The organism is Pseudomonas rustica, from assembly GCF_018336155.1.
GTDB lineage: Bacteria > Pseudomonadota > Gammaproteobacteria > Pseudomonadales > Pseudomonadaceae > Aquipseudomonas > Aquipseudomonas rustica.
In genome coordinates this window covers 452,889-510,559 of the sequence record NZ_JAGYHF010000002.1, presented here as the reverse complement: position 1 = coordinate 510,559, position 57,671 = coordinate 452,889, and the positions used below count along the sequence as shown (strand labels likewise).

Genomic DNA, 57,671 nt, shown 5'->3' with positions numbered 1-57,671 from the left:
TCATGTCCGCCGACAACGGGGCGCCGATGCACAGGTTTATCTTGAGCCCTTCAAGATCGGAGCAATCGACCTTGATTTCATGCTCTTTGGTCTGACCTGACACCAGATACGCGGCAATCCTTTCTCCGCCCAACAGATTCGCCAGCGTCGCACTTTCACTGACGGTGAAGCCGAACAGCTGCGCAATGCGAGCCTGGCGGTAAATGGAAGACAACGTGTGCGGGTCGCACTTCAGCGAGCCCAGTTGTTTCTCGGTATTTTTCACAATGTGCAACAGCGCGTTTTCCGACAGGGGAATACCCAGGCTGGCGCTCAAATGCTGCAGAACCGAATGCGAGAGTGGATCTGTCGGGTTTGACGAAAACGCTCGGCCATCAAGCAACAGCGGCTCATCGAACAAGCGCGCCTGATTGAAGATCCGGTCAAAGAGTGCCGGCTCATTACTGGTCGCGGACGTTGATACAAGGTGCAGTAACGCGGCGAATTCCTCAGCCTTGAGTGAATAGTTGCGCTGAAAATATCGATACACACCGAGTGCGCGAATCACATAACGATCAATTTGCAGCCTGGGTTCCGGTGCGCGCGGCGAGCCCATGGCACTGCAGATGAGGACATCCAGATCGGCAAAGGGCAACTCCAGCCAGCGCTGCAGGCGAATCATTCGATGCAGGCGCTCTAAACGTTGCGCGGTTGCATGTGAGATGCGCGCAGGTTGCGTGTTTCGGTCGATCGTCATCGCCGGGTAGTTGGCGCTAGTCGCACCGTTGACGTATCGGGCTGTACCGGCACCGAATGAGCTAGCCCCCAGACGATTCTGAGGGGAGTTGTGCAGGGCGTATCGGCCTTGCGCGAGTACTGCCTCCAACTGGTCGGCATTGAGCTCGGTTCGCTCGAGGAAGGTGCTGATGCGACTGAGATCGTCGGTCGTTGCCGGGCCGTAAACAGGTTTCCAGTGTTGCGACTGTTGCTCGGCTGTAAACGAATCACTTGCGACGCTCGACAGTGTTCTGGCATCAGGCCAGTCAGTCAGGAGTGCCTGACGCTTGGGTCCCAATCCTGACATCAGGGCCTGTGCCACACGCGGTGAAGATTGCGGCACGCTGCCATAAAGATGGCTTTCATGCTGGCTTAAGGGGAGATGTTGGCTGATGCGATAGTTCAACTCGCCCAGCGCGGTGTTTTTTTCGTTCAGCCCCAGCAGGCATTGGTGATGAAAGAATTCGTAGGGAAGGACGAAAGGGAACTGCCGTTGAGCCAGCAGTTGATAGGTCGATTGAGCTTTGTCGGAGGCCGATAACAGCCCTGCGCGAATATTGTTATCCAGCGTTTCGTTGACGATCCTGAGCATCGGTTGAGCAGTGAAGGTGCTTTGATGACTGATCGACAGTAGCGACAGATCCGGGCGTCGTGCAGCCAAAAGAATTCGATCGTTTTTCTCTTCGCTGTTTACTGAGGGACTTGACTCCAGTTGCAGAGCAAACAGGTACAGCGCGCGGAGATAGGCGACCTGCGAATCGATGGCGGCAATCGAATCGACCTTGCAGGCATCGTCCCAGTTTTCCATGAACAGATGGGTGTAAGTGGGGGCTTGTTCCTCGGCTTTGCGAATGCTCGACGGATGCCAGTGGTGTTGTGCTTTTCCATCTGAAGTGCGCTGTTCCCGGTAGAGATGCGTGAGCTGCGCCGCAAGGCATCTGACATTGTCGAAAAGCGTATTTGTATCGATTGAGGACGACAGTTGGCTCAGTGATTGTCTGGCTTCAACGCCGGCGCGGACCCTGGCGGCGAATTCGGCCTCGGTCAGTCGGGTGATGTCGAAGATCGAGCCGAACTTCAGATCCTTGTCGAAAAGCTCTTTGAACTCGCTCTCCTGATCTTTCGGACTGTGCGTCTGGATCAACGTCTTGAGCAGTGTTCGGTCGGTCATCCCGGTTGTCTCCTTCTCTGTGGAGAATCGACACTACGCGGGACGCTTCGACAGCGCTGTCAGCCATTGCGGCCGTTGGACACAGGATATTCGCCGCTGCGCATCGGAAAGGGATCACGAGGATGTAGGAATTTGAAGGGCGGGGGCGGGATATGCTTCGGGCGCTGTAGATGTCGTTGCACGGCTCCAGCGCCGGAGACGTGCAACGGACAGTTTAGCGGTCGATTCAGACCCGGAAGTGGCTGACCATCTGCTGCAGCTGACCACCCAGGCGCGCCAGCTCAACACTCGACGCCGCGGTTTCATCACTCGCCGCTGCGGTCTGCTCCGAGACGTCGCGCACGTTGATGATGCTGCGGCTGATCTCTTCCGCCACTGCGCTCTGCTGTTCAGCCGCCGCCGCGATCTGCTGGTTCATCGACTGAATATTCGACACCGTGCGGGTGATGCTTTCCAGTGACAGGCCGGCCTTGCGCGTCAGCGCGACACTGCTGTCGGTCAGTGCGCGGCTGTTGTTCATCACTGCCGAAACCTGCTGGGTGCCGTTCTGCAGACCGGCGACCAGGCCTTCGATTTCTTCGGTGGATTTCTGTGTGCGCTGGGCCAGGCCACGTACTTCGTCGGCAACCACGGCAAACCCGCGACCGGCTTCACCGGCGCGCGCTGCTTCAATCGCGGCGTTGAGGGCGAGCAGGTTGGTTTGTTCGGCGACGGCTTTGATCACGTCCATGACGCTGCCGATCTTGTCGCTTTCCTGTTGCAGCACGCTCATGGCTTCGGTCGAACGCACCACTTCGCTGGCCAGACGTTCGATCTGCGCGATGGCTTCGTTGACCACTTTGTCGCCTTCGCGGGCTTCGCCGTCAGCGGCGGCGGCGGCTTGCGAGGCTTCTTCGGCGTTGCGCGCGACTTCCTGCACGGTGGCAGTCATTTCGTGCATCGCGGTAGCGACCTGATCGGTCTCGACTTTCTGGCTATTCACGCCGGCGCTGGTCTGCTCGGTGACGGCGGACAGCTCTTCGGCGGCGCTGGCGATCTGGGTGACGCCGTCGCGGATGCCGCTGATCAAGTCGCGCAGGGTCACGCCCATGCGCGCGATATCTTGTTGCAGCACACCGAGTTCGTCGCGACGGGTGACGATGACGTTGTGGGTCAGGTCGCCGCTGGCGATGCGGTCGACCACGGCCATGGTTTCGCGCAGCGGACGGGTGATCTGACGGGTGATCAACACCGCGGCAATCACGCCAACCAGCAACGCCAGCAGGGTGCTGATCAGTTGCAGAGTACGGGCCTGAGCGCTTTCGGCGTCACGACGATCGAGTTGGATCTGATACAGCTGCTCGCTCTGGGTGACGATGGTCGCGCCCTGATCGGTCATTTCCTTGCGCGCCTGCACGGCTTCGCTGTTGGCGTTTTTAAACGCCTGTAATGCGCTGCGGTAATTGACCAGCGCGGTTTCCAGCTGACGCAGGGCATCTGCCTGAGTGTCAGCGAAATGCACGTTCAATTGTTTGAGGCTGGCGATCGCCACGTCGAGTTGGGCGACGGCTTTCTGCTCGGTGTCGGCGTTGGTGGCGGCCATGTAGCTGCGCACTTCGTAGCGGGTGAGGATGAACGCTTCCTTGGCCGTTGTGATGGCCTGGAACTGTTCGAAACGCTGCTCACTCATGTCCATGTGCTGCACATGTTTGCTGATCGATTCGATCTGACGGTACGCGGCCTCGGCATTCACGCTCATGGCGTCGCGCGCACTGTTGGCGGTGCGGTAGGCGTTGCGCATTTTGTTCAGCGAGGTCTGGTATTCAGCGATGGTCGCTGCCTGCGCCTTGAGCAACTTGACGTTTTCCGGGCTCTTGAAGCTGCTGATCAACTTCTGCTGTTGCGCGGCGAAGGCTTCAAGGGTGGTCTGCACGTTTTGCGCGGCGGTTTCATCGCCGTTGGTCAGCATGTATTGCAGGCGCACCACGCGCAGTTTGGTCAGGCCGGAGTTGAGCTGGGTGATGTCGCTCATCCAGTTGCTGCGGTCGATCAGGCCGCCGAGGCTGGTCCAACCGGTCAGGGCCAGGACGCAGGTCAGGGCCAGCACCAGGCCGAAGCCCAGGCCCAATTTCATGTTCACGCTGATGTTGCCGAACCAGCTATTCATCACAAATCCTCCAGAAACGTTGGGTTTCTTGGTCGTCGGTTAGGCTGGAAGATTGTTGTTTTTTTGAGCCAGCAAGGGTGTTAGCAGGTCTGTATCGGCCGCGATGCCGAGAGCTGAAAGGATTTTGTCCTACGGAATTTGTAACAAAGGATCCCAAGACTTTTTTCACATGGGTTTCACTGGCTGCCCACGCCCGCCTCTGTACCTTCGCCGCATCGAATGACAAGTGATGCATGCCGGTGAGGCGGCTTTTTGTGGAATTGAGACTGAATCTGTTCGGCGTCAAACGCTCGATCGATCTGAGTGGTTTGGCGCGTTTTCGCAACACGTGGGTGGTGTTGGCCGCCTCCGTGCTGGTGATTCCGCTGACCCTGTGGCTGTTGGCACCCGCTGCCGTGCCGGATCTGGCCCACGGCAATGTCGCCGGCGCGCAGGCGTTGGCGCAGGGCTGGGCACAAGGCGACATGATTGTGCTGGTGCGTCACGTTGAGCGCTGCGATCACTCCAAGGCACCGTGCCTGAGCGGCAATGACGGCATCACTCAACGTTCGCGCAGTGTCGCGGATGCGGTGGGTTCGCAGTTTGAACAACTGGGCCTGAGCAACGCCGACCTCTACAACAGCCCTATCGAGCGCACCGTGCAGACCGCCGGTTACATGTTCACCAAGACCTCCACCGCCGCCGACTGGTTGATCAGTTGCAAGGGCCGGATGTTGCAGGACGCGCTGGCGCACAAAGTGCCGGGGCGCAATTTGATCCTGGTGACCCACAGCGAATGCATGGGGCAACTGGAGAAAGACCTGAACGTACCGGCCTCCGATCCCGGCTACGGTTCTTCGCTGTTTGTCTCCGCTGCCAATCCGGCGGCCCCACAGATGCTCGGCTTCATTGAAGCCTCCGACTGGCGCACGGTGACCACCCGATGAAATCGCGTTTCTATGCTTACAACTTCGGCATCCCGCTGCTGTGTGCAGCGGTGGTGTTTCTGCTGTTTGACATGACCAAAATCGACATTGCTTTCAGCAACCTGTTGTTCGATCCGCTGACTCAGACTTTCCCGCTCGACAAAATCCATCTCTTCGAAAAAATCACGCACAAATGGGCGCGGATCATTCCGAACTGGACAGGGGAAATCGCCGTGATCGGTGCGATGCTCTCGGTGATCTGGCCATTGGTCAACCCGCAGAAACGTCCACGACTGGGTGCCTTCCTGCAGCGCAGCAGAGTCGCGCCGGTGCTGCGCTTTGCCGCCGATCATCGTAGGGATTTTTTCTTCGTTGTGGTGGCGTTCGCCGTTTGCACCGGGGTGATTCACTTCCTCAAGGCGCACACCAGCGTTTACTGCCCGATCGAGACCTCGCTGTACGGCGGCAAAATGGCTCATGTCGAGTGGTACGAGAATTTCCAGTTGTTCCATGAAGCGGGCGAGGGCCGTTGCTGGCCGGGCGGGCACGCGTCGGGTGGTTTCACCATGCTGGCGCTGTACTTTGTTGCGCGACGCTACCAGTGGCGGTTTTCCAAGGCGATTTTGTGGGGCTCGTTGTTGCTCGGTTTTGTCTACGGCACGACGCGCGTCCTGCAAGGCTGGCACTACATGTCCCACACGTTTTGGGCAGGGATCTTTGTTTGGCTGGCGTGTTTGCTGACAGCGTTGGCGTTTTATGGACGGGCGCGGTTGGAGATGCCGGTGTTGGAGAAGCATGAGCGGACAGTGTCAGTCGCAACGTCGGCAGCACTCGCTGAGTAATGAATAACCCAGTGTTTAGGGGAAAATGTGGTGAGGGGATTTATCCCCGTTGGACTGCGCAGCAGTCCCCTTCTTTCTCAAATCAAAAGAGGGGGCGCTGCGCACCCCAACGGGGATAAATCCCCTCGCCACAAGGGTTTGTGTTTAGTCTGGTTTAGTCTGGTTTAGTAGGTGACGAAGTAATAAGCCTGCCGCCCAACTATCATGGTCTTCAGCACTTTCAGCGGCGCAACAGGCTCAGTATCCGCCGAGATCACCGCCACATTCGTCGCTGCCGCTCCCAGAAACGCCCGCAACTGCGCCTCCGTATCGAGCCCCTTCAGCAGACTCTGCGTATAAAAAACACTGGCACCGCCCACCCGTTCATTCGCCTGAAACAACGCCACCTGATGACCACTGGCCTGCAGCGATTGAATGTGTTCCGTCAGCGGCAGGAACGACAGGTGTTTATCCGCATTCGGCAGCGCCCACTGCGCCGCACCGAGATAACCGGCGATCACCACCGCCAACACGCCGAATCCCAATGCCTGACGCCGACGAGCGATCCAGCCTACAAATCGATTCGCCGATTCGTACGCTTTCAACCGCTCGAACAATACAAATGCATACTCAGCCGCGATCACCGCAGCCGCCGGCGTCATCGACATCAGGTACACCGTGCGCTTGCTCGACGCCAACGTCAGCATCACAAACTGCGCGACGATCCACAGGCTGAAAAACAGCAGATACCGATTCGCCTTCAACTCTTTACGGAAGTGCCACAGCCCCAGATACACCAGGATATTCCACGGCAAAAACGCTTGCGGCAGCTTGGCGAGGTAGTAATAAAACGGCTCGTAATGCCCGGCCTCAACGAACGACCCGCTGAAACGTCCGACACTGTTGGTCAGCAACACCTCTCTGACCGCTTGCGCCCCGCCATGCTGATAAAGCACCACCAGCCAGATCAGCAGCGGAATCAGACCGACCACGGTGAGCAATCCTGGCCGCAACCAATCCCTGATCTTCAAGCGCCGGTCGATCAGGTTGTCCGTCAGCAGATAAGCAAAAATCACCACGCCAGGCATCGCTAAGCCCAGCACACCTTTACTCAACGTCGCGATGGCAATGCCGACGACAAACAGCAGCGAATTGCCCAGCGTCGGCAATCGCTGCGCCTGGAAAAATGCCAACAACGCCGCCGTCACGCCGAGCGCCAGCAGCGCGTCTTCGCCAACGCCACGTACGTTGCTCCAGTAACTGGCCATGGTCGCCAGCAGAATCCCCGCCGTCCAAGCGACCCTTTTCGGCCGCTCGAAGCGACGCAACATGCCGTACAACAACATCACGCTAAACAACCCGGCCACCGCCGAGGCCAACCGCACCGCCCACGGCGAAACGCCGAACACGCGCATTGCACCGGCGTCCAGCCACAAACTCAGCGGGGGTTTTTCCAGAAACGCTTCGCCGAACAGACGCGGCGTCACCCAGTCGTTGTCCAGATGCATTTCCATGGCGATGCCGGCGACGCGGGCCTCGGTGGAGCCTTGCAACTGATGGTTGCCCAGCGCAAAGAAAAACAGCAGGGCGGCAAGCAGAAACAGCGAAGTGACGGCACGCGACATGACGTTCAGGCTACCGAAAGGGGCGGGAACCCCGAGCATACGTCGGCAATGCTGAACAATTCGTGAAGCTTAAGCGAGTGGTCGCGACCAACGTTTGTCCGGCGTTTCGAACCGCGGATTGACCAGCGCCGTCAGCACATGATCCTGCCAGCGTCCGGCAATGTTCAGATACGCCTTGGCGTAACCCTCACGCTCGAAACCCAAGCGCTCCAGCAACCGTGCACTGCGCTCGTTGCCGGGAATGTAGTTGGCCATGATCCGGTGCAGGTTCTGCCCCTCGAACATGTACGCGATGCCAGCCTCCAGCGCTTCCTGCATCAAACCCTGGCCCTGATGGGCTTCATCGATGTGATAACCCAGATAACACGCCTGAAACGCCCCGCGAATAACCCCGCTGAAATTGCACGCGCCGATCATCTGCTGGCCGTCCGGCGACAACAGCGCGAAATGCATCGCCAGTCCGGCCTCAAACGCACTGGCCTGAATCTCGAGACGTCGACGGATTTGCGCGGTGGAGAAATATTCAGTGGTACGGATCGGCGACCACGGCGCGAGATGGCGCAGGTTGCGGCGATAGAACTCACTTTCGAGTTCCGCCTGATCCGGGGTAAGAATCGCCAGCGTCAGGCGTTGGCAGGGCAGGGTCAACAGCGGCATCGGACGTTCCGGTCGGCGGGGTTGTCAGACAGCATTGCCCGACACCGCAGAAAATACAAACCGGTTGATGTTCTGTAGGCGCTGCCGAAGGCTGCGATCTTTCGCTCCTGCGTTTTCAAGATAAAAAGATCGCAGCCTTCGGCAGCGCCTACACGGGAAACCTTGAACGATGAGGAATTTCAGGCAAAAAAAAGCCCGCAGGAGCGCGGGCGAACCGTAGTTTCTTGAATGAGCGAGCGAACTTTACAGGTTCGGTCGGGCAGGGGCAGTGAAGAAAAATTCATCTCGTTTGCGGCCGTTAATGCCCGCCTGGGTCGAACCGTGCAATCACCTATGGAAGAGGTTGATTGTTAATTACAGTGATCACCCGTTGTGGGAACGGAATGGTGATGCCTTTCTCAGCGAGGGCGTCCCGGGACTTTTCGTTGAACTCAAACATCAAATCCCAATAGTCGGTATTCAATGCCCATACGCGCAGTGACATTGTTATTGCGCTATCGTCCAATGTGCTCACCACTACCTGCGGGGGAGGGTCGCTCAGTACTCTCGGATCCCGACACATCTGCAGTAGCACTTGCCGTGCAGTGTCCAGATTGGCGTCGTAACCAACACCAACGTCGAAGACAATTTTGCGCAAGGTTTCGCTTGAGTAGTTGGTGATGACTCCATTGGAAATACTCCCGTTCGGCACGACGATGCGCTTGTTGTCCGTACTGAGAATGACGGTGTGGAAAATGAGAATAGAGTCGACCGTGCCATACACGCCTTGGGTTTCTACCGTGTCGCCCACTTTGTAGGGGCGGAAAAGCAGGATCAAGACACCACCGGCGAAGTTGGACAAACTTCCCTGCAATGCCAATCCTATGGCCAGGCCAGCAGCACCCAGCGCAGCGACAAAACTGGTGGTCTGGATTCCAATCATTGACGCCACACTGATGATCAGCATGATCTTCAGTGCGGTATTAACCAGGTTTCCCACAAATCCTTGCAGGGTTTTATCCACACTGCGTTTTCCCAGCAACACGCCGACTCTTCCGGTGACGGTGCTGATCACCCACCAGCCAAGGGCCAGAGTGGTAAAGGCCAACGCAAGGTTGGCACCATACTCCAAGACAACGGGGAGCCAGGTTTCGGTGTGTTTAATGACTTGGTCAAAATTAAAATCCATGGAACACCTTGTTTATAATTGCGTGCCGGCGCTATCGAGAGTGGTCATAGTTGATGGGTGAGGTGAGCCGGATTCCCCCGCGGAGCAATTGGGCCGCGGAGTTACCTGCCGCATCCTGCGCATTCAAATCCGCCCCCCAGTCTTTCATCGCCTGCAGCAATTCAACCCGCTCGAACAACGCTGCGTACATGGCTGCGGTTTGACCGGCGTTGTTGCGCTCGTCCACGTTGCAATGCGTACCGATGAGTCGGTAAGCGATCTTTTCTTCTCCTTTGAATATCGCCCCCATAAATGCCGTGTTACCCCGATTGTCTTTGATGCATGGATTGGCGCCCGCTGTCAGCAGGCGCTCGACTGCATCCAAATGGCCGTAGTAAGTGGCCAGTATGAGGGCGCTATAGCCCTTGGTGTCCTGAGTATCCAGGTCGTATCTGGACTCGATAAAAAGTTCGAGTACTTCCATGTCGCCTTCGCGAGCGGCGTTGAAAAAATGATTCTTCAGTTCCATCGCTACTTCCTCCGGATCGCTGAAGTGGCTGGCTTCGGAAATGGAAGAGTGCATTGCGTACAGCGGTAACAGAATCATCAAAACAGTTTTGTACCAAGCCATGCACGGATACCTGGAGAGCGCCATGGTCACGACGAACTTCGTCGACGTGACGTAGGCCAATAACGATTAATCGACCAGCTTCGCAGCCATTGTCTGCACACGTGCCAAATCGCCTTTTACGACTTTGGTCACGCCAGTGCCGTACTCAGGGTCGGCTTTGTACAGAAAGGACAAGACGATGTGCTTGCTGACATCGTCGGCACTGCTCAGTGAACCACCCAGTGAGGCGATCAGGTCATCACGATCCTTGCGGCTGAACGAGCGATACAGATCGCCTGCTTGTTTGAAGTTCTGCTCACGCTGGATTTTTACCTGTTGGGTGTTGCCTGAGAGCGCCAACTGGCTGTAGCGAGCCGCTTCAACTTCATCACGCGGCACCAGACGACTCGGTTGATAGTTGACGCCAGTCGTCGTGTTGGCCGAGTTCAGTGCGCCATCCTGGTTGCCATTGTTGATCGAAAATTTCGGCGCGTTGACCGGCAGTTGCATGTTGTTGGCGCCCAAGCGATACATCTGCGCATCGGCGTAGGAAAACATCCGCCCTTGCAGCAAACGGTCTTCCGAAGCTTCGATCCCTGGCACGAGGTTGGACGGTGCCATGGCCACTTGTTCGGTTTCCTGGAAGACGTTGGCCGGGTTGCGATTCAATACCATTTGACCGACTTTGCGCAGCGGCACATCGGGCCATACCTTGGTGGCATCCAGCGGGTCAAAATCGAAGTTCTTCAGCTCTTCAGGTTTGAGTACTTGCACATACAGATCCCACTTGGGAAAAGCACCTTTGCTGATATGGCTGACCAGGTCGTTGGACATGTGGCTGTAATCGTTTCCCTGAACTTTGGCGACCTCTCCCGGGGTGAAATTCTTTATCCCTTGCAGGCTCTTCCAGTGAAACTTTACGTAGTGCACATCCTTCTGGGCGTTCACCAGTTTGTAGGCGTGTACGCCGTTGCCATTCATTTCCCGGTAGCTGGCGGGTATGCCTGAATTGGAATAGAGCTCGGTTAACGTGCGGGTAGCTTCGGGCACGTGGGAGAAGAAGTCGAAGCGGCGTGAATCATCATCCAGGTTTGTGCGTGGATCCGGTTTGAAGGCATGAACCATGTCCGGAAACTTGATGGCGTCACGGATGAAAAAGGTTGGAAAGTTGTTACCCACCAAATCCCAGTTACCGTCAGCGGTATAGAACTTTGTGGCGAATCCGCGTGGGTCACGCAGGGTTTCTGGCGAGTGGTTGCCATGCACCACCGAGGAGAAACGCACGAATACCGGCGTCACCTCACCGGCGCTGAAAACCTTGGCCATGGACAAGTCGCTGAGCCCATCGGTGGTGGTGAACGTGCCGTGAGCGCCGGTACCGCGTGCATGCACGACACGTTCTGGAATGCGCTCACGATCGAAGCGCTGGAGCTTCTGGATCAACTGCATATCTTGCAGTAACACCGGGCCATGGGCGCCGGCGGTTTGGGAGTTCTGGTTATCACCCACCGCTGCGCCGTTGTCGCGGGTCAGATTGCCTGCGTGGACGGAAAAGGAAAGCGCACTCAGGGTCAAAATGCACAACGAGTGGGGGGGCGTAAAAAAGCTTGATCGAGACGTCGCCATCTATCGAGGCTCCTGGGGTTTAAGAAGGAGCAGACAAGGTCCTGGGGCGTGTTCCGCCGACGGGACTACATCCTGAGCTGAAGCACAAATAGCGGACATGTCTTGGGGTCATGTTCGTCGTCGGTGCGGCACGCTCGATGTCATTTCTGCTTTTCTAGATTCCTCTCAGGCGGTAGGCGTCCAATGTAGGACTTGTCTCAATTTTTTTAAGGAAAGTTGAAGCACGCTGACGAGGGAGGCGTGCTTGAGACCCCTATAAAACGGGAGATCGGTTGTAGGACTAATCCTGCGTTTGAGACAGGTCTCATATCGACACTTGAAGGCGAACGTCAACATTCAACCTATCCCGAGGTATCGGCTTTTCAATGAGCAGTGCCTGGATGATTAGGACGTGCCGGATGACCGGCGCGGTGACCAACCTGACGAATGAAGGCCTCAAGTGAACACAAACGCAGTGAACGTCGCCGTTGTGGACGGCAAAACCATTACCGAGTCGGTGGAGCTTCGCGCCACCCAGCAAGGTCAACCGGTACGTATCAAGGCCGTGCAGAACGGCAAATACATTCTTGCCGAGGGCGGTGATAAACCAGTCGCTCCGGAAAACATTACCATCAAGCGCGTCGGCAACGACTTGCATGTGGCCACCGAAGGCACCAGCCCGGATCAACCGCAACTGATCATCGAAGGCTTCTTCGAAAGCCAGGGTCAGTTGGTCGGTGTGGCCGAAGATGGCGCCTATTACGAGTACATCTCGTCTGATGGCGATCAGGATCGGGCAGCAGCCTTTCTGCATGACGGCGCGTCCTCACCTCAGGTGCTGGGTGCCGACGAACTGGTCGGTTTTGGCAACGGCCTGGTCGCCGGCAATGGCATCGGCTGGTTCTGGCCGGCCTTGCTCGGGCTGGGTGCTCTTGGCCTGTTAGGGGCCGGTTACGCACTGACCCGTGACGATGACAAAAACCACGATGGCGGTGGCGTGGTGGTCGTTCCTCCGACCCCGGGTCTGGGTGGCGCCACTGATAATGTCGGTGACATTCAGGGGCCAATTGACAAGGGCGGCTCAACCGACGACACCACTCCGACCTTCGGCGGTACCGGGACGCCGGGCAATACCATCATCATCTCGGACAACGGCAAGCCGATCGGCGAAGTCATCGTCGGCGATGACGGCAAGTGACGTACACTCCGCCAACTCCGCTGCCAGGCGGCGAACATTCGATTGTCGTTGAGGAGAAGGACAAGGACGGCAACATCAGCAAGCCCTCCGACGAATTCGATTTCATCATCGACATCACCGCACCGGGCAAGTCCGTGATCAACTCGATCAGCGATGACGTGGGTGATCAGCAAGGTGTGATCTCGCCAAACGGTTTCACCGATGACAATACCCCGACCCTTAGCGGTACCGGTGAAGCGGGTGCCCGGCTCGATGTTTTCGCCAATGGTGTCAAAATCGGCGAAACCACCGTCAATCCGGATGGCACCTGGTCATTTACACCCTCACCAGCCCTGGTAGACGGGCAGTACAGCTTTACCACCGTGGCGATTGACGCTGCCGGTAACGTCGGCCTGCCGTCTGATCCGTACATCGTCACTATCGATACCATCGCACCGGTCAAACCAGGTATCGGAACAGGTGGCATTGAAGAAGCCATCGACAACGTTGGCCCGATCACCGGCGACATTGGCGACGGCGGCGTGACTGACGACGGTACCCCGACCTTCGGTGGCGGTGGTCTCACCCCGGGCGACAAAGTCACCATCATCGACGACGGCGTGGTCATCGGTGAAGTCATCGTCGGTGATGACGGTCGCTGGGAGTTCACCCCGGATCCTGCGTTGGCAGAAGGTCCGCACCCGATCACCGTGATCGTGACCGACCCGGCGGGTAACACCAGCGAGCCGTCCGATCCGTATATCGTCATTGTTGATACCACTGCCCCCGGCAAGCCAGGCGTAGGTACCGGCGGTATCGAAGAAGCCATCGACAACGTCGGGCCGATCATCGGCGACATTGGCAACGGCGGCGTGACTGACGACGGTACCCCGACCTTCGGTGGCGGTGGTCTCACCCCGGGCGACAAAGTCACCATCATCGACGACGGCGTGGCCATCGGTGAAGTTATCGTCGGTGATGACGGTCGCTGGGAGTTCACCCCGGATCCTGCGTTGGCAGAAGGTCCGCACCCGATCACCGTGATCGTGACCGACCCGGCGGGTAACGCCAGCGAGCCGTCCGATCCGTATATCGTCATTGTTGATACCACTGCTCCCGGCAAACCAGGCGTTGGTACCGGCGGTATCGAAGAAGCCATCGACAACGTTGGCCCGATCACCGGCGACATCGGCAACGGTGGCAGCACCGATGATGGCACTCCGACCGTGGGTGGCGGTGGTCTCACACCTGGCGACAAAGTCACCATCATCGACGACGGCGTGGTCATCGGCGAAGTGATCGTCGGTGACGACGGACGTTGGGAGTTCACCCCGGATCCTGCGTTGGCAGAAGGTCCACACCCGATCACCGTGATCGTCACGGACCCGGCGGGTAATGCGAGCGAACCGTCCGACCCTTACATCATCATTGTTGACACCACCGCTCCATTGGCTCCGACGATCGACAGCGTTTTCGATGACCAGGGCACAAGCACCGGCAACCTCACTCCGGGTGACATCACGGACGATGCGCAGCCGGAAATCAGTGGCAGTGGCGAGCCGGGCAGCACCATCATCATTTATGACAATGGTGTCGAGATTGGCCGTGCACCGGTCGGCACAGATGGTCGCTGGAGCCACACCCCGGTACCGCCGCTGCTCAATGGCCCGCATGATCTGACGGCCGCGGCGCAAGATGCTGTCGGTAACATCAGCGATCCATCCACCGGTTTTGATTTTGAGCTGGTTGCCGGGGGGACTCCGCCGGCGCCGAGTATCACCGGCGTCTTCGATGATGTTGCCGAAAATGTCGGCAACATCATGCCCGGCGATAGCACTAACGATACCGAGCCGCAAGTATCCGGTACGGCTGAACCGTTCTCCACCGTTACCCTGTTCGCCAATGGTGTAGCGGTGGGTTCCATCGTGGCGGACGCACTTGGCAACTGGAGCATTACCCCTAATCCGGCACTGCTGCCGGGGCTGAATAACCTGTCCGCCACAGCGACCAATGCGGCCGGCAACGAAAGCGCGCCGACCGGTGATTACCCAATTACCGTCGATGTCACTGCCCCCGCAGCGGCTGATGCCAGTCAGCTTGAGGACAACGTCGGGGCGGTTACCGGGCCGATCACCAGCGGCGATACCACCGATGACAGTACGCCGACCTTCAGCGGTACCGCAGAGCCGAACACCACGCTGATTGTCTTCGACAACGGTGTCGAGATCGGTCGCGTACCGGTGGATGGCGCAGGCAACTGGAGCTTCACCCCGGCACCACCCCTGGCCAATGGGCCGCACAGCTTCAGCACTTTCGTCGTGGATGCCGCCGGCAACCGCAGCCCGGAAAGCGCGCCGATCGACTTCATTGTCGATACCAGTGCCGTTGTTATCAGTATCGACCAGGTCACCGATGACGTAGGCCCGAACCAGGGCCCGCTGGCCAGCGGCGGTGTGACAGATGACACCACCCCGACCCTGAGTGGGCAAGCAACACCAGGTTCTACGGTGAACATCTACCTTGACGGTGTGTTGTTGCAAGCGGGCGTACCCGTCAATGCCTTGGGGCAGTGGGAGTACACCGTTAACCCGGCGTTGGGCGAAGGCAACTACGCGTTCAGTGCGACGGTTGTTACCCCCGGCGGAGGGGAAAGTGCACCGACCAGTGATTTCAATCTGGAAATCGATGTCACCGCTTCGGCCGCACCGACTATCGATGCAGTCACTGACGATGTAGGCAGCATTCAGGGGCCTGTGGCTGATGGTTCGACCACTGATGATACGACCCCGACCCTGAGCGGTAGCGGTGTGGCGGGTGATGTGATCATCATTCGAAACAACGGCATTGAAATCGGCCGTCAAACAGTACAGCCAGACGGCACCTGGAGCTTTACACCCAACCCGCCACTCAACAATGGCTCGACCAACGAGTTCGACGTCATCGCGCAGGATCCGGCGGGTAATCAAAGTGCACCGTCTGCGCCGTGGACCGTCATTATTGACACCGCTGCACCGATCGCCTCGGCAGTCGTCGACAGCATGGGCAAGGACAGCGGGGCCGACAGCGGTGACTTTGTCACCAACGATGGCAGTGCCGGGCGTTTGATTCAGGGGTCGTTGACTGCTGCGTTAGAACCGGGCGAAAAAGTGCAGATTTCCACCGATGGTGGTGTTACCTGGCTCGATGCAGTGGTAGATGTCGGTGGAAACTGGAATTTTCTTGATCAGAACATTCACACGGGTAACTGGGAGATTCAGGCCCGTGTGATAGATGGGGCGGGGAATAGCAATACTACCAGCCAATCGGTAGAACTTGATGACCAAGCCCCTGATGCCCCGACCGCTGTCCTGCGCGATGGTGACCAGGTAACTGTAGATATTTCTGGGGGAAATGCCGAGTCAGGCGATCAAGTCAATATTGTTCTCGGAAATTACAGGTTCGACTATGAACTGACTGATGCTGACATAATTGCTGGACAAGCTAACGTCACCATACCAGCTGAAATCTTAGCTCTATTAACATTCGGGGGGGTGTTGGGAGCGGCAATAGTGGACAGTAATGGGAATAGGTCTGACTACATTGCTGGTCAATATGCTGGTGGAATTGAGGACTTTGATTCATGGGATCCTACTACATCCGGCGTGTCGGTTGCCGGTGCGGTCTCTGTTGGTCCCACAAATGATATTGTAGGAGGTCCCAGTTCGGTTGTTAATATAACCTTGCAAGGGAACTCTAGCGTGGTCTCGCTAGATGTTGGTCACGTACACGCCACCGGAACAATGGTTAACTTTTTAGATGCTGAAGGTAATGTTCTAAACAGTCAGCCAGTGGCAATTAATGGCGCGGGGTTTACGTCGGTTGAATACGACGCGACCGGTGGAGTGCCAGTTGCCTCAATTCAAGTTGTTGTTGGGCCTGAGGCGGATGGCGGAATTAGAATTGATAACGTTGCTTGGAGTAGTAGCCTTTCATCCCCAATTGAGGATGCCAATCAAATTATAGGAAGTACTGGTGGGTCGTATCATGGATCTGATGCAAACAATATATTTTCATTATTAGATACATCTTATTTTGACAGCGCGGAAGCGGGTATCAATGGCGGTGTAGGCATCGATACTCTGACCTTGACGGGGGCCGGCCAGACTCTTGATCTGGGGGGGATCACCGGCAAACTGGAGTCGATTGAAATCATCGACATAACCGGCACCGGCAACAACACACTGAACCTGTCCCTGGGTGATGTTCTGGAACTGGGTGAAAGCTCACTCTTCAGCACGGATGAGACCGTCCAGATGTTGATCAAAGGCAACGCCGGCGATGTCGTCAACCTCGACGACTTGCTGGCCGACGGCACCGATCCGGGTGATTGGGCCGGTCAAGGTACGGTTACGGTGGAAGGCATTGTCTACAACGTCTTCCAACATTCCAGCCTCGATGCCCAACTGCTGGTTCAGGACGGGGTCACCACCAATCTGGTTTAAGCGCAATCGCTCTGCGCAGGTGATACCTGCGCAGAGCTTGCGGTTGCCCTTGGTGGTCAAGCCTTTCTCAAATTCAATCAACTGCGGGCACCGATCGGTGTTCGCGGTGGAGTCATCATCATGTTTAAACGTATGACCATTCTTAACGTCGCGCTGCTGGGTGCGGCACTGGCCAGCGCACAGATCGCTACGGCCGACGAGGCGTTCAAGCCGGGGAGTGTTTCCGGCAAGATTTTCGGCAATGCCTACAGCCAGGTGGCCCCGGTACCTGATCGCCAGGTGCAGGTTGTTTACTACCGCCCCAACGGTTTGGGCTCCCGTCAGGGCGCGGCCAACGTTTACGTTGACCGTGAGTTCCATGCCGCGCTGCTGCCGGGCGGTTTCAGTGCCTTTTGCGTAGCGCCCGGTCAACACAGCCTGGGCGCTTACGTCAATGATGCCCCGCAATACAAAGGTAAAAGCACCGATGTGTTCTCGGCTGAACTGGACGGCGGCAAGACCTACTTCTTGCGGGTTCGCGAAGACGGTTACGGTGCCCCGCAAGCAGTGACGCGTGCCGAGGCTGAACGTGAGTTGCAAGGCACACACCGGCAGGTTCAGGCTTTGTCTCGCGCATCGACCGTGTTGGCGTGTGACTACTTGCCAATGGAGCAGGTGCAGTTCAAGGAATACGCCTTGTCGGGTGACGTGCTGTTTGCTTTTGGCAAATCCGGCACTCGCGATATCACCGCCAGAGGACGTGATGCCATCGGTGATCTGATCGCCCAGCTCAAACGTGAAAACGCCAACCTCAGCAGCATTGAAGTTGTCGGTCACACCGACCCGATCGGTTCGGCATCGTCCAACTACGCGTTAGGCCTCAAGCGTGCACAAACCGTGCGTCGTCTGCTGGTCGATGGTGGTCTGGCCTCCGGCAGCATCACGGCTAACAGTGCCGGTGCCGACCAGCCGATCAGCAGTGGTTGCGACGGTTCCCGTTCCGCGCAGATTGCTTGTTACGCCACTGATCGTCGCGTGGTGGTGCGGGTCAACACTCAGCAATAATCGTTCATAGACAGCCTTTGGGAGGCTTGATCTCCTGTCATTGCTCCGACCCGACGTCCTGGTTACGTCGGGTTTTTTTTGTCTGTGAAAAAGCCGATAAAACCAAGGAAAGATTTCTGAGACGGGTCTTATATGGATCTTCCCGGCGTGCTCGGATAATGGTCTCCATAGCAATGTGATTGGCACTTGCACGCATTGAACGACTTGAATTTCAGCGCACAAAGCTTGGGCGCGGGTAGTGGAACGAAGATGACTTATGAATTGAACATGACCCGAGCCGTTGTGCTGTTTGGCGCCACATTGTTGGGCGCGCATCCCTCCATCGCACAGGAGCCCAAGGACGGCACAGTACCCGGTCGGGTGTTCTATGCGTCCTACATGGGATTACCGCCCGTGGCAGTCGATCAAGTGCAAGTGGTGTATTACCGCAACAAGGAAGACGTCCAGCGAAAGGGCGCGGCGCACGTCTATGTCGATCGCCAGTTTCACACTGGCCTGTTGCCTGGTGGGTTCACCAGCTTCTGCATGGCACCGGGTAGCCACACTCTGGGCGCTTACCTGAATGATGCGCCGACCTATTTTGGCAAGAGCAGCGACCTTTATCAGGCCAATCTTGAAGGCGGTCAAACCTATTACCTGCGGGTGCGTGAGGACGGCAACACTTTTCCGGCACCGGTCAAGCGTGAAGAGGCGGAACGAGAGCTGGGCCAAACCCGGTCGCAAGTTCATGTGCTGTCGCGTGCTTCCAGCGTCGAAGCGTGTCGGTATTACGAGTACCTGAAGGACGATGCACGCTTCAAGCATTACACCTTGGCCAGCGACGTGCTGTTTCCTTCCGGCAAGTCAGGGTATGAAGATCTATCGGTAGCAGGCCGCCAGGCTGTCTTCGACATGCTCAATGAATTGCACAACGACGATGCGCAGATCAAACATATTCAAGTCACTGGCCATACAGATGCGTTCGGCACCGAGGCAGACAATCAACTGCTGGGTGAGCAACGTGCAAAGACGGTCGTCCAGATGTTGATCGACGGTGGTATCGCCGAGTCAATCCTCACGGCCCACAGCTCAGCCAGTCGTGATCCGGTCATTCATACCTGCTACGGCCCCCGGATCGAGCAAATCAGCTGTTACGCACCCAACCGTCGCGTGACATTGCGTGTGGAACTCAGCGGCATTCGCCTGTAGCAAGTCGCTCCCTCTGCGAGAAGTTCTGCTTCTTGCCTTTAACCGTCGAATCTGAGCCCCAGGTCGACGGTTTTTTTTGCCTGCATTTAGCGCTCGTGCGAGCAGAGTCAACGATCCTTCAACAGGTCTACTTCCAGTGAATGCATACAGGCCAAGAGAATGTTGACTTGCTGACCGCACGCCGCCGCGTCACCTCGAGCGGCGCACGCGTCCAGCTGCGCGCATGCCTCAATCAACTCAACGGCATCGGCGAGATGCGCCCCGCCTTTGATCTTGTGCGCGAGGCTGCGGATTTTTTGCAGATCCTGATCAAGTACACATTGCTCAAGCCGGGCGCCGTCTTCGCGATTGGTTCGCAGCAGTTCATCGACCAGCGGAGCGTACGCATCGGGGCACAAAACCCGGAGTTTTTGCAGCTCTCCGCCGCTGGTGCTGGCGGCCATAGCGCGACGTTCGATCTGGGCCGAGACTGCGCCGACGTGCTCCGTCAGTTGCTCAATGCCGATAGGTTTGAACAGGCACTGAGTCATGCCGGCCTCCATGCAGTCGTCGACGGCCTCCGTTTGTGCCGTCGCTGTCAGACCGAAGATGGGATGCGCACCGAGTGCGCGTGATTGTTCGCTGCTGCGCATTCTGCGGGTCATCTCAAACCCGTCCATGTGCGGCATGTTGCAGTCGGTGATGGTCAAATCGAACGGCGGGTTTTCCTGCTCCCACATCGCAAGTGCCGCTTCCCCGTCGTCGGCGGGCACCGCTTGGTGTCCCAGGTATTCGAGTTGTTGGCAGAGCAATAAACGATTGGCAGCGTGGTCTTCGACCACCAGAATCTTCAGGCGGTAATTTGAAGGGGCGGCGATCGGGCTCGATACCGTGAGTTCATCTGAAGGGGTCGCTTGAGCGGCGAACATCAGGCTGAAACACGAGCCTTCACCAGGCTTGCTTTCGACGCTCAGGCGGGCATCGAGTAATACCGCCAGACGCGTGCAAATACTCAAGCCCAATCCCGTGCTACGAGCAGTGCTGACCTTTCGAGCCACTTGAATAAAGGGTTCAAAAACCGCTTTTTTCTGCAGTTCATTGAGACCACTACCCGAATCACGTACCTGGATGACAAACCGGCCTTCGCCCGTTTGCGGGTCACTGGAAGTCTGCTTCAACGACAGTTCCACGAAGCCATGGTCGGTGAATTTGATCGCATTGCTGACCAGGTTCGCGACGATCTGATTAAGCATCAGCGCGTCGATCATGACGTGAGGGTCGGCGATATCGACAACCAGGTCGAACTTCAGATTTTTGTTTTTCGCGTTAACTTCGAAAAGCTTGTAGATCGATTCAACGACGGCAGTGAGTCGAGTGGGTCGTGGCATCGCCACCATTGCCCCGGCTTCGATCTTCGACAGATCAAGAATGTCACCAATCAGCGATAGCAGCGATTGCGCAGACTCGTGCGCCACCGTGAGGTTTTCCTCGATCTGCTCTGCGCTGCCGCCACGCACACGCAGCATCTCGATCAGACCAATCAGCGCACTGATGGGGGTGCGTATTTCATGACTCATACTGGCCAGAAAGGTGGATTTGGAGGCGTTGGCTTCATCGGCCATTTGTTTGGCCAGGCGCAGTTGCTCGACCAGTTGCTCGCGTTCGCTGATGTCCAGCCAGCCGCCGATTACCCCGGAAAACGCGCCAGCGCCACTCTGGAAGGGCAATGTCCAATGGTAGATGCGACGGGGGCTACCCTTCACCTCGATCTCGAGGTCAGCGTAGGTTGGCTGACCACTGTCTTGAGTTTCCTGGTACAGACGGTGGTAACGCTCACGCATATGCGTGGAAAGAGAGGCAGTGTCCAAAAGGGTTTTGCCAATCACATCTTCACGAGTGGTTTGCAAAAAATTCAGGTAGGCGCGGTTGCAGTGAGCAAGGCGTCCCTGTCTGTCGCGAACATAGAGCGCAATAGGCGACCCGTCGATCAGGGTCTTGCTGAACTCCAGTTGATCGCCGAGGGCTTGCTCGGCTTTGCGGCGCTTTTTGATTTGATGGTGCAAATAATAGATCCACACCAGAAACGCGAGGACAAATCCCGTGGCGACAAAGATCACGGTGTACACGTCGTCCTTGTACGTGCTCCAGGAATTGGCGACTGCCGGCGCTGCGTGGTTGCGCCAGCGATCGCTGAGGGTCTTGAGCTCTTCTGGAGGAATGTCGATCAAAACCTTGTTGATGATATCCCTGAGGATCAGATTGGACGGCCCTACTGCCATGGAAATACGCGCAGGTATCTGGCCGATCACTGCCGCGATATGCAAGTCATGCTGAAAATGATGTTTGATGAAATAGTCGGCACCGAACTGCGTATGCAGGGCGCCCTCGGCACCGCCCTCTGAGACCATCTCAATCCCGCGAGTCGCATTCGATACCGGTACCTGGTCGATGTGCGGGTGCTCACGGCTCAACCATGTCATCAACGGATTACCGGCGGGAACTGCCAGGCGCTGACCCTCGAGTTGCGCGGGACTGTGGATGTCGGTCTGCGAGCGTCGGGTCACGACCACGAAGGGACTGATCAGGTAGGGGCGGGTGTACTGCTCAGGGCTAAGGCGCAAATCCCCTACGCTCAATGCCGCGATGACATCTGCTTTATTATTTTTCAATTGATCAAGCATGTCTTGTACGCCGGTGCCGGGGATGATTTCCAGCGTGAGACCGGTTCTTTGCTTGATGATTTTCAGAATATCTACGCTCAGCCCCTGCAACTGGTCGTGCTCATCAAAAAACGTCAGTGGCGCATAGGATCCTGCGACCAGTACTTTGATTGTTGGATGGGCCGCGAGCCATTGACGCTCTGCTGCATTGAGATTCAGCGGAGGTTGATCCACCACAAAATTATTGCTTAATCCCCAGCGCGTGGTGATGCGTTTCATGTCATCAATCGGGATGGCGTCCAGCGTCTGATTAATCGCTGCCAGTAATTGCGGACGACGATCGCTAACGGCAAAGTTGATATCGGCTGAGGTGTCGATGGCGTCGCCCGCTATGTACAGATCATTGCTGTAGAGCAATCGGATCAGGAACTCGGCGGTGATGCCATCGATCCAGAATGCGTCGGCCTGGTCATAGACTAACGAGGCCATGCCGTTCAGATGATTGACATGCTGAATCAGGGTGGCCTTGGGGTATTGCCGCTGCAACGCGGCGGCAACCGAATCGTCGCCCACATAACCCAGGCGCTGACCTTGCAAATCGGGCGATGGCTGTCGGTTTTCGCCAATCCTGCGCACGATGACTTTGTGATTGAGCAGATAGGGGCGTGATTGGGTGATCGCACCTTCCTGGCCTTCGGTCACGTCGTGCACTGCGAGCATGTCGGCTTGACCGTCTTTAACCGCCTGCCTGGCTTCGGCGCGTGTCGGATAACGCTCAATGCTCAGATGCAGGCCTGTTGCCTGGCGTATCACTTCAAGGTATTCCGCTGCGACACCTTCGAATTTGCTTTGCTCGAAGCCCATGTCGAGGGGAGGCGTTGCACCCCTCCAAAGTGCCACTTTGATGTCTGGCCGGGTGTCGAGCCAGCTGCGTGTTTGCGTATCGAAAGTGACGTGTGGGGCGATGATGGGGCCGGTCACCAGCAAGTCAACGGGCTCGGGCGTCTGAGCTTGCAGAGTCGTCGACAGCAGCAGCGTCATCAGCCCCCACGGCCAGGCAAAGGACAAAAAAGGAATTTTCAAGGCGTTCAAAATCCATTTGGAGGCTGCGGGCATCGGAGCATCAGGTGTTCGTACAGAGACGCCGGTCATGAAGGCTTGCATTGCTTGACACCTTAGCTGTGTCGAGCATACGCCGAAGGGGCGGGGCATTGAAATATGCCCGGATCGCCGTGATCACTGGCCGTCGCGAAGCCAGCGGGCGAGTGTGCCTGCGCTAGCGTACTGGCGCAGTATCGCCTGATAGCCGTCGAAGCGATTGGTTATTTCGCTGACCTGATTGCCGTAGTGCTCGTTCTCTGCGCTGAGTACATCCAGAAGCGTGCGCTTGCCCAAGTGGTGCCATTGCAGGTAGAAGTCCTCGCGGATCTGGCCAGATTCCACGGCAAGATCGCGGTACAGCTCGGCTCGCTCCAATTGCGTGCGCGCATCGTTATCTGCGGTGCGGATGCGGAACTCCAGATCCCTGCGCTGCTGGTCGGTCTGATAGCGGCTGGCATCGGCTCTCTGCAATGCAGCACGCTCGGCCGCTCGGGTCGAGCCACCGCGAAAAGCGCCCCACGTCATGGTTAAATTGGTTTGCCAAGGCTGTTCGCGACCGATCGAGTCTTCTGCGGTGGATTTACTTACCACCCAGTTCAATTGTGGGAGCCCGCCGGCCCTGACGGCTTTGGCTTGCAGGTCGGCCGATTCCGCTTCGGCCGTCGCCTGCCGAATGGTTGGATGGGATTTGGCGTCTTCAAGCAACTGATCGAGATTGGCCAGGCGTAGGTTCCACTCTTTGGTACGCGGTATAGGTATCGGACGATCGCCCACCAGTTTGCGCAGTGTGATTTCGGCGTCTCGTGCTTTGGCGTCGGCGGCATCGCGCAATGCCTGGGCTTGAAGCAGTCGCGCCTTGGCTTGTGTGAGTTCGCTGTAACGGCCCTTGTCGACGGCAACAATGCCCGCGAGCATCTTCACCAGATCATCCATGCGGTCGGCAAATTGCTGGCTCAGGTCGACAATGATGCGTTGCTTGCCGAGTTCGACGAGTGTGGTGACGACCTCATAGCCAGTGGTTTCTTTTTCCGCTTCCAGGCTTTCGTTTGCCGCAACAGACAAGCGTTTCCGGCTATCGATCGAATTGCGGATGCGTCCCCAATCGTAAAGGGGAGTGGTCACCGCGAGGTTGATCCCGCCACTGCCGGATTCTTCATCCGAGCCTTTTCCGAATTTGATCGGTGAGGTCTGCGTGCCGACATCTACTTGCGGCCAGCGTTGGCCTTTGGCTTCGTCGACATCGGCGATGGCGGCTTCCTGTTCCGCTTTGGCGCGGAAGATCGTCGGGGCGCGATCAATCGCCGTTTCTACCGCACGGTTAAACACTTCGCGCAATTCTGCTTCGGAAGGGCCGAGCACGGTATTACCGGCGCCGCGGCGGGCAGCCATGCGCGGAGGTAAAGCCGCCAGCGCCAGTGCCGAAACGCTATGGGTTTGCTCGATGAGCGGATTTTGGCCGTTGGTCTTGGCCGCAGGTGTCGGGCGCGCTGGCGTTTCATTGACGGGCCGAGCCGGCGCAGTGGTCGCGACCGTCGGCGTCGCGGTGACAGATGAAAACGAAAGCAGTTGTTCTTTTTTGCGGCTGATGGCAGTTGCACTCGGCCTGGAGGCTTGTGAAGTGTCGACTGCCGCGCTCACCGGACGTTGAGACGACGCGGTGAACGTGGCCAGGCCGCTGTCCTTCGTTTGCATTGCAACTGCTGCCGTTTTAGCGGTTGCGGTGACAGAACCTGCTGTCGCGGAACGAACTTGAGCAACCGGCGCCGCTGCGGGGGCGAAAGACACCAGCGCACTGTCCTGATTCGATAAGGTTCTGCGCACAGGCGCAGGTGCGGGTTTAACCGATTCCTCGGGACGCGGTTGAGCGGAGAAGGTTGGCAGATCATCAGCCAGCGTCGCTTGAATGGAAACACCACTCAACAGGCAGATCGAGACCAGCCAGGCGGCAGGCGTTAGCGGAAAATGCGAGGTCAATGTGGATTTCACTTTATCGCTCCCGAAACGCTTCCCGTGCCTTGAGCACAGGTTTAAGCAGGTAATCGAGAATGGTTTTTTCGCCTGTGCGCACCTCGATGGATGCCACCATGCCGGGGATGATCGGCAATGACTGACCGCCCGCTTCCAGCGTGCTGCTGTCGGTCAGAACAGTGACGCGATAGTAGGTATCGTCAGGGCGTCCGGCAGCCGCTTTCTGATCGTCTTTGAGCGTGTCAGGGCTGATCAACTCGACAGTGCCTTTCAGTCCGCCGTAAATGGCATAGTCATAAGCGGTGATTTTCACCGTCGCAGGCAGCCCCGGCCGAAGAAAGGCAACGTCAGCAGGTCGGATTTTGCCTTCGACCAGCAACTGATCCTCCAGCGGTACGATTTCGAGGATCGGTTCACCGGGTTGTATGACCCCGCCGCGAGTGTTGACCCGTACGTTCTTCACGGTGCCCTTGACCGGCGCATTGATCGTCGTGCGATCAACCACGTCGGCGCGACCGACCAGGTTCTCGCTGGTCTGAGAAAGCTCAAGCTCAAACTTAGCCAGCTCCGAGTTGGCCTCGGCCTGATAGCGGTTAATGCGTTCGACGATCTGCGATTTGATTTCGTTGGCTGAACGACGCATGCGCAGGATTTCAACTTCGGACATCAATCCTTTGGCAGCCAGGGGTTCAGCCAACTGAATTTCCCGGGTCGAAAGGGCGTAGCTGCGCTGCAGACTGCTGATACTTTCATCCAGGGCGTTTTTACGAGCCTTGTAAGCTTGCTGCTCTTGATGAACCACTGCCGGGTCTGTCATGACCATCTCGTCAAACACCAACGGCTGCTGATACGCCTCGGCACGCAGACGGGTGATGCTGGCCTTGAGGCCAATCACCTTGGACAAGGTTTCACGGTAGCTGGCCTGGGCACGGGTCGGGTCAATCTTGAGTAGCGTCTGGCCTTTCTCGACGATGTCACCTTCGCGAACATTCATCTCGGCGAGGATGCCGCCCTCGAGACTTTGAATGACCTGTTCGCGGCTCTTGGAAATAATCTTTGCTTCACCAAGAGTGATTTCCTCAACGACGGCGAAATAAGCCCACATCAATCCACCTATCAAAACCGCGGCAATCAGCTGAAGCACCAAACGTGAGCCGGGCGTGGTCTGCGCCAGCAGTGATTCCTGCACATCGTTCATGAAGGCAGCGTCACCGGGCTGCAGCGGGGATGCGCTATCGCCTCGACTAAATAATTTCTTGAACATTACGAAGTCACCGCAGGAGTTACCGGGGATGGAAGTGGCTCAGACTGGGGGGCCAGACTCCCTTCTGTAGATTGGGTTTTGTAGCTACGCGTCGGTGGCACCGGGCGCGGTGGCCCGATCTTGCTGTTGGCTGCGGGATTGCCTGGGGCCTTCGGATTGGCTTTTTCCGTCTCCTTGGCAGCGTTAGCGCTGAGGGCCGCGAGAATGGTGTCCTTGGGGCCGTCAGCGGTGACCTTGCCGTCATCGACAATCACGATCCGGTCGACCAGCGACAGCAGTGAAGGCCGGTGCGTGACGACGACCAGGGTTTGGCCTTCGGTCGCGCGCTTGAGATGCTCCAGAAACTGCGTCTCGGTCTGTCCGTCCATGGCGCTGGTCGGTTCGTCCAGCAACAACAGGTTCGGCCGGGCCAGCAGGCTGCGTGCGAGCGAAACCAACTGACGCTGGCCGCCCGACAGACCCTCGCCCATCTCACCGATCGGCAGATTGATCCCTTTGGGATGACGGCCTGCAACATGGTCAAGTCCGGTCAGGCGCAGCACGCGCAGAAACTCTTCTGCCGTGGCTTCCGGCCGCCCCATCATGACGTTTTCACGTAGTGAGCCGTAAAACAGCCGGGCATCCTGACCGACGTATCCGACTGCTTGGCGCCAGTCCGCCGGGTCGATCTGATTCACGTCCAGTCCGTCGGTAAACATTTGTCCTTTTACAGGCAAATACAAACGAGCCATGACTCGCAACAGCGTGGATTTTCCGCTGCCGATCCGCCCGAGAATCGCGACTCTCTCTCCGGGTTTTATGACCAGGCTAATGCCTTGAAGCACGGGGGGATTGGGTTGCATGGGCGGGGCCGGGTAGGCGAAATCCACCGCCTTCAGAGTGATCTGGCCGCTCAGCGTAGGCTTGGGCAGGTACTCGCGTGTGACGTCGCGATCGACTGGCATTTCCATCAGGTTGTTCAGTGAACCCAGTGCCGCTTTCGCTTGTTGAAAACGCAACGCCAGTCCAACTACCTGGCTGAGCGGCGCTGTGGCACGACCCGCGAGCATGACCGTAGCGATCAGCGCACCCATGGTCAGATCGCCAGCGTCGATCAAATAAACGCCGATGACAATCAGCGCCACCGTCTGGATCTGCTGGAAGAACGCTACGGATCCGGAAGCCATGCTCGACAGTTCCCGTGACTTCATCGAGGTGCTGGCTGCCAGCGCACTGAAGGCTTCCCAGCGACGTTGCATATAGGCCTCGCCACCCACCGCTTTCAGTGTTTCCAGGCCCTCGATGGACTCGATCAACACGCCTTGCTTGAGCGATGACTCACGCAGGTTTTCTTTCATGGTGCGTGCCAGCGGCCATTGAATCACCACGCTGATGATCAGAATCAAGGGGATCAGCAGGAGTGGAACCCAGCCCAGCGGACCACCGACGGCAAAAATCACCCCGACGAACAACAAAACAAACGGCAAGTCGGAAATGGTGGCGAGCGTGGCTGAGGTCGCGAAATCGCGCACCGATTCAAACTCGCGCAGTTGGTTGGCGAATGAACCGGATGAAGCGGGTTTGTGTTCCATCTGAATTGAAAGAGCCTGCCTGAACAACAGGGTGCCCAACACCAGATCAGCTTTCTTTCCCGCCACGTCCAGTAAGTGCGCACGCACATAGCGGGCAATTGCTTCAAATACCATCGCGATCACCACCCCGATCGCCAGCGACCAAAGCGTGACAAACGCCTGGTTGGGGACAACCCGGTCATATACGTTCATGGTGAAAAAGATGCTGGCCAAGGCCAGAATGTTGATCAGCACAGCACCGATGGCGGCGCTGCGGTAGTAACGCCGGTAGCGCCACAACGTCGTGAGCAACCAGTGACCTGAGCCGTGCGGGGTTTCATCGCCCGCGCGCGAATCGACCTTTGCCTTGGGTTTCATCAGAATCGCAAAACCGGCATAGAGGTCATCCATGACCTTCTGATCAACTTCTACGGGATCAGGGCTGATTTCCGGCAACACCAGTTGATAGAGGCACGCGCGCTTTTCCTCACTGCCTGGATCGGGACGATAACCCTGCAAAATGCAGCCACCCTTGTCCTTGCGCAAAAGAATGATGGGCATCAACTGTTTGGGCAGTATGCGGATAGAGCGTTCGACCATCCCTGCTGTGAGCCCGGCATTGGCCAGGCTCTGCATGGCCAGGGAAGGCGTCAACAAGCCTACTTTAGGCAGCCCTGCCGCCAAAGCCTGGGGGGAACGCCCCAAATTGTAGTGGTCGCAGATCCAGGACACGCTTTGCATCAGCGTGTCCTGGATGTGTGTTTGAGGCGCAGGCATAGCCTGGACGTCCACGTCTGAATCAGCGGGCGCGCTTTGAGTAGCCATCAGATAGTCCTGGGCTGGGCCCGCTTGTGGCGAGCTGTGTCGGCGTATTTGAGTAAGGAAATCCCACAACTGATGCGGTATCTGTCCAGTGGGGTGTTCCTGAGCGATTAGGATAATTCTGACAACCGAGCGGACATGCGTGAACGAGACTTGTCCCAAAATCGCGGGGATCGGAGGTAGGCAAACCAGCGGTTATTCAGCCGCAGCAAAGCGACCCTAATGCTTCCAATTGCCTTAATTGATGACAGGGATAGCCATAAATTCTTAAATTTTCTTTCAGCTAACACTTAGGCTAAGGTGCATTTATAAAAAATATGTAGGAAATTTCCGAGCGTATTTTCGGCCTCATGGAGTATTCAGAATAATGAAATGGTCGGTGGTTTCACCTTTGCGGATCGCACTGCTTGATGATCACGCTTTGATTCGGGAAGGGCTGAAAATCCGCTTGTCGACTGAGTCGGATTTTAAAATTGTCGGGGTTCATTCCAGCAGTGCTGAACTGCAGGAGGCTTTGCGCACTGAATCAGCCGACCTTTTGATTCTGGACTATCAACTGAGTGACGGAGAGCTTGACGGTCTGAGATTGATTCAGCTTCTACGCAGTCATTACCCTGAAATGCGTATCTTGATTTTCTCTTCGCTTGAAAGGCCGGCCACGGTCAACATGGCGATTCGGGCTGGTGCCAACGGTTTTTTTGGAAAGTCCCAGCAAACCGAAGAGTTGGTGCGGGCTATTCGAATGGTGGCGCTGGATCGCTTGTATCTGTCTCCTGAAATGGCGGCTGATCTCGATACCACCCCCGCAGTTCAAGTTCTAGGAACCACTGATGGCGCTTCTGTTGCGGGGGGCGACGCATTGGTCGATTACCCGGCACTTTCGCCGAAAGAGCGAGAAGTGTTGCGTTGCTGTCTTGAAGGATTGTCAGTGTCTCAAATCGCGCTGAAATTCATGCGCAGTCGCAAAACGATCAGCGGCCAGAAGCAGGCTGCCTTGCGCAAGCTCAATGTGCGCACAGATACTGAATTGTTCAAATTGCATCTGGATCTCAGGGATTTGTGAAGGCGCTTCAGAACGCTGGCGGTCTGACTTCTCTATAAAAGATATGCTCGCCTATCCGGACGGTCTTCAGGATGTTGAGTCTCCAGACCGGTTTGACCCCATGGGCGTGAAAATGCGTTGCGCCATCCGTGATGTCTTCCACTTCGCCGCCTAGAACCTCATTGGCAATTCTTTGTGCTCTGTTCCAGGCGAGAGGTTCTTGCGGTAGCTTTCTGCTCTTTTGCGTCCAGGAAAACTGCCGCCGTTTGTACACGACCTCGCAAACTTTCGCGTTGTCCCAATTGGCGCGATTCATTGTCACCATCGCAACGGCGACCTGGCCTGAGTGAGGCTCGCCGCGCGACTCATGATAAATATTCATCGCAAGGCAAAGAAGCGCGCTATTTAGTGACATGGCAATTTACTGATAGTGGTGAGGAGGAGCCCTATGGTGCTTACAGCGACGAACAGTGGCTTTAAGATTTGTCCGGTTTTAACGTGTTAGCGGTCAGTGAGCCCGTTTCGCTTTGCCAGGTCATACAGATCTAGCAACGTGCTTGCATTTAATTTAAGCAATAGCCGCGTTTTATAGGTGCTGACAGTTTTGCTACTTAGGGACATGCGTTCGGCGATCGTTTTATTGCTTATGCCGCGTGCCAGTTGTTGCAAGACCATTAGCTCGCGAGCCGTCAGTGACTGCAGAAGTTCCTCTTCCTGATCAGGATCATCATGGCGACGAATGAGAGTGCAGGCGTGATCGGGCGAGTAACTGTAGCCACGCTTCACTGCTCTTAAAGCATTGATTAAGTCGCAAAGTTCTTGATGCTTGCTGACAAAGGCGTCAGCGCCGATTTGCATGCAGCGCAAAGCGATATGCTCTGATTCCTGGCCGGTCAGTACAATTATTTTAACGCGTGCGTCAAAGGACTTGAGGCGACTGATAACGGTCAATCCATCTATCCTGGGCAGACCGATGTCCAGAATAATAACGTCAGGAAGGAGATCTTGAGTGAGCGTCAGGGCTTTGACCCCATCGCCGGCTTCCCCGACAACTTCATAACCTTTTTCCTCCAGGATCAATCGAACCGACATGCGGACTGCAGGATGATCATCGGCGATAAGTACACGGTCGTTCATGGAGCATTCCGTTTTGTTTAGAGGCGAGAGACATTGGTTTTGCCCTGCTTGGTTAAGGTTGGCAATTTTTATATTTTTTTTAAGACATGTCTCAGAAGAGTGCCCCCGTTGAAAACGTTGGGCACTCCAGGTGCCGATCTCTAGGGCTGTGCTGTCGCACGAGTGTCAAACTTTTTGGCGAACAGCGCGCCCATGATTGCGCCAGCTATCGGAGCCAGCCAGAACAACCAGAGTTGGCTCATGTATGCAGCTCCGGCAAAAAGCGCAGGTCCAGTGCTGCGAGCAGGATTGACCGAGGTATTGGTAACCGGTATGGATATCAGATGGATGAGCGTTAAGGTCAGACCAATTGCCAGTGGTGCGAAGCCATGTACGGCACTGGGTGATGTCACTCGCATGATGATGAACAGAAAGAAAAAAGTGGCGATGAATTCAACAGCCAGGGCCGCTGACAAACTGAATTTGCCAGGGCTAAGGTCGCCGTATCCATTCGCTGCGAATCCGCCGACCTCAAACCCAGGCTTTCCACTGGCGATGAAATACAGCGCGGCGGCAGCGGTAATGGCGCCGATTACTTGTGCAAAAACATAAGGGACGACATCTTTTACGTCTACCCGATTACCAGCCCACAAACCTATCGTAACGGCGGGATTGAAATGCCCGCCGGAGATGGATCCCACTGCGTACGCCATCGTAAGTACAGTTAATCCGAAGGCCAATGCGACCCCCGCGAAACCAATTCCCAGCTCAGGAAATGCAGCTGCAAGTATGGCGCTCCCGCAACCGCCAAAAGTTAGCCAGAAGGTGCCCAGAAATTCTACCGCCAGTCTTTTCCTCACGTTCAGATCCTGTGTGATATGGGTGGAGTAACGTCGTCCGATTTGAATATATCGGTGGTCGGGGTTTGTTTGAATGTGATGATTTTAACGTTACCCAATCAGTCGTTAATTGATCCATGAGAATTGTCTTGTTTATAGCTTTTTTCGTCAGTTGGTGAAGTCTTTATTTAAGACAGTGCTTATGTATTTGGACGGTGGCGTTTCCTACCCTGTGCACTCGTTAAACAGTGTTGATGGTTGTTGCATGAGACGATATATACTCAGTTTTTATTTAAGCTTGGCTCTGATGGGCGGATCGCCAATGGCGCTCGGCGAAAAGCGCGATCGCATTTCAGTGCCCGTTGGCTTGAGCACGATTTCTATCAATGCAGAACTGTCGCCAACAAATAGAATTGTCGACCGTGCCCATGAGCTAATTGGCACGCGTTATCGCTGGGGTGGCAGTAATGTTCGAGAGGGTTTTGATTGCAGTGGCTTGTTGGTTTATTTATTTAAAACAGAGGCGGGTATACAACTGCCAAGAACCACTGCGTCAATGTTCAATAGTTTGGGACAAGTTGTGCCGCGTAAACAACTGAAACCTGGGGATGCAGTGTTCTTCAAGCATGATAGACGGCGGCCTGTTAGCCATGTAGGCGTGTACATTGGGGGCGGCCGATTTATTCACGCGCCCAGTCGAGGAAAAGTCATGCGAATTGATTTACTTGAGAGTGATTACTGGAATAAGCGTTATCTTGCTGCCAAGCGTTTTCATGAATTTTCAGCAAATGAGTTTTATTGACCAGGTTTGCATGTCCTTTTAATCGAGCATCCCGGTCTGGACTCGCGTAGGCAGATCGCAACCTTTGGCGCTCTGTACCTGTCCGAGAACCCCGGCCCAGACCGATGGTTGGCTGCTGTGTGACGGCGATCGACGCTGAAAACGGATTTTGTCGAATTTCAGCCAAAAAAAAAGACGTCCGAGGACGTCTTTTTTTTTGAGTTGGTGGGCCGGGGTAATTTGAACTGATAGCGCAAGCTGTTGAATATTAAACAAATTATCGGTTCGATTTTTTTGTTGGAATGCTATTTGGAATGCCAATTGAATTTGCTTGGTACCTTAGAACGTCTTGATGGAGTGCTATTGCTACATCGCCCTTTAGGTATTAACCAGTGATCTTGGGCTCATCATCTCACGCTTCGCTGCGAAGACGCCGACTGCCTCCTGGATCTCGCGCATCCACTTTTCTGCGAGTGCATTTAATGCAGCTTCTCCGTCGGGGGGGCAGTTCAGGCAGCTCTTCTTCTATAGATACCTTCCCGCGTGCTAGCTGTTTCAGGTAGTGACTCAGATGCTTTTGGGTTATTCAGCCCGGATATGGCTCGATATTGGGATCGTGTAGCGCGGTGCCGGGGATGCCCGTTTGAGGCGCGTGGACTTCACTTGTCCTGGTGCGTGCTTTCTTCCTGGCGAGCTTATCTTTAATGGCTAGATCTAGCATACGGCGGCTGTGAGCGATCTCCTCGGCCGTTGCTATATCGGGGACCTGGCCAACCATTTCGATGTGGTGCGTGGAAGCTGGCATGGTCGGGTTTGTGGCAGGCATCGGCGCAGGGCTGTATGTAGAGGCGCTGGCAGCCGCGTTAACTGACTCTCTGGGCTCCAAGCTAGCTTTCTGGTCAGGGTGGATGCTCTCTGCCGAGGAGGCAAGGTATCTGACCGACTCAGCGTCGCTTCCTGACAGGTGTCGGCGGCCCGGAAATGTGTTGCTGGCGGCTTTGGCGGGGATTGGCTGTGGCGGCCTTTGCTTTTTCTCTCTGGCCTGGTGGGCTTTGTAAGCCTTATCAATTAGTGCTTCCAGTAAGGCTGTCACGTTCTTTTTCTGGCCATCGGCAATTTTTTTCAGGTTGGCTTTTGTTGTTGTCTTCAGCGTAAAGGTACATGTCTGAATGCTGTCGTTGGTGTCCTTGCGCCTTTTTTGGCGCCAAGCTTCCTTCATCAGTTTCAGCACTTCACGTCCTTTGGCATCTAGCTCCATCCCATTCCCGATTTCTTGTATTTCTTCATCCCTTATGAAGCTTCTGGGTCCCTTGCTGTCGGGCAAATAGTCCCTTGCCCACAGGTAGTTCACGGCCCATTGCCGTTGCTTCCTGTCTTCCGGGTCCAGCCACTCCAAGCCTGGTGTTCTTCTACGTCCCATAGGTGTTCCTCAATTACTCATCTGTGCTCATCGTAGTGATGAGTCACTAAAGATTTAATTGATTACTTAATACCGTTATTTGATAACGCAATCAATAACGGTATTAAGTAATGTTAACTACAATGATAGGATAGAATTACGATATAAAATAGGAGAATGGCTCGTGATTTTGAGTCTGTTACGCTACCCGATGGGGGATATTGGGGCTGAAGTCCGGCTGTTCATGGCCTCATTTGTGATGCGCTTTGGGGGAGCCGGACCAGTTCAGTTGACGGTGCTGGAGCTGGCAGAGCGCCTGAGGATGCCTCCGCGTGTGGTCATGCAGGCGGTGTCCAAGTTATCGACGGCGGAGGCATATCTCGTCGTCAAAAAAATATCGGTGGGTAGGGGGCGCCCCTCTCGGAGTTTTGAGGTTTCACCTTCGATTCTGGCCTTCCTGGGTGAGTACCCTGGGGTCAGTTGCCCGTCTGTCTGTGAGCAGATCATCAAGAACCTTCTATCTATTCAGTGTGAGCGGGGGGAAGAGCAAAACAGTGATGGCTGTCGGAGTAACGCGATTGGGTTCAAACGGCCTCCCGTCAGGGAAAAAAACAATCTACCAAGTGTCAGCAATAGGTGGTTGTTGGCCGTGCTGGTCAGTCATGCGGATGGGCTTGGTGTTGTTCGAGGTCTGGGGATGTCAACGCTTCGCCAACTGACCGGTATGGCGGAGGCCAAATTGAAATCTCAGCTACGGCGGCTCGTCGAGCTGGGACTCATCCGAAGCTATGTGCCTGGTGTTTCTAGCGCGGTGTTTACGGACGCTAAGGTCAGTTCGATCTACTTCCTCAACCTGAACCATCCATTTCTTGGACTGCAGAGTGATGGATGTGCCGTCTTGGTGCTTCATGGGCTTGGCGTTAATCGCAGGGAAGCAGTGTGTGCAATTGCACATCCGGTCGTAGAACACTATTTTCAGCAGCTCAAAGCAGAGGTGTTTAATCTTCTTTACTTACGGCTAGAAGGGTATGTGTCATTCCTTCTTACCAGTCACTGGAGTGGGCTTAGGCGTCCGGTGTGCCCTGATCTAACCCAAGCGCTGCAGAATATGGTTTCTTCTGATTTTCAGAGGCCAGACGGTAACTCTGCGGGTGGTATGAAAATCAGTAAGTCCAATTGGGCTGTTGTGATCGAGCATTTTTGTTGGTGGGTGCTTGAGCGTGCTAAAGGTATTAAAGGCTTGCTTGTGCGCATGCCTTCGGGTGTTTCTTGTGGCGCGCCTATCGCGCTTATTCCTGCCCCTGATCAAGCCGATGACACTAAGGTCACAACGCTCTTAATGGAGCATGCTCCTGTGCCTGGAGTCAGTTGCCTGGTTATCAATTACATCTCCCCGCGTGTTTGTGAGCTACACGGGAGGGAGTCTGAGCTGACAACTGAAGATCGCTACCGCTTTGGCTTGTTGACTCGGCCAAAAGCCTCGGGCGGAGGTGATTTTTAACTACCCCTGCCAATCCTCTGGACCATTAGAGGATGCCCACCATCATGAAAATCATGCGCCTGAAAGATGTCATCGACTCGACCGGCCTAGCCCGGTCGACCATCTACAAATACATCACGGAAGGCACCTTCCCCAAACCGGTGTCACTGGGCGACCGCTGCGTCGGCTGGGTCGACAGCGAGGTGCACGATTGGATCTTGGCAAGGATCGAGGAGCGTGATCTGGCAGAGGGCACTGCAGTGCGGTCCACCGGCCACCTGAGTATGGCCAGCTAAAAACCAGCATAAGCGCCATGACCGGCTATGGCTGGTCATGGCGCTTATGCTGGTTAGGGCGGTATTCCCCATCGGACGTCCCCGGTACCAAGCAATGCTGCTCCTCATTGCTCGGTTCGTTGGGAGGTCGGGTTGATGGCTGTACTAAGGTCGTAGATCGATGGTTTATCTCCGGAGTAAATACTCTAGAGAAGTTCACGGCGTGGCAGTGAAAAAACATCCCCCGATCACGGTGTAGCCGAGAGCGTCAATTGTGGTACGGGTATTATGCTTTTACTAGCACTTACTACCCGTAGGGTTCGCAGGGTTGCTGAGGTATGAACTGCAAGCACGGACCTCAGGGTATCCAGTCGAGGGAGTCAGGTGCCAGTACGAGGTAACGGTTAAAAATTACATATGATCCAGACGGTTATGAAACTCACCAACAACCTGAGGAGTCATAACCATGTTCAGTCATACCGCTACCACCAGCCGCCAGCTGCTTCGTCATTCAGACAACACCAACCTCCACCTGCACCGCGACGACACCTTTGAAGGCCGACGAATTATGGTCGATAAGGGCCCGTTCATCCGGGAGTACCTCTCACATCTGAAGCGCACTGTAGATCTGGCACTTGATCAGTATCCCAGGTCGCTGGCATTCAGAGTGGATCTCCACCTGCCGCGTGGGAGCGATCTACCTGACTATGTCTACACCAACGAGGTCATCAGCAGGTTCATCGAGTCCTTCAAAGCCAAGATTGAATACCACCGTAGTCAATTGCGTGAGCACAAGCTGCATGCTCGTGACTGCAAAGTCCGATACGTGTGGGCTCGGGAAGTGGGACAGGTCGGGAGGCCGCACTACCACCTGGTATTCCTACTCAATCGCGATGCCTACTACTCGGTGGGGAAGTTGCAATCAGCAAGACGAAATATGATCGCTCGTTTACAGGAGGCCTGGGCCAGTGCGTTGGGGTTACCGGTCGTGCTGGTCGAAGAGCAGGTGCATATCCCTGATAACGCGACGTATCGGATTGATCGAAATCCCCGTGAGCGAAAGGTGGCAGGAAGTAATCGCAAGGTTCTGGTGGATGAACTGCCTGAACTGTTCTATCGGGCCAGCTACCTGTGTAAGGCCGGTACGAAATCCTACGGGGATCGTCAGCGTGGATTCGGCACCAGCAGGGGATAAATCAAATATCTGGCCTTGCAACGAGAAGGGGGGCGCTTTTACCGACATACCCGGCTTGGCTGAGCAGTACATTCGTTTGTGGATGGGCTTGCTTTGACCATGGCTGCTAGGCCAGGACCTTTACTACCACCGGTTGCTTTTGTTTATGTGCAACTCATTTCCTAATTAGCTCTGGTTTGTCCCTGTCACCACCGTTATCATCATTTTTATCATGACTGATTAAACGGTTCAGACAAGGACATTGCTACATGCCGACGAGGGCGCCAGACGAGGCTTCACCAAACCAGCGCGAACGCCTATGGCAGATTGACTTTCTGACACGCTTCCGTGGTCAGGTTACAAGGCAGGATTTGGTGCAGCGCTTCGGTATTGCCTTGTCTAATGCCACCCGTGACTTCGCGCTGTATCGCCAGCTGGCACCACAAAATCTGGATTACGATCACAGCAACAAGGTTTATCGGCGTACTGACCACTTCCTGCCGCTGTTTACCTATGATCGCGAGCACACCCTACAGACGCTTACCTTGGGGCAGGGGTTAGGGTTGGAAGCCTGTGCACAGCCAATTCTTGTCGATGCTGCCCCAACGTTGAATCAACCGGACTTGGAAATACTGGCGGCGGTATCGCGGGCCATTTATGCCGGTGAAGCTTTATCCATCGCTTATGTCTCGATCAGTAGTGGTGAAACCATCCGCGAAATTGTGCCGCACAGCCTGGTGAATACCGGCCTACGCTGGCACACCCGCGCCTACTGCCGGACGCACGCTGAGTTCAGAGACTTTGTGCTGACCCGCATTACAGCCGTAGATGAAGCGGCTGCGGCGGTCAAAGGCGCAGTTGAATCCATAGCGCACGATCACGATTGGCAACGTATTGTCAGCCTCGAACTGATCCCGCACCCCAGGGCATCCTACGCCCGTGCCATCGAGCTGGATTACGGTCTCGAATCTGGGCAATCCATCAAGCGCTCAGTTCGGGCTGCAATGGGCGGTTATTTACTACGCCGCTGGGGAGTCGACTGCAGCCCTAAGGCAACGTTGAATCCCGATGAATATCAATTGGCGTTGCGGGATCCCAAATGGGTCGCAACCCAAGTCAGCCTGGCCATTTCCCCTGGCTTTACTGAAGAGGCCGGCTACTGATGAGCTCGACTGACTCCCAACAAAAATTCGGCTTCAAGTTCGGCCGCAACGGTGCTCACTCCGCCCGCACAATGATGCTGGCAGAAATTACCGAGCTGTTTCATGGGCGTGGCTTTGAGGCGACCCCCGCCCAGTACCAGGAAGACATCGAGCTATTTAACGTTTTGCATAAACCGACTGAAAAGGCACGAAAGCTGACCTGGCGTCACCTCGTCGACCTATATGGCATGGATACCCATATCCCACTTTTCCGGACATTCCGCCGTCTGTGGGAAAGCGACGAATCGGCAAGACCCATGCTCGCGTGTCAAATGGCACTCGCTCGAGACCCGCTGCTACGTCTCTCACAGGACAAAATCCTTTCGCTCGTGCCAGGCCAATTGTTGCCCCGTGAAGACATGGAGCAAGCGCTGGATGAGCAATGTCCGGACCGCTATAGCCCAGCGATGCTCAAATCTCTGGCGCAGAACGTCAACGGTTCTTGGACAAATGCAGGCTTTCTTCAAGGACGCAGTAAAAAGCACCGTGCCGAGCCGGACGTACGCCCGGTAAACGTGGTGTTTGCCTTGTTCCTCGGTTATCTGCAGGGAGCAACTGGCAACCGGCTATTTATCAGCGAATGGCTTCGCCTACTCGGCTGCCGCCAAGAACGGCTGTTGGAGTTGGCTCGCCAGGCCAGCTACAGCGGAATGATCAATTTCAAACACTCCAGTGAAGTGGTGGAAGTGACCTTCCCCGACTACCTGAGCAAGGAAGAGGAGTCCTGGTTGCATGAGTAACCGACTGAACCGACTTATAAAGAGCTACGCCAACCACATCAGCTTGCCCTGGATGAAGGGGTTGGCCAACGAGCAGCGGGTGTTGTTTGCCGTCTACCACAAAGAGGACGAGCTTAAGCTGCGCGCCAGGGTTGAAGAGTTTCGGCTGGCCACTGAAAGCGCCGGCCACCCCTGGTTGGAGCTGGATATCACCTGCCTGTTCTCTGATTGGATGGCCAAGCAGAAATACCGTGAAGACTACTTTGAAGAGCCAGACAGCCTAACGCCGAAGTACAAGACCTTCGTCCGCCAATCGGTGGAGGTGCTTGCGGAGCAAATCCAGACCAAGGCAGACGACAAGACCCTGGTCGCTTTGGTTGGCTGCGGCACTCTGTTTGGTTTTGCCTCGGTTTCCGATTTCGTGAAACAACTGGCTGAACATGTTCCGGGGCGCTTGTTAGTGCTATTCCCCGGCGAGTACATCAACAACGGCTACCGCCTGCTCGATGCTCGCGACGGCTGGGGCTACCAGGCCACCGCAATCACTGCTGAAAACTGAATACCAATGCATGCAGAATTTAACGCTCAGATTGGCGCAGTAAGCGCAAAGGGAGTAGGCACAGGATGTTGAACCGCGAGATTTACCAGCTCGACCCCCAGCAAAATCGTCTGGAAAACAACGGCGTCGCCGAAGTAAAGGATGACCAGTCAGCCCAGGCACTCAAGACCCTGCGCTACGAGCTGCAAACTTTCGTCTGCGATGGTGAGTACCAAGCCGGTCTCGACAAGATTCTGTCTGCTTACCTGCGCAATTTGGGCAGCCAGCACGAACAGCCTGGCGTGTGGATCTCTGGCTTCTTCGGTTCTGGTAAATCGCACCTGGCCAAAATGCTGCGTGCGCTGTGGACTAATCAGCCGTTCAACGATGGTGTCTCTGCCCGCGATATCGCCGATCTGCCACCAGAGGTCAAAGATCACTTCAAGGAGCTGAGCAACGCCGCCAACCGCCACGGCGGTCTGCATGCCGCCTCTGGTACGTTGGGCTCTGGTGCCAACAACAACGTGCGCCTGGCGCTGCTCAACATTGTGTTCAAATCCGCAGGCCTGCCCGAGCAGTACCATCAGGCCCGTTTTGTACTGTGGCTGAAAAAACAGGGTATTTTCGATCAAGTTAGAGGCAAGGTCGAAACAACTGGTGACAGCTGGGACGACGAGCTGGAAGACCTTTACGTTTCCCGTAGCATCGCTGGAGCGCTGCTTGAGGTGGACAGCACCCTGGGTAACGACGTCAAAGAGGTACGCCAGTTGCTGCGCGAGCAGTACCCCAATGTTCAGGACGTCACTAACCAGCAGATGGTCGATGCCATTTACGACGCCCTTGCTAAAGAAGGCCAGTTCCCGCTCACCTTGGTGGTGCTCGATGAGGTGCAACAGTACGTTGGCTCCGATACCGACAAAGCGCACCAGGTTCAGGAAGTAGTCGAAACCTGCTGCAAACATTCCGTCTTTCAAAACAAATTGCTGTTTGTCGCCACTGGTCAGAGCGCGCTGTCCGGCATGCCTAACCTGCAGCGCTTGCTTGGCCGTTTCCAAATTCCAATTCAGCTATCCGATACCGATGTTGAGTCGGTGATCCGCAAGGTCATCCTGCAGAAAAAAGCCTCGGCCAAGCCGCAATTGGAGCAGGTGCTGCAATCTCACTTGGGCGAGATTTCACGTCAGCTGCGCGGCACCAAAATCGAGCACCATCAGGATGACGAAAAAGTCATGCTGGCTGATTACCCCCTGCTGCCGGTACGCCGCCGCTTCTGGGAGCGGGTGCTGCGTATCGTTGATACCACCGGCACCGTCTCGCAATTGCGTAACCAGCTCAAGGTCATCCACGAAGCCGCCCAGGCCACCGCCGACCTGCCGCTCGGCCATGTGGTGCCGGCTGACTTCATCTACAACCAGATCGCAGTCAACCTGTTGCAAACCGGCGTCATCTCCAAAGAAATTGCCGAAACCATTGGTCGCCTGTCCGCCGGCGATGCTGACGATAAGCTCAAGTCGCGCATTCTCGGTCTGGTGCTGCTGATCGGTAAATTGCCTTCCGATCCGACCGCCGATTGCGGGGTGCGGGCCACCGCCGACATGCTGGCTGACCTGCTGATTGATGACCTCAATAACGGCAAAGACTCCATCCGCACCAGCGTGCCCAAACTGCTGCAGGCATTGGCCGACGAAGGCCTGGTTATGCCCATGCAAACCAGCATCGGCACCGAGTTCCGTCTGCAAACTCAGGAGAGTGCGCAGTGGTACGACACTCTTCGCCAGGAAGAAGCCGATATGCGCGGCAATATGCAGCGTATCGAAAATATCCGCGTAGACCTGTTGCACAAAGAGCTGCGCCGCCAGGTAGCTCAGGTGCGTCTCACCCAGGGCAAGTGCAATGAGCCGCGCCAGGTTATCCCTTGCTTTGACTCCGAGCTGCCCAAAGACGCCAAAGAAAAAGTCTACGCCTGGGTACAGGACGGCTGGAGTATTGATGAAAAGAGCTTCCTTGCCGATGCCCGCAGCCGCCAGCCGGGCGAGCCGACTATTTTCGTCTTTGTACCAGCGCGCAACCGCTCCGAGCTGACAAGCGCCATCATTGCTGAGAACGCTGCTCATGCCACTCTGGAAAAGCGCGGCATTCCCAATACCGATGCCGGAAAAGATGCCCGTAGCGCGATGGAAACCCGCTACCGCGATGCGCAAAAGCAGGTACAAGCATTGCTGCGCGAAATTTTCGACGGCGTGCAAGTGCTTCAGGCCGGTGGTAACGAAGTAGACGGCAACACTATTGCCGACCGTGTAGAAACTGCTGCTAAAGCCTCGCTGATTCGCCTCTACCGCGACTTTGATGCCGCTGACCATAACGGCTGGGGCAAGGTGTATGACCGCGCCAGCAAAGAGGGTGGGCAAAATGCCCTGGAAGCACTGAGCTACAGCGGTGATGCCGAGCAGCAGCCTGTATGCGCTGCCATTAAACGCTATATCGGTGTGTCGAAAAAAGGTAACGAGATTCGTGAGCACTTTCTGGCCGCCCCATACGGCTGGCCGCAGGACGCCATCGACGGAGGCCTCGCCATTCTGATGGCCACCGGCATTCTCATCGCCTACGACAACCGCAATAACCCGGTTACCGCCACAACGCTGGATCGCAAGCAGATCACTCAAACTAGCTTTAAGCCGGAAAGCATCACTATCCGCCCGGTAGACCTGATCAAAATACGCGGTGTACTCAGCAGCAGCGGCATCGATTGCCAGCCCGGTGAAGAAGCCAGCAAGCTGCCACTTCTAGCTGAAAAAGGCCGTGATCTGGCTAAGCGCGCCGGGGGGGAAGCCCCTCTACCGAAAACTCCCGACAGTCGTATTTTCGACGAGCTGGCGCGTCACTCTGGTAACGCACAACTCAAGCATGTGCTCGATGAGCTAGACGCCATCAAACAGGCGGTCAAGGACTGGGCCGATATTGCCCAGCGCATCGAAGCCCGGCGCACTGATTGGGCGCTGCTGAAAAACCTGCTCGACCTCGGTCGTGGTCTGTCTTTCCATCTCGCTATCCAGACCGAGGTGGATGCCATAGTCAGCCACCGCTCCTTACTGGATGACCCCAATCCGGTATCCGGCCTGGTCCAGCAACTGGTCAATAAGCTGCGCGATGCCATCCAGTTCCATGTGCAGGCCTATCAGGATCGGTATGCCGAGTGCCTGACCCAATTGCAAGCCGACAGCCACTGGCAGCAACTCAGCGAGCAGCAACAGAGCGACATCCTCGGCAAACGTAAGCTGCTTACCTTGGCGCAACCGGCACTGAACGACGCCGAGGCCATTATCGACAGTCTTAATGACGTCAGCCTGGAGCAGTGGACCGACCGCACCGATTCGTTGGCCAGTAAGTTCGATAGCGCTCGCATGGAAGCCGTGCTGCTGCTGCAACCCAAACTGCAGCGCATCAGCCTGCCGCGTAAAACCTTTGAGACCGAGGCCGATGTCGACACATGGTTGGCAGAGGTGAAACAACAGGTTCTTGATAAACTCAACGATGGACCGGTGACTTTCTGATGACTCGACAGCCCCTTGATAAGGCCCTGCGCCGTGCGCTGGAAGCCACCGTCGTCAAAGCCCGCGACATCGCCGAGCAAGCAGCTACCCAGGCCGTCAAACGACTGGGCGTGGGCGATGCTAAGCCGGCCGACTACCTGAGTGATGAACAGCGCAAGCTGCGCACCCGCCTGCGTGCCCATGGCCGCCAGTTGGGTGACAGCAAAGACGGCAACGGCCAACAGTCGATCCACAAGCTGGTCACCGAAGTCGCCTACGAACACTGGCACCGCATGTTGTTTGCGCGCTTTCTGGAGCAGAACAGTCTGCTCATGTATGACGATCATACCCAGCTGACTCTGGCTGAATGCAACGAGCTGGTGCAAGACCCGGATGTGGCCCGTGACGAATTGGAACGCCGCTGCCAAAGCGGTTGGGAGCTGGCCGGGGTACTGGCCTCGAAGATGCTGCCGCAGATCTTCCGCATCGACTCGCCGGTGTTCGAGCTGGATTTTGCCCCAGAACATCAGCGCAGCCTGGAGCAACTGGTGACTGGCTTGGCCTTGGAAACCTTTCAGGCCCAGGACAGCCTCGGCTGGGTTTATCAGTTCTGGCAGAGCAAGCGAAAAAAAGAAGTCAATGATTCTGAGGTTAAGATCGGCGCCGACGAACTTTCGCCAGTTACCCAGCTGTTTACCGAACCCTATATGGTCAGTTTTCTGCTCGATAACAGTCTGGGTGCTTGGTGGGCCGGCCAGCGCCTGAGCGACAGCGACTGGCAAAATGCGGGTAGCGAAGAGGAGCTGCGCGAGAAAGCTGCCATCCCAGGCGTGCCGCTAAGTTATCTGCGCTTTGTAAAAGATGGAGCGGCCCAGCGATGGCAGCCCGCCTCTGGCACCTTCGATGCTTGGCCTAAACAGCTGCGTGAGTTGAAAACCTTAGACCCCTGCTGCGGCTCCGGCCACTTTCTGGTAGCGGCGTTTTTGATGCTAGTGCCGATGCGCATGATGCTGGAAAGCCTCACTGCTCAGCAAGCCATCGACCGGGTGCTGAGTGAAAACCTGCACGGATTGGAGCTGGATCAGCGCTGCGTGGAACTGGCCGCCTTTGCGGTGGCGCTGGAAGCCTGGCGGTTTCAGGATGCCGGTGGTTACCGTAACCTGCCTGAGCTGCATCTGGCCTGCAGTGGCCTGTCCATTAGCGCCGCCAAAGAAGACTGGATGGCATTGGGTGGAGACAACGTAGCCCTTAGGTCTGCACTTGAAGAGCTTTACCGGCAATTCAAGGATGCATCGCTACTAGGGAGTCTTATCAATCCAGAAGTAAGTCTCGGAAAGGGTACGCTGCTCGAACTGCCGTGGGAAGAAGTTGGGCCGCTTTTAACCAAAGCACTGGGAGCTGAAAAAGATGACCAAAGAGTTGAAATTGAGGTCGTGGCTCAAGGTATCGCAAAGTCCGCGGAACTGTTGTCGAACACATACCACTGTGTCATGACCAATCCGCCATATCTAGGTGAAAAAAAGCAATCTGCTGCCTTGAGGGACTTCTCTAGAAAGAATTTCCCCGATGGCAGGGCTGATTTATCGACGACATTTGTTTTACGGGGTGAACAGTTTTGTGCAGGAAAAACACAATGCTTGGTGTTGCCCCAGAACTGGTTGTACCAAAGTTCATATCAGAATTATCGCCGTTCTCTCCTGAAAGATAGACGTATAAGACATCTCAGCCAGTTGGGGGCGAATGCCTTTGATGTGTCAGTAGGAGCGGATGTATTACTGTTAATACTTTCTGAGGGAGGGGAGTTTTTCAATGGTCAAGACTTAACTGATTGCAAAAATTCAGAAGGCAAATCCGAATCGCTAATGAGTTCAAATCTGACCATCCTGAATTCTAAAGTTGCAATCAATCATGGTGATGCAAGAATCTCTCTTCAGGAAAGAAATTTAGAATTACCAACATTAGAAAGTTATACAGCCTGCAGTGCAGGAATTTTGAATGGTGACACTCCGAGATTTGTAGCACTCCATTGGGAGGTAACTTCTTCTTATTATCCTGCATGGTCATTTTTTCAGAGAACTACCGATCACTCTAAACATTTTGGAGGAATGTCCAACATAATTTTATGGGAAGGTGGCTCCGGACAGTTGAGAAAGCTGGCTGTTGAACTGAAGGAGCGGCTTCATGATGCAGACCGGAGGGGAAATCAAGCCTGGGGAAAAAGAGGGATCGCTATAAGTCAAATGGGTAAGCTTCCCGCTTCAACGTATGTTGGCGACCTATATGACCAGTCCGTGGCAATGATCATCCCGAAATCGGATAAGTATTTACCTGCGATTAGTGCTTATTGTGAGTCTACTTACTACTCCGATGAGGTTCGTAAAATTGATAAAAACCTCAAGGTGACTGTGTCAACGCTGCTCAAAGTCCCCTTCGACCTCGACCATTGGATCAAGGTCGCTGCAGAGCAATACCCCAAAGGCCTGCCCCAGCCTTACACCAATGACCCCACTCAATGGATTTTCCACGGTCATCCATGTGGCTCGGTAACCTGGGACGAAAAAACCAAATGGACCGCTCACGGTGAGTTGCGTATCGATGACAGCGTGCTGCAAGTCGCCGTTGCGCGCCTGCTGGGCTACCGCTGGCCGGCGGAGCTGGGTCCGGAGATGGAGCTGGCCACAGAGCAGCGAGAGTGGGTACAGCGTTGCCTGAAGTTGGATCCCTATGTAGATGACGACGGCATTGTCTGTCTGCCTGCCGTGCGTGGCGAAAAGGCCGCCGACCAGCGCCTGGAAGCTTTGCTGCAAGCCGCCTATGGCGACGCCTGGACCACGCCGTTGAAAAACCGGCTGTTGGAAACCGTCGGCAGCAAGTCCCTCAGCCTCTGGCTGCGCGATAAGTTCTTCGAACAGCACTGCAAACTGTTCCAGCATCGGCCGTTTATCTGGCACATCTGGGACGGCCTCAAAGACGGCTTCAGCGCCCTGGTTAATTACCATAAGCTCGATAAAGCTGGCCTCGAACGCCTGATATACACCTACTTGGGCGACTGGATCCGCACCCAGCAAAGCGGGATGGCCAGCAGCGAAGACGGTGCCCAGGAACGCCTACTGGCCGCCGAAGCCCTTAAGCGCGAACTGGAAGCCATCCTCGAAGGCGAAGCGCCCTACGACATCTTCGTGCGCTGGAAGCCCCTGGCCGAACAACCCATCGGCTGGACCCCTGACCTCAACGACGGCGTGCGCCTCAACATCCGCCCATTCCTCAGCGCCCGCGCCGTCGGCAAAAAAGGCGCCGGTATCCTGCGCTGGATGCCGAACATCAAATGGACCAAAGACCGCGGCAAAGACGTCGAGTCTGCCCCGTGGTACACCCTCGGCCTGCAATACGACGAAGGCGAAGGTGCGCGGATCAACGATCACCACCTGACGCTGGCTGATAAGCGCAAAGCGAGGGACTGAATACATGGAACGTAAATGGACTGCAATGGACCCAGCAGTGGCGTTTTTCCCTGTCGCCTTGAAGCCGGTTTTTATTGAGGCAACAGGCCAGGGCGGCGACTTGTTTAATGCCTCGGCCTATCAAGCGTTACCTCGCCACCAGGCGGTGGTAGATATCGACGGCGGGAATGTCTTTGCCGTAGTGACCGAGGATTACCACTTGGTCACCAACCAGCAAGCCTATGAGCTGGCTGCAGAAGCGCTGAAGTCGGTGTTCGATTTCACCGCTCTGGAAGATATGGCGTGCCTGAATGTAACCATGCCCAAATCGCGGTCCTTCTGTCATATCGACCTGATCCACAAGGGCAGTGACTTTGAAGCCTGGGCCAACGAGCGCTGGGTGCCCTTTGTGCGCATTACCAACAGCTATAACCGCACCCGTCGCCTGCGTTTTGAAATCGGCTTTTGCCGTTGGATATGTCTGAATGGGCTGATATTCGGCGGTAAAAGCGTGGAAATCAGCTTTGCCCATACCAAGCAATTGCAAGATGGCATGCGCCGCTGGCAAGAGAACCTTGGTGACATAAAGGCTCTTGAGAAGCTATTTGTCGGCAAGCTACGCAACCTTCAGCGCTTCCATGTGCCTGCGTGCTGGATGCTGCCGTTGGCTTGCAAGGTGTTCGATGTGCGCCTGCCGAGCGACACCCCTATCAAGCCGCGCAGAGCCGATGAGCTGCGGCAGTTCCGCCAGGCTATTGCAGATTTGTCCAGTGACTACTTTGTGAAGATGGGCGAGCAGGGCTATGCAGTGCTGAATGTGCTGACCGACTACGCCAGCCGGCCGGTAGGTGTCATCTCACCGGAAACCATGATGGATGGTTTTCAGCATAAAGCGGGCGACTGGATTAATGACTTTGTCGATCAGATCGAACGGCGAGATTTCACCTTCGAAACCTATTTGGCTGACAACCTGGCTACAGCGGAGGCCATCGCCAAACTATGATCAAGTCCGTCTACAACTACCCAGTTTCCACTCTGCTCGATATCGAGAGCGGGGTGGTGTATGCCATACCGCGCTACCAGCGTGAGTACACCTGGAGTCGTGCGCAGTGGGATGCGCTGTTCGAGGATCTGTTGGATAACGAGCTGCATTACTTCCTCGGCTCGATCATCTGCATCAACCAGTCGCAAGATGCCCTGACGGTGCAAAGCCTGGAACTGGTCGATGGGCAACAGCGCATGACCACGCTGTCTTTGCTACTGGCCGCGATTTATCAGAGTTACCGTACCCTGCCGAATCTGGGCATGGATCAGCAGATTGAACTGCATAACCTTAAGCACAAGCTGGTGCTGAAGAAAAAGCAGGATCAGGCACGTCTGATCCCTCAGGTGCAGAACAACAACCAACAGGACTACTTCGCGGTGCTCGGCCAGACCGGGATTTTGGACGATGTGGAGACTGTGCCGAATGCCGGTAATCGGCGGGTGCTGAAAGCCTTCCGGCATTTTATCAGCCGCATTGAGCTGTACCTGGAGCACTGCGCTGACCCCATTGCCAGCTTGCAGGCTCTGTTGGAAAAAGTTAACACCGCCACCCTGGTTAAGATCGAGGTCGCCGGGCATTCCGATGCCTATACTCTGTTCGAGTCGCTGAACAATCGCGGTGTACCGCTGACGGCCATTGACCTGATCAAGAACAAGTTACTGGCAGTTCTGGAGTCCAAAGACTCCGGCAGCATCGACAAGCAGTACAACCGCTGGAAGAAGGTGATTGACGCTCTGGGTGATGACTACGCCGTGCAGGAGCGTTTCTTCCGCCAGTATTACAACGCGTTCAAACCCGATTTGAAGGATGTCGTTTCAGTACCGGTGGCTACCAAGTCGAACCTAATGCAAGTGTATGAAAAGCTGATCGCCCATGATGCCGAGGGCTTTCTGCACACCATGATTCGTCTGTCCAACAGCTATGCCCAAATTGTTGGCTACCGTGCTGTACCTGAGCAGCCCAAGCTCTCCAGCCTGCTGCTATCGCTGGACCGCATCCAAGGTGCCGCCGCTTATTTGCTGCTGATGGTGCTGATGGAGCGCCAAACCGAGCTGGAACTACAGCATGAACACCTGGAACAGGTTGTGGGTTTCCTGATTGCCTTCTTTGTTCGCCGCAACACGACCGACCTGCCGCCTACTCGTGATCTGACCCGTATTTTCATGGATGTGGCTGAGGCGATCCTGGCGCTGCGTGCTGGCGATGTGGTCAATCATATTCAGCACAGGCTCAAAGCCGATAGCGCCAGTGATGAGCAGTTCGAGAAAAGCCTCAAAGGTCCAATCTACGAAGACAACAAGGCGGTCTGCCGCTTTGTGCTCTGCGCCCTTGAAGAAAGCCGTATGACCCGCGAAACCCAGGTCGATCTGTGGGCACTGAAAGGCAAACAGTACGTTTGGACCATCGAGCATATCTTCCCCCAGGGCGAAAACATTCCCAGCTGTTGGGTGCAGATGATTGCCGATGGCGATGCTAGCTTGGCCGAGCAGCACCGGCAGACCTACGCCCATTGCCTGGGCAACCTGACTATATCTGGCTACAACAGCGCACTGGGCAACAAGAGCTTTGAAGAGAAGAAGAGCCGCACCGATAGCCAAGGCCGCAAGGTGGGTTACAACAACGGCCTCTATCTGAACCAAGCACTGGCTACAGAGAGCAGTTGGACCGTGGAGAAGCTGAAGGCGAGGACTGAGCAGCTGGTGCAAGAGGTGCTGGGGAAGTATCCGTTGGTGGTTACTGCGACATGACCCAGGCCTTTAACGAATTCCAAGGAATGCCATGAAACTGATCGATTTGCTGGCCGCCGAGATCCGCGGAAGCGCAGCCTACAACACCAATGTGCAAGTCGCGCCCAGCGTGATCCTCTGGACAGACAAGCTGTGCCAGTGGGCGCCCGCACTGCCTCTATTACAGGCCGCAATGCCGGAGCTGATCGTGTTGGGTGAGTATGCGCCCGAGAAGAAGACCGGGCCGGCTATTTGGATCAAGTGTGTGGTCGATGGCGTTCTACCTGAAATCGTATTGCCGTCTGATCGAACTCCGATAGTGTATTTGCCAGGCGTGGAGCGCCGCGATTTGCGCGCTATCGGTTCTTGTCCGGATGCCCTTAAACCGCTAGCAGAGCTGCAATATCGAGGCTGTTGGTGGATCTACAGCAACTCAGGTCGAGACTGGACGGTGAATGCCTTCCTGGTTTCCAGTAACGGTGGCGCAGGACTAGATGTCGCCAAAGACGAAAAAGCCCAACAGGCCATGCTGCGTGTTCTGCCTGAAATTCTTGAAAATGAGCGCGAAGAACTGAGCAACCGACGCCTAGAGGCGGCAGACTTCAATAAGCTGGTAAGCAGCGACCCGGTGCGTGATCTGCTCAGTTGGATGAATGACAGCAAGAGCTGCCGTGAGCGCTGGGATGCCTCGCGTTGGCAGGCCCTGGCCGGTATCTGTGAAACCGAGTATCACTTCAGCCCTGAGCAAGATGGTGTGCTAACAGCTGCCGAGCTGCTGTGCCAGCATCAGGGTATTTGGCACAGTGTTTGGCAGCGTTACACAGAGTCTTGTCAGCATTACCCGCATTTGCCGGAGTTGTTGCTGAAAGTGCAGCCGGATCTTGCTGCTGATGGCGCTAGCTATCCCGCTATCAATGCCAGTGAAGAGAAAGATCTCGAACTATCACTCCAGCAATTGTTGCAAGGAGGATGCGATAAGGCCCGGCAGAGCCTTAAGACTCTGGAGCAGAGGCATGCTAAGCGGCGCAGTTGGGTATGGTCAGAGCTTGATCTGGCTCCTTTGGCAGGCGCGCTTGGCCACTTGAGCCAGGTGGCTGAAAAAACGGCCAAGGTGTTTTCAGGTTCTGATGCGGATGAAATGGCCGTGCAGTACCGGGAGCAATATTGGCAGGCAGACGATCAGGTACTCAAAGCCTTGGCTTGCCCATTACCCGCGAGCCAACAAGTGTTGGTGCAGCAAGTTCTGGCGCTGATTTACACGCCATGGCTGGATGAGGTGACACGCAATTTCCAAGGCTTGGTCCGGTCGAAGGGGTATCCGGGCAGCAACCAGGTCAATGAAGCCACAGCTGAGTATGCGGTGGCTGGCGAGGTGGTTTTCTTTGTCGACGGCCTGCGTTACGACATTGCCCAGAGACTGAATCAGGCGCTGCAGCACTTGGGTGATGTGCGGCTCTCGGCAACTTGGGCGGCCTTGCCTTCGGTAACCGCAACAGCTAAAGCGGCGATTACACCGGTGCATGATCGCCTGACCGGCAGAACCACTGACCGCGATTTTGAGCCCAGCTTACTGGACAACGATACGGACTTCTCTAGCTACTACCTGAAGAAGTTTTTGCAGGAAAAAGGCTGGCAGTATTTGGAAGAGGGGGATTCGGGCGACCCGACTTCCAATGCCTGGGTACAAAGCGGCGATATCGACAAAGAAGGTCATGTAAAGGGTCTAAAGCTGGCTGCCCGGATTGATACCTTGCTGGCTGAGGTGCAGGAGCGGGTTGAGGAGCTTCTGGCTGCAGGTTGGCGCAAGATCCGTATCGTCACCGACCACGGTTGGATGCTGACCCCAGCATCTATGGCCAAGGTCGAACTGGCCAAGCATTTAACTGAAACTCGCTGGGGCCGCTGTGCGGTTATCAAAGACTCTGTCGACAGTGGTTATCAGCAGGTCGGTTGGTACTGGAACAGCGCTGTCAGCATCGCCATGGCCCCAGGCGCCTGTAGCTTCAAAGCCGGACAACACTACGACCACGGTGGTCTGAGCTTGCAGGAATGTTTGACGCCGGTGATTGAAGTTCGCAGTACACAGAGTCCCGCCACGAGCGCTACCACCTCGGCCACGCTTTCTGATCTGCGTTGGCTTGGGCTCACGTGCAAGATCCAGGCGCAGACTGCATCCGAGTCTGTGATGGCAGTGCTCAGAACGCATGCGGCCGATGCAGGCTCTGAAATAAGTAAGCGCAAGCCCCTAAAAGATGGAAAGTGCAGCCTGATGGTCGATGACCAGTACGAACATACTTCCGCCGTGCTGGTGCTGCTGGATGAGCAAGGCAACGTTTTAGCGAAGCTACCGACGCTGGTAGGAGGCGAATAAGTGGAATTGGACTTATTAGATAACAAAGCGGCCTCGACCTTTGAAGGCTACATCGTGCGCAAAGATCTGGTTAGGACCTTTGCCCGCCAATTTCCGGTTCCGACCTATGTTGTCGAATTTATGTTGGGCAGGTACTGCGCCTCTACCGATCCTGTTGAAATTGAGGAGGGGTTGGAGATCGTCCAGCGACAGCTCTCGGATCGCACTGTGCGTGCTGGCGAGGAGGAACTGTTTAAAGCGCGCGCGTATAAAACTGGCTCGGCCAAACTGATCGATATTGTCAGCGTGCGCTTTGTTGAAAAAGAAGGTGGCTACCTTGCCTCGCTACCCAGCTTGAACCTCAGCCGAGTTCGCATCCCAGATAAAGTTGTCGACGATAACGAGCGTCTGCTGACCGGGGGCTTCTATGCTGAGGTGACGCTAACGTACGACAGCGTCATTGCGGAAGAGAAAGGCAACGCCTTCGGTATTGCCGAGTTGCGCCCCATCCAGATGTCCAATCGCAATGTGCTGGACGTAATGGCCGAGGCACGAACTCAATTCAGCAGCGAAGAGTGGCGGGATTTTCTGGTTCGCTCGATCGGTTTGGAACCAAGTGAGCTCTCACAGCGTGCCAAGGACGCCATCCTACTGCGGATGGTTCCGTTCGTTGAACGCAACTACAACATGGTTGAGCTTGGGCCGCGTGGCACAGGTAAGAGTCACTTGTTCCAGCAAGTTTCGCCTTATTCCCACCTGATTTCCGGCGGCAAAGCTACCATCGCCAAAATGTTCGTGAACAATGCCAGCGGCCAGCGCGGCCTGGTGTGTCAGTACGACGTGGTCTGCTTTGATGAGGTTAGCGGCATCTCTTTCGATACCAAGGAAGGGATCAACATCATGAAGGGCTACATGGAGTCGGGCGAGTTTAGCCGAGGTAAAGAGAGTATCCGCGCCGACGGCTCCATGGTGTTTGTCGGCAACTTCGATGTCGATGTAGAGCACCAGCAGCGAGTGGGTCATCTGTTTGGCCCGCTGCCTGCGGAAATGCGTGACGACACGGCCTGGATGGATCGCATCCATTGCTACCTGCCTGGCTGGGATGTGCCCAAAATGAATAAAAATCTGACCACCGACCATTTTGGTCTGGTCAGTGATTTTTTCTCCGAATGCATGAGCCGCTTGCGTTTTCAGAGTCGTGTGTCCGCTATGCAGAATCGCGTTCACTTAGGCGGGGCGCTGAGTGGGCGGGACACCAACGCGGTTAACAAGACCGTCTCAGGTCTGCTCAAGCTGATGTCCCCGGATCCGGAAATGGCTGTGTCCGACGAAGATCTGGAGTGGGCAACCCGTCTGGGTTTGGAGGTGCGCCGTCGAGTCAAGGAACAGCAAAAGCGCGTTGGTGCCGCCGAGTTCCGCAACACGCATTTTAGCTATTTCATTGGTGCCGACGGCGTGGAGAAGTTTGTTGCCACACCGGAGCTGCGCGCTAACAACGAAATTGGTGATGATCCACTGGAGCCAGGCCAGATCTGGGCTATCAGCGAAGGCGGTGCCGATATCGACGATAACGCCGGCCTCTATCGCATCGAGGTGAATGAAGGCCCAGGCTCTGGTGTGCGCATTCTCAATAACCCGGCCCCCGCAGCGTTTAAAGAATCGCTGCGCTATGCAGAGCAGAACCTGTATTCCAGAGCAACTCAACTCATTGGTGACCGCGATCCACGTGCCCACGAATTCTCCGTGCAGCTTAGAGGTTTCGACGCCTCAAAGCGCGGCTCCAAGCTAGGCATGGCAGCGCTGATTGCCATGTGCAGCAGCCTGCTTAAAAAGTCGGTTAAGGGCGGTCTGATCGTAGTCGGCGAAATCAACCTGGGTGGTTCCATCGAGCCGATCAGCAGTGCTGTAAATATCGCTGAGCTGGCGGTTGAAAAGGGAGCCAGTGCGCTGCTGATGCCGGTAACCGCTAGGCGCCAGTTGTACGACCTATCTGATGACATGGCGACGAAGATCGACATCCAGTTCTACCAGGATGCGCGTGATGCGTTGTTGAAGGCGATTGTTGAGTAGGTTCGGTGTCGAACAAGTCAGACATGAATCTGGGAGTATCGGCAGTCAGAGTGCGTTGAATAAATGAATCGTTCCCAGGAAATCTTCCCAAGAAAAGGATTTTCACTATGAAACAAGACGAAGCCGAACAACTCCTTAAAGTCGCTATCGCCGATCAGGGTGCAAAGTTCCGGGACGGGCAATGGGAGGCCATTGACGCCTTGGTGAACCAGCGCAAGAAAATGCTGGTTGTGCAACGTACAGGATGGGGCAAAAGCTCCGTTTACTTCATCAGCACGCGCATCCTGCGCGAGCGTGGGCAGGGGCCGACGATTATCATCTCGCCCTTGCTGGCGCTGATGCGTAACCAGATAGAGGCGGCTCGCCGACTTGGCATTTGTGCGATCACCATCAACTCAACCAATCCACATGAGTGGGAGCAGGCTCGCCGAGCTGTACTCGCCAATCAGGTTGACTGCTTATTGATCTCACCGGAACGACTGGCGAACGATGGCTTTATGGAAAATATCCTGCAGCCCATCGCGGACCGTATTGGGCTGATGGTGATTGATGAGGCGCACTGTATTTCGGACTGGGGGCACGACTTCCGGCCAGACTACCGGCGCATCGTTAATATTCTGCGTTTCCTCCCAGCCAATACGCCGGTGCTGGGTACTACGGCCACAGCTAACGACCGGGTGGTTAAAGACATTCAGGCGCAGTTTGGTGATATCGCTATCGTGCGCGGTACCTTGGTGCGAGAAAGTCTAGCGCTGCAGAATCTGCGAATATCTGATAAGGCGACACGTCTGGCATGGCTGGCGGAGAATATTCCAAGGTTGCCCGGTACAGGCATTATTTATGCCCTTACTCAGCGTGATGCCGATCAGGTGGCGCGCTGGCTACGGGCCAAGGGGATTCAGGCATCGGCCTATCACAGTGATGTATCGCATCAGCAATTCGCCAACAGTGACCAGTACCGTCAGCATCTAGAGGATGCGTTGCTGGCAAACGAGATGAAGGTGTTGGTGGCTACTTCGGCGCTGGGCATGGGATATGACAAGCCGGATCTCGGTTTTGTCATCCACTACCAAGCACCAGGCTCAATCGTTGCTTACTATCAGCAGGTAGGGCGTGCTGGGCGTGCTATTGATTATTCGCTGGGCCTGCTGATGTCGGGTGACGAGGATGAGAAGATTCATGATTTCTTCCGGCGTTCGGCTTTCCCACCCTCTGGCCAAGTTCGGCACTTGCTGGGTGTACTTGCTGATTTCGATGGGCTGACGCTCCGGGAGTTGGAGGAGCACAGCAATCTCGCCAAAGGGCAGATTGAAAAAATCCTTAAAATTCTTAGCGTGGAAAACCCTGCACCGCTGATTAAGGGAGGCAGCAAATGGTACCGAACTCCAATTCATTTCGACTTGGACGAGGATCGTATTCAGCAACTCACTGAATTACGTGAGCGTGAGTGGCTGCAGGTCAAAGCCTATCTTGATGAGCCCCGTTGCCTGATGGCTTTCTTGCGCAGTGCTTTGGATGACCCTGAACACGCGGATTGCGGTAAATGTGCCAACTGTATTGGTAAAGCTTTAGTGCCCGCCGATGTGGATAGCAAACTTCTCGTGCATCAGGCTGCAAGATTTATTCGGCAAGCTGAGCTCCCCATTAAACCCAAGAAAGAAGTCGCTAAGGACGCTTTCCGTCAATATGGCTTTCCGTTCAGACTGCCGCAGGAGCTGCAGGCGCATGAGGGGCGTGTACTCTCGCAGTGGCGCGATGGTGGTTGGGGAGAGCTGGCTGCAGACGGCAAGGACATCGGACATTTCGATGAAGCATTGGTACAGGCCATGGCCGAAATGATTCGAGCTCGCTGGCGGCCGACTCCTGAGCCCGCTTGGGTGTGCTGCGTGCCCTCCCTTGGGCATCCAACCTTAGTTCCTGATTTTGCTCGCAGGCTCGCTGTTGCTCTGGGTGTCCCATTTGTCGACTGCATTAGTAAGATCAAGAAAAATGAGCCACAAAAGTGGCAGAACAATCGTTTCCATCAGTGTCGAAATCTTGATGGGGTGTTCGCAGTAAGCGAAAGCATCCCTTCCGGTCCAGTACTATTGATCGATGACATGATCGATTCGGGCTGGACTATGACGGTTATTGCTGCACTGCTTCGGCGGGTGGGCAGTGGACCGGTTTATCCGCTAGCAATCTCCTCTACGGCAAGTAAGACATGATCAATACCACGACTCAGGCCATTCTGCTGCTGACTTCCTACTTCTCGAAGTCAGTAGGCGACGCAAAGCCGCTTACCCCTACTGAGTGGGGGCGCTTTGCAGTCTGGCTCAATGAGCAGGGAAAGACCCCCGCTGATCTGGTTACATCCGAGCCGTGCGGGGTGTTACAGGGATGGCAGGATGACAAAATCTCGCTGGAGCGAATCGAGCAGTTGCTTGGGCGTGGTCATGCGCTGGCGCTGGCGCTAGAGAAATGGAGTCGTGTGGGAATATGGGTCCTAACCCGCTCGGATGCCGACTACCCCAAACTACTTAAGCATCAGCTACGAAACAGTGCGCCGCCTGTGTTGTTTGGATGCGGCAATGCGCGCTTGCTTAATCAGGGTGGCGTATCTGTAGTCGGTGCTCGCAATGCAAGCGAGGCTGATCTGGATTATGCCAAGGCATTGGGGAGACGAATTGCTGTTGCTGGGCAGTCTGTGGTCTCCGGTGGTGCTCGCGGAGTAGATGAGGCTGCGATGCTGGGCGGATTGCTCCAGGAGGGAACGGTTATAGGTGTTATGGCGGATAGCTTGCTGAAAGCTGCAATGGCCAGTAAATGGAGGCAGGGGTTGATGAATAACAATCTCGTGTTGGTTTCTCCGTTCTATCCCGAGGCCGGTTTCAATGCGGGCAATGCCATGGCCCGTAACAAGTACATTTACTGTCTGAGTCGCGCTGCGGTTGTGGTTCGTTCCGATATCAAGGGCGGAACCTGGAGCGGGGCCATTGAAAATTTGAAAAAGGCTTGGGTGCCTCTTTGGGTAAAAAGAGACCAGGATACTCAGTCCGGTAATCGGATGCTCGTGACTGAAGGTGGACAATGGTTGGATGGCGAGGCTGAGCAGTTAGATGTGCAGGCTTTGTCTATGCCCCTTAATTCAACAACCCCACGGACTTTTGATAGCGAGGCTGTTTCCACGGAAGTTGAGCTATCTAGTCTGAGCCATACCAGCACAGAAGCAGAGTTACAAACTTCACTAGTAACTGCCCCGTCCCGGGAAAAAACCAAAGCATCGGATGAAAGTTCTCTTGGTCTTGCCGAATTGAGCTTTTATCAGTTTTTCCTTGAGAAGCTGAAACGCCTTGGGCGAGCAGCGACGATTGATGAGCTGGTTGCCCAATGGGAGTTGCCCAAGAAGCAGATCACAGAGTGGCTTAAGACATCAGTCGATGAGGGGGCAGTACAGAAATTAGCCAAACCGGTGCGTTACCAACATCTAAAAGTTTCGAACGCTGAGAGTCAACCTCGCGCAACTTCAGATAGTGCTTCTGCCGGTCAAATGGGGCTCGGCCTCGATTGATCGCCGAATCCCATGAGGACGTGCGTAGCGGCACTTTCCTGCAGGCTGAGTACTGATATCACCTGCATGTATACCGGCACTGCAGCAGCGGAATACAAGGACCCGACAGGCAAAAAGAAAAGTTCAGACGCTTCAGCGTGAACAGCTTGGTAGCTGATCACGCTGGGAGTTCACTCATTGAAGTAGTCAGCTTATATTTCTTTGCAGTCGGTTGAAGATCCAGCAAGCCAGCAGCACTGCAATCAGTAGTGGTGGAAAGCGCACCATTGCTATCACCAGCAACAGCCCCACCATGCAGCCAACTAGGATGCCGACGAACACGAGCAGTGCTCCAAGTAGTTTTAGCATTGCCAGCATGGTGGTTTTCATAGATGCCCCCGTTCAGCCATCGACACGCATCCTTCACTGCCCACCACGACGTGATCGAGCGTTCGGATGTCTATCAAGTTCAGTGCGTCCTGAAGCTTGCGAGTCAGGGTACGGTCGGCCTGGCTAGGCTCCGGATCACCTGACGGGTGGTTGTGAACCAGGATAACTGCGGCAGCATTGTTTTCCAGGCAAACCTTGACGACCTCCCTGGGGTACACGCTGGCTCCATCCAAGGTTCCACGAAACAGCTCCCGAAACTGCAGCACGCGGTGCTTGTTATCCAGCATCAGCAAGGCGAACACCTCGTACTCATAGTTCCCCAGCAGCGTCTGTAAGTGGCTGAATACA

General features: G+C 55.7%; 39 protein-coding genes and 1 pseudogene (2 of these 40 cut by a window edge). 22 read left to right on the top strand and 18 right to left on the bottom strand.

Going from position 1 to position 57,671, the window contains the following annotated elements; genetic code table 11:
- The 3 genes and pseudogenes from KFS80_RS05445 to KFS80_RS27255 form a co-directional block, all read right to left on the bottom strand.
- Positions 1-1,927: the 5' portion of a Tc toxin subunit A gene (locus KFS80_RS05445; protein WP_212544170.1), read on the bottom strand. 1,403 nt of this gene lie to the left of the window's left edge; only the first 1,927 of its 3,330 coding nucleotides appear in the window; the start codon lies at positions 1,925-1,927; its stop codon lies beyond the left edge, outside the window.
- Positions 1,928-2,153: 226 nt separating this feature from the next.
- Entirely contained in the window at positions 2,154-3,017 is an 864-nt protein-coding gene (locus KFS80_RS27260; RefSeq protein ID WP_371262359.1) for a methyl-accepting chemotaxis protein, read from the bottom strand.
- Positions 3,012-3,938: pseudogene (locus KFS80_RS27255) on the bottom strand (methyl-accepting chemotaxis protein); the annotation flags it as partial. The pseudogene KFS80_RS27255 and the gene KFS80_RS27260, both read right to left, overlap by 6 nt.
- Positions 3,939-4,327: 389 nt before the next feature.
- Between KFS80_RS27255 and pmrG the strand changes: the two are divergent.
- Positions 4,328-4,999, top strand: a complete 672-nt coding sequence (gene pmrG, locus KFS80_RS05435) for a lipopolysaccharide core heptose(II)-phosphate phosphatase PmrG (protein ID WP_338109586.1) — start codon at positions 4,328-4,330, stop codon at positions 4,997-4,999.
- Entirely contained in the window at positions 4,996-5,820 is an 825-nt protein-coding gene (locus KFS80_RS05430) for a phosphatase PAP2 family protein (protein ID WP_212544167.1), read from the top strand. Before pmrG ends, KFS80_RS05430 begins: the two co-directional genes overlap by 4 nt.
- 164 nt (positions 5,821-5,984) lie before the next feature.
- Here KFS80_RS05430 and KFS80_RS05425 read toward each other — a convergent pair whose 3' ends face one another.
- From KFS80_RS05425 to KFS80_RS05405, 5 genes are all read right to left on the bottom strand, one after another.
- Positions 5,985-7,424, bottom strand: coding sequence for an ArnT family glycosyltransferase (locus KFS80_RS05425; RefSeq protein WP_212544166.1), 1,440 nt, complete (start codon positions 7,422-7,424; stop codon positions 5,985-5,987).
- A 69-nt stretch (positions 7,425-7,493) separates the two neighbouring features.
- Positions 7,494-8,081, bottom strand: coding sequence for a ribosomal protein S5-alanine N-acetyltransferase (gene rimJ / locus KFS80_RS05420; RefSeq protein ID WP_212544165.1), 588 nt, complete (start codon positions 8,079-8,081; stop codon positions 7,494-7,496).
- Positions 8,082-8,412: 331 nt separating this feature from the next.
- Positions 8,413-9,249: a mechanosensitive ion channel family protein gene (locus tag KFS80_RS05415; protein ID WP_212544164.1), complete on the bottom strand. Its 837-nt coding sequence runs from the start codon at positions 9,247-9,249 to the stop codon at positions 8,413-8,415.
- Positions 9,250-9,280: 31 nt separating this feature from the next.
- Entirely contained in the window at positions 9,281-9,811 is a 531-nt protein-coding gene (locus KFS80_RS05410; RefSeq protein WP_246541681.1) for an ankyrin repeat domain-containing protein, read from the bottom strand.
- A 114-nt stretch (positions 9,812-9,925) separates the two neighbouring features.
- Positions 9,926-11,464 carry a catalase gene (locus KFS80_RS05405; protein WP_212544163.1) on the bottom strand — a complete coding sequence of 513 codons (1,539 nt, stop codon included), beginning with the start codon at positions 11,462-11,464 and terminating at the stop codon, positions 9,926-9,928.
- Positions 11,465-11,903: 439 nt separating this feature from the next.
- On the opposite strand from KFS80_RS05405, the gene KFS80_RS05400 reads away from it, so the two are divergent.
- From KFS80_RS05400 to KFS80_RS05385, 4 genes are all read left to right on the top strand, one after another.
- Entirely contained in the window at positions 11,904-12,641 is a 738-nt protein-coding gene (locus KFS80_RS05400; protein ID WP_212544162.1) for a hypothetical protein, read from the top strand.
- Entirely contained in the window at positions 12,638-17,101 is a 4,464-nt protein-coding gene (locus KFS80_RS05395) for an Ig-like domain-containing protein (RefSeq protein WP_212544161.1), read from the top strand. Before KFS80_RS05400 ends, KFS80_RS05395 begins: the two co-directional genes overlap by 4 nt.
- A 120-nt stretch (positions 17,102-17,221) precedes the next feature.
- A complete protein-coding gene (locus KFS80_RS05390; RefSeq protein ID WP_212544160.1) occupies positions 17,222-18,145 on the top strand; it encodes an OmpA family protein in 924 nt (307 codons plus the stop codon).
- Between the two features lie 249 nt (positions 18,146-18,394).
- Positions 18,395-19,333, top strand: coding sequence for an OmpA family protein (locus KFS80_RS05385; protein ID WP_212544159.1), 939 nt, complete (start codon positions 18,395-18,397; stop codon positions 19,331-19,333).
- 107 nt (positions 19,334-19,440) lie between these two features.
- On the opposite strand, the gene KFS80_RS05380 is transcribed toward KFS80_RS05385, so the two are convergent.
- From KFS80_RS05380 to KFS80_RS05365, 4 genes are all read right to left on the bottom strand, one after another.
- Positions 19,441-23,136, bottom strand: coding sequence for a transporter substrate-binding domain-containing protein (locus KFS80_RS05380; protein WP_212544158.1), 3,696 nt, complete (start codon positions 23,134-23,136; stop codon positions 19,441-19,443).
- Between the two features lie 72 nt (positions 23,137-23,208).
- Entirely contained in the window at positions 23,209-25,059 is a 1,851-nt protein-coding gene (locus KFS80_RS05375; RefSeq protein WP_338109585.1) for a TolC family protein, read from the bottom strand.
- A 1-nt stretch (position 25,060) separates the two neighbouring features.
- Positions 25,061-26,239: an HlyD family type I secretion periplasmic adaptor subunit gene (locus KFS80_RS05370; protein ID WP_338109584.1), complete on the bottom strand. Its 1,179-nt coding sequence runs from the start codon at positions 26,237-26,239 to the stop codon at positions 25,061-25,063.
- Between the two features lie 65 nt (positions 26,240-26,304).
- The gene (locus tag KFS80_RS05365) at positions 26,305-28,680 is read right to left on the bottom strand and encodes a type I secretion system permease/ATPase (RefSeq protein WP_212544156.1); all 2,376 of its coding nucleotides are present in this window, start codon (positions 28,678-28,680) and stop codon (positions 26,305-26,307) included.
- 364 nt (positions 28,681-29,044) lie between these two features.
- Between KFS80_RS05365 and KFS80_RS05360 the strand changes: the two genes are divergently transcribed.
- Positions 29,045-29,740, top strand: a complete 696-nt coding sequence (locus KFS80_RS05360; protein ID WP_212544155.1) for a response regulator transcription factor — start codon at positions 29,045-29,047, stop codon at positions 29,738-29,740.
- Between the two features lie 7 nt (positions 29,741-29,747).
- Here the strand turns inward: KFS80_RS05360 and KFS80_RS05355 are convergent, their stop codons facing one another.
- The 3 genes from KFS80_RS05355 to aqpZ all read right to left on the bottom strand — a co-directional run bounded on the left by KFS80_RS05355 (position 29,748) and on the right by aqpZ (position 31,695).
- Positions 29,748-30,134, bottom strand: coding sequence for a cell wall hydrolase (locus KFS80_RS05355; protein WP_159812879.1), 387 nt, complete (start codon positions 30,132-30,134; stop codon positions 29,748-29,750).
- Positions 30,135-30,220: 86 nt separating this feature from the next.
- Positions 30,221-30,856, bottom strand: a complete 636-nt coding sequence (locus KFS80_RS05350; protein WP_212544154.1) for a response regulator transcription factor — start codon at positions 30,854-30,856, stop codon at positions 30,221-30,223.
- A 140-nt stretch (positions 30,857-30,996) separates the two neighbouring features.
- Positions 30,997-31,695: an aquaporin Z gene (gene aqpZ, locus KFS80_RS05345; RefSeq protein ID WP_212544153.1), complete on the bottom strand. Its 699-nt coding sequence runs from the start codon at positions 31,693-31,695 to the stop codon at positions 30,997-30,999.
- 244 nt (positions 31,696-31,939) lie between these two features.
- Here aqpZ and KFS80_RS05340 point away from each other — a divergent pair, with 244 nt between their 5' ends.
- A complete protein-coding gene (locus KFS80_RS05340; RefSeq protein ID WP_212544152.1) occupies positions 31,940-32,476 on the top strand; it encodes a C40 family peptidase in 537 nt (178 codons plus the stop codon).
- A gap of 565 nt (positions 32,477-33,041) precedes the next feature.
- Here the strand turns inward: KFS80_RS05340 and KFS80_RS05335 are convergent.
- On the bottom strand, positions 33,042-33,875 hold the full coding sequence (locus KFS80_RS05335; RefSeq protein WP_212544151.1) for a hypothetical protein: 834 nt from the start codon (positions 33,873-33,875) through the stop codon (positions 33,042-33,044).
- Between the two features lie 163 nt (positions 33,876-34,038).
- On the opposite strand from KFS80_RS05335, the gene KFS80_RS05330 reads away from it, so the two are divergent.
- From KFS80_RS05330 to KFS80_RS05265, 14 genes are all read left to right on the top strand, one after another.
- A complete protein-coding gene (locus tag KFS80_RS05330; RefSeq protein WP_125970737.1) occupies positions 34,039-35,355 on the top strand; it encodes a hypothetical protein in 1,317 nt (438 codons plus the stop codon).
- Between the two features lie 44 nt (positions 35,356-35,399).
- Positions 35,400-35,630, top strand: coding sequence for a helix-turn-helix transcriptional regulator (locus KFS80_RS05325; RefSeq protein WP_125970979.1), 231 nt, complete (start codon positions 35,400-35,402; stop codon positions 35,628-35,630).
- A gap of 445 nt (positions 35,631-36,075) precedes the next feature.
- Positions 36,076-36,804: an inovirus Gp2 family protein gene (locus KFS80_RS05320; protein ID WP_125970736.1), complete on the top strand. Its 729-nt coding sequence runs from the start codon at positions 36,076-36,078 to the stop codon at positions 36,802-36,804.
- 248 nt (positions 36,805-37,052) lie between these two features.
- Entirely contained in the window at positions 37,053-37,946 is an 894-nt protein-coding gene (locus tag KFS80_RS05315; RefSeq protein ID WP_125970735.1) for a helix-turn-helix transcriptional regulator, read from the top strand.
- On the top strand, positions 37,946-38,725 hold the full coding sequence (locus tag KFS80_RS05310; protein ID WP_125970734.1) for a hypothetical protein: 780 nt from the start codon (positions 37,946-37,948) through the stop codon (positions 38,723-38,725). The genes KFS80_RS05315 and KFS80_RS05310 overlap by 1 nt, the downstream gene beginning before the upstream one ends.
- Entirely contained in the window at positions 38,718-39,263 is a 546-nt protein-coding gene (locus KFS80_RS05305) for a BREX protein BrxB domain-containing protein (protein ID WP_125970733.1), read from the top strand. Before KFS80_RS05310 ends, KFS80_RS05305 begins: the two co-directional genes overlap by 8 nt.
- A 65-nt stretch (positions 39,264-39,328) precedes the next feature.
- A complete protein-coding gene (gene brxC / locus KFS80_RS05300; RefSeq protein WP_125970731.1) occupies positions 39,329-42,793 on the top strand; it encodes a BREX system P-loop protein BrxC in 3,465 nt (1,154 codons plus the stop codon).
- Positions 42,793-46,233: an Eco57I restriction-modification methylase domain-containing protein gene (locus tag KFS80_RS05295; RefSeq protein ID WP_125970729.1), complete on the top strand. Its 3,441-nt coding sequence runs from the start codon at positions 42,793-42,795 to the stop codon at positions 46,231-46,233. Before brxC ends, KFS80_RS05295 begins: the two co-directional genes overlap by 1 nt.
- 4 nt (positions 46,234-46,237) lie before the next feature.
- A complete protein-coding gene (locus tag KFS80_RS05290) occupies positions 46,238-47,215 on the top strand; it encodes a DUF932 domain-containing protein (RefSeq protein ID WP_125970727.1) in 978 nt (325 codons plus the stop codon).
- Positions 47,212-49,005 carry a DUF262 domain-containing protein gene (locus KFS80_RS05285; RefSeq protein ID WP_125970725.1) on the top strand — a complete coding sequence of 598 codons (1,794 nt, stop codon included), beginning with the start codon at positions 47,212-47,214 and terminating at the stop codon, positions 49,003-49,005. The genes KFS80_RS05290 and KFS80_RS05285 overlap by 4 nt, the downstream gene beginning before the upstream one ends.
- 31 nt (positions 49,006-49,036) lie before the next feature.
- Entirely contained in the window at positions 49,037-51,355 is a 2,319-nt protein-coding gene (gene pglZ, locus KFS80_RS05280) for a BREX-1 system phosphatase PglZ type B (RefSeq protein WP_125970724.1), read from the top strand.
- Positions 51,356-53,404 (top strand): protease Lon-related BREX system protein BrxL, encoded by a 2,049-nt coding sequence (gene brxL, locus KFS80_RS05275; RefSeq protein ID WP_125970723.1) that lies wholly within the window; start codon positions 51,356-51,358, stop codon positions 53,402-53,404. It abuts the gene before it with no gap.
- Positions 53,405-53,511: 107 nt separating this feature from the next.
- Positions 53,512-55,611, top strand: coding sequence for a RecQ family ATP-dependent DNA helicase (locus tag KFS80_RS05270; RefSeq protein ID WP_125970722.1), 2,100 nt, complete (start codon positions 53,512-53,514; stop codon positions 55,609-55,611).
- Positions 55,608-56,954 carry a DNA-processing protein DprA gene (locus KFS80_RS05265; protein WP_125970721.1) on the top strand — a complete coding sequence of 449 codons (1,347 nt, stop codon included), beginning with the start codon at positions 55,608-55,610 and terminating at the stop codon, positions 56,952-56,954. Before KFS80_RS05270 ends, KFS80_RS05265 begins: the two co-directional genes overlap by 4 nt.
- Before the next feature lie 186 nt (positions 56,955-57,140).
- Here the strand turns inward: KFS80_RS05265 and KFS80_RS05260 are convergent, their stop codons facing one another.
- Positions 57,141-57,323, bottom strand: a complete 183-nt coding sequence (locus KFS80_RS05260) for a hypothetical protein (RefSeq protein ID WP_125970720.1) — start codon at positions 57,321-57,323, stop codon at positions 57,141-57,143.
- Positions 57,320-57,671, bottom strand: partial view of a RadC family protein gene (radC, locus tag KFS80_RS05255; RefSeq protein ID WP_125970718.1) — the 3' portion only. The gene runs 146 nt beyond the window's last position; 352 of the gene's 498 nt are visible here — the last part of the coding sequence; its start codon lies beyond the right edge, outside the window; the stop codon is at positions 57,320-57,322. Before radC ends, KFS80_RS05260 begins: the two co-directional genes overlap by 4 nt.

Excerpts from the sequence above, each read along its gene's own strand:
- KFS80_RS27260 (WP_371262359.1), bottom strand. The coding sequence starts at position 3,017 with ATGGGCGTGACCCTGCGCGACTTGATCAGCGGCATCCGCGACGGCGTC.
- KFS80_RS05430 (WP_212544167.1), top strand. The coding sequence starts at position 4,996 with ATGAAATCGCGTTTCTATGCTTACAACTTCGGCATCCCGCTGCTGTGT.
- KFS80_RS05425 (WP_212544166.1), bottom strand. The coding sequence starts at position 7,424 with ATGTCGCGTGCCGTCACTTCGCTGTTTCTGCTTGCCGCCCTGCTGTTT.
- rimJ (WP_212544165.1), bottom strand. The coding sequence starts at position 8,081 with ATGCCGCTGTTGACCCTGCCCTGCCAACGCCTGACGCTGGCGATTCTT.
- KFS80_RS05415 (WP_212544164.1), bottom strand. The coding sequence starts at position 9,249 with ATGGATTTTAATTTTGACCAAGTCATTAAACACACCGAAACCTGGCTC.
- KFS80_RS05410 (WP_246541681.1), bottom strand. The coding sequence starts at position 9,811 with ATGCACTCTTCCATTTCCGAAGCCAGCCACTTCAGCGATCCGGAGGAA.
- KFS80_RS05405 (WP_212544163.1), bottom strand. The coding sequence starts at position 11,464 with ATGGCGACGTCTCGATCAAGCTTTTTTACGCCCCCCCACTCGTTGTGC.
- KFS80_RS05390 (WP_212544160.1), top strand. The coding sequence starts at position 17,222 with ATGTTTAAACGTATGACCATTCTTAACGTCGCGCTGCTGGGTGCGGCA.
- KFS80_RS05385 (WP_212544159.1), top strand. The coding sequence starts at position 18,395 with ATGACTTATGAATTGAACATGACCCGAGCCGTTGTGCTGTTTGGCGCC.
- KFS80_RS05380 (WP_212544158.1), bottom strand. The coding sequence starts at position 23,136 with ATGCAAGCCTTCATGACCGGCGTCTCTGTACGAACACCTGATGCTCCG.
- KFS80_RS05370 (WP_338109584.1), bottom strand. The coding sequence starts at position 26,239 with ATGAACGATGTGCAGGAATCACTGCTGGCGCAGACCACGCCCGGCTCA.
- KFS80_RS05365 (WP_212544156.1), bottom strand. The coding sequence starts at position 28,680 with ATGGCTACTCAAAGCGCGCCCGCTGATTCAGACGTGGACGTCCAGGCT.
- KFS80_RS05360 (WP_212544155.1), top strand. The coding sequence starts at position 29,045 with ATGAAATGGTCGGTGGTTTCACCTTTGCGGATCGCACTGCTTGATGAT.
- KFS80_RS05355 (WP_159812879.1), bottom strand. The coding sequence starts at position 30,134 with ATGTCACTAAATAGCGCGCTTCTTTGCCTTGCGATGAATATTTATCAT.
- KFS80_RS05350 (WP_212544154.1), bottom strand. The coding sequence starts at position 30,856 with ATGAACGACCGTGTACTTATCGCCGATGATCATCCTGCAGTCCGCATG.
- KFS80_RS05340 (WP_212544152.1), top strand. The coding sequence starts at position 31,940 with ATGAGACGATATATACTCAGTTTTTATTTAAGCTTGGCTCTGATGGGC.
- KFS80_RS05335 (WP_212544151.1), bottom strand. The coding sequence starts at position 33,875 with ATGGGACGTAGAAGAACACCAGGCTTGGAGTGGCTGGACCCGGAAGAC.
- KFS80_RS05325 (WP_125970979.1), top strand. The coding sequence starts at position 35,400 with ATGAAAATCATGCGCCTGAAAGATGTCATCGACTCGACCGGCCTAGCC.
- KFS80_RS05320 (WP_125970736.1), top strand. The coding sequence starts at position 36,076 with ATGTTCAGTCATACCGCTACCACCAGCCGCCAGCTGCTTCGTCATTCA.
- KFS80_RS05315 (WP_125970735.1), top strand. The coding sequence starts at position 37,053 with ATGCCGACGAGGGCGCCAGACGAGGCTTCACCAAACCAGCGCGAACGC.
- KFS80_RS05310 (WP_125970734.1), top strand. The coding sequence starts at position 37,946 with ATGAGCTCGACTGACTCCCAACAAAAATTCGGCTTCAAGTTCGGCCGC.
- KFS80_RS05305 (WP_125970733.1), top strand. The coding sequence starts at position 38,718 with ATGAGTAACCGACTGAACCGACTTATAAAGAGCTACGCCAACCACATC.
- brxC (WP_125970731.1), top strand. The coding sequence starts at position 39,329 with ATGTTGAACCGCGAGATTTACCAGCTCGACCCCCAGCAAAATCGTCTG.
- KFS80_RS05295 (WP_125970729.1), top strand. The coding sequence starts at position 42,793 with ATGACTCGACAGCCCCTTGATAAGGCCCTGCGCCGTGCGCTGGAAGCC.
- KFS80_RS05290 (WP_125970727.1), top strand. The coding sequence starts at position 46,238 with ATGGAACGTAAATGGACTGCAATGGACCCAGCAGTGGCGTTTTTCCCT.
- KFS80_RS05285 (WP_125970725.1), top strand. The coding sequence starts at position 47,212 with ATGATCAAGTCCGTCTACAACTACCCAGTTTCCACTCTGCTCGATATC.
- pglZ (WP_125970724.1), top strand. The coding sequence starts at position 49,037 with ATGAAACTGATCGATTTGCTGGCCGCCGAGATCCGCGGAAGCGCAGCC.
- KFS80_RS05270 (WP_125970722.1), top strand. The coding sequence starts at position 53,512 with ATGAAACAAGACGAAGCCGAACAACTCCTTAAAGTCGCTATCGCCGAT.
- KFS80_RS05265 (WP_125970721.1), top strand. The coding sequence starts at position 55,608 with ATGATCAATACCACGACTCAGGCCATTCTGCTGCTGACTTCCTACTTC.
- KFS80_RS05260 (WP_125970720.1), bottom strand. The coding sequence starts at position 57,323 with ATGAAAACCACCATGCTGGCAATGCTAAAACTACTTGGAGCACTGCTC.